Source organism: Sinomonas halotolerans (genome assembly GCF_039615075.1).
Taxonomy (GTDB): domain Bacteria; phylum Actinomycetota; class Actinomycetes; order Actinomycetales; family Micrococcaceae; genus Sinomonas; species Sinomonas halotolerans.
The window spans coordinates 1-55823 of record NZ_JBDFRB010000018.1; the positions used below are offsets into that span (position 1 = coordinate 1).

Below are 55823 nucleotides of genomic sequence, written 5' to 3' on the forward strand. Positions count from 1 at the left end.
TGTACCCGGCCATCAGGTTGGTTGCAGTCGGCTGGTCGGGGGCTTGCCTCCGAGTGCGCTGTGGCTACGTTGAGTGTTGTAGTGCTCGAGCCAGGGTGCAAGTGCTTCGGTGCGTTGGTCGTTGCTGGTGAAGGGCTGGCGGTAGGCCCACTCGGTCTGCAGGGTGCGGTTGAGACGTTCCACCTTGCCGTTCTGCCAGGGGCAGTGGGGCCGGATGAACTTCTGGCGGATGCCATGCCTGGCGCAGACCTCGCCCAGGGAGTACCGGTAGGCGAAGGCGTTGTCGGTCATGAGCCGCTCGATGCGGGCGATCCCGTGGGCGGCGAAGTAGGCGACCGCCCGGTCGAGGAAGCCGGCACAGGTGGTGCCCTTCTCGTCCGGGAGGATCTCGGAGTAGGCCAGCCGGGAGAAGTCGTCCACGAGCGAGTGCACGTAGTCGAAGCCGATCGGGCCCTTCTTGTGCTTGTGGGCCACGGTCGCTTCCCTGCCGAGGGCGCGCCAGCCTCCTCCGTCCGGGATCCGGCCGAGCTTCTTCACGTCCATGTGGACCAGCTCGCCGGGCCGTTTGCGTTCGTAGCGCACGGCTGTGGCCTTGCTGGAGCGGATCAGCTCTCCGCTCATCGGGTCGAGCGCTGCCAGGGGCGGCAGGCCGTTGCGGGCCAGGAACCGCGAGACCGTCCGGGGCGGCACCTCGAGCTGGGCCCCGATCCAAGCGGGCCCACGCCGTTCGCTCTGGCGCAGGTCGATGATCCGCTGCTCGAGCTCGGCGCTGGTCTTTCTCGGGCAGCTGTGCGGACGGGAGGAGCGGTCGTGGAGGCCGTCCTCGCCCTCCTCGGCGTAGCGGTCGATCCAAGTCTTCACGCACTTGCGCGAGATGCCCATCGCCGAGGCGAGGTGGGCCTGCTTCCACCCCTCGAGATGGCGGCGGACGATCAGCAGGCGGCCATGGAAGGTCAGGCGGGCGTTACCGTGGGACAAGAGAGCCTCCGGGGTCAGGTGAAAGCCTTCGACAAGCCACACCCCACCCGGAGGCTCTCCCTACGTCAACACGACTCGCCTGCCACCAACGTCATGACCCGGTACACCTAGCCCGTCCCTTCCTGCCTGAGCACCTCGTACTCCTCGACGCCCAGGATCTCCATGCGCTGCTCCGCTGCGCTCTCCGCACGGATCGCCTTGGCGGCGTCGCGGCTGCCGTCCAGCGCGTCCTTGTCCGCCCACAGGGTCAGCGCGAGCGCCTTCCCCTGATCGCCGCTGAGATAGTAGAAGCCCTTGCAGCCCGGGATCGCAAGGACGCGTTGGACCGTCTCGTCGGTGGGCTCTCCCGAGCCGTCCGGGGCGGTCTTGAAGGTGCTGACTCTCATGTACATGGCGTGCTCCTGGGGTGACTGTGGTGCCACCAGTAGGGACCCGCCGCCGCGGGAGCGCAATGGTCCGCGGCCCCCAATTCGGGGCGCCCCGCGTGGCGACCGCCCTGTGCCCTGTCCGCCCCGGTGCCGGGCGGCTAGTGTGTGCCCATGCCGGTCCCGGACAACCCGCCGCCCCCACCGCCGCGGTCACCGCCGCCGCCGTCACCGCCGCCGCTGCCGCCGCCAGGGCCCTTCGGAGACCCGCGCAAGGGCCGGGATTCCGTGTGGCTCGGGCTGGGGATCGGGGTGGTGGCCATCCCGCTGCTCGCCTTCCTCGCTACGGCGATCGGCTCCTCCCTTCCCTTGGACTCGTCGCTGCTCGGCATGGGGTTCCTCTGGTGGGGGCCGTTCTTCGCCTATCTCGTGGTCGCGATCGTCCTCGCGTCGCGGCCCACGACGACGAGGACGGGCGCCGGCCTGCTCCTCGCCATCGGCGCGTGGATCCTCATCGGCGCGGGGGTCTGTGTCGCGCTGATCGCCCAGTTCTCCAGCGGCGGGTACTGAGGAGCGCGCGTGGTGGGGCTGCCGTTCGCCGGAGACGGACTCGTGCATGGGGTGTTCGTGGGACTCGGCATCGCGGCGGCCCTCGCGTTCTACGCCTACGAGAAGCGCCGCCGGGGGCTCGCCGACGACAGGCTGTGGACCGTGGCAGGGTTCGCCGTGGCGTTCGGGGCGATCGGGTCGCGGCTCTTCACGTGGGACTTCGTGCAGCAGCCGGCACTCGAGGACTGGTGGACCACCGGGGACCGCAGCGTCCTCGCCGGGCTCGTGGGCGCTTGGCTCGGCGTGCACCTCGGCAAGCGGATCACCGGGTACCGGCCCTCCACGGGGGACCTGTTCGCGCCGGCGGTCGCCCTCGCCATGGCCGTCGGGCGGTTCGGGTGCCTCCTCACCGAGCTCCCCGGGACCCCCACGGGCGGGGCCTGGGGCATGGTCCTCACCCCCGGGCAGGCGGCCCTCTTCGGGGCCCCCGCGGGCGTGGGCCTCCACCCCTCCTTCGCCTACGAGATCGCCTTCCACGCCCTCGCCTTCGCTGCCATGTGGCGCTGGCGGGACCGGCTCCCCCGCCCCGGCGACCTGTTCGTCTGCTACGTGGCCGCCTACGCCCTGTTCCGGTTCGCCGTGGAGTTCGTGCGCGGCAACAACGAGCTCTGGCTCGGCATGAGCGGGCCCCAGTGGTTCCTGCTCGCCATGCTCCCCCTCCTCGCCTGGCGCACGGTCCGCGTCTTCGCCAGGCCCGCACCCGCAGAGCTGGAAGGACAGACCGCATGAAGCACAGCTCCCCGCCCCCACCCGGGACGCGCCCGCCTGGGACGCCTTCGCCCGAGCCGGCCCCGCGCAACCCGGCTCCGGCCGCGCGCCAGGCCCCGCCACGGCGTCGTGCGCCACTGGGTGACGGGCAGCCGCTCCGGGGCGACCGCATCCACCGCTACGTCACCGCCTTCTGCCCGCACTGCCACGAGGACAGCCCGCCGCTCGCGCAGGTGCGGCGCCTCTCCGGCGCGCTGCTCATCCGCGACGGACGCGTGTGGCTCGAGCGGGGCTGCCCGGACCACGGGCTCGTGCGCACCCTCTACGACGAGTTCCCGGAGATCCTGCGCTACCTCGAGAAGTGGCAGGCGCCCACCAAGGCCCACGTCCCGGACTCCCCGGACAACTTCCGTCCCGTCCCCGAGGCGTACGCGTACGGGCTCCCGGCGATGCAGACCCAGCACACGTGCATCCTCCTCCAGGACGTCATAGAGCACTGCAACCTGCGCTGCCCCACGTGCTTCACGGCGTCCGGGCCGCAGCTGCAGGGGGTGGCGCCGCTGGCCGAGGTGCTCGCGAACGTGGACACGCGGCTGGCCCGGGAGAACGGGCGGATCGACGTGCTCATGCTCTCCGGCGGCGAGCCCACCCTCTACCCGCACCTCGCCGAGCTGCTCGAGGAGCTCGTGGCCCGGCCGATCGTGCGGGTCATGGTCAACACCAACGGGATGCTCCTCGCGTCCGACGACGACCTGCTGGCGCTGCTCGAACGCCACCGCGACCGCGTGGAGGTCTACCTCCAGTACGACGGGCCCTCCAAGGAGTCCTCGGTCCACCACCGGGGCGGGGACCTCACCCGGTTCAAGGACGCCGCCATAACCCGGCTCTCCGCGGCCGGCGTCTTCACGACGCTCACCATGACCGCGGCGCTCGGGGTGAACGACGGCGAGATCGGCGCCGTGGTGATGCGCGCCCTCGAGACGCCGTTCGTGGGCGGGGTGGCGATCCAGCCGGTGTTCGGCTCGGGGCGCGGGCACGGGATCGACCCAATGGACCGGCTCACCCACACCGGGGCCCTCGCGCGGCTCGAGGAGCAGACCGGCGGGGTGGTCGCGTGGCACGACCTCACCGCGCTGCCGTGCTCGCACCCGCACTGCGCCTCGGTGGGCTACATGCTCAGGGACGACTCCGGCGTGTGGCGCTCCCTCACGGCGCTGATCGGGCACGACAGGCTCCTCGAATGGCTCGAGCTCAGCCCGGATGCCCTCGCCAACCGGATCGCGGACAGCGCCCTGCCGCTGGGGCTGCGCTCGCTCATGAAGTCCTCGCTCCTGGACCTGCTCAGCGAACAGTCCTCGCTCACCCACCCCAGCACGGCGGAGCTGTGGAAGAACATCTGCACGCAGTGCGACCTCGGCATCGGCACCCTCACCACGCTCGCGGCCGGGCGGCTGCCGGGCCAGCAGCAGCGGCTGCGGCGGCTCCTCGCCGAGCGGATCACCCGGATCACGGTCAAGCCGTTCATGGATATGTCCACGATGATCGAGGAGCGCCTCACGCAGTGCTGCGTGCACGTGGGCACCAAGAGCGACGCGGGCGCCCACCAGTGCGCGCCGTTCTGCGCCGTGCAGGCCTGGCCGGAACTGTCACGGCAGCGCATGAGCACCGCGACGGGGGCGGCCCTGCAGGGGCATCCCCGCCGCGAGCCGGTCCCTGTTGCGCTGGGGGCCGTGCCGGCCGCGCCGCTGGGGGCCGTACGCCTGGGGGCTCCGTGAGCGGAGAATCAGACGCCCGCCGGATCGCCGGCGGGCCGCTGCCGTCGTCCTTCACTGCCCGCGCGCGCAAGGAGTCCACGGACGCCACAGCGCCGGCGGGCTCCGCGCACGACGGCGACCCCTCGGCGTCGTCCGCGGATGCACCCTTCGACCCGCTGCGGCTGTGCATCTTCGCGACCATCGCCCTGCTGGGCTGGGCCGCGGGGCCGGCCGCGCTCGTGGTGTTCGCCGGGGTCGGGTTCGCAGGCTACTGGAAGGCCCGGAGGGCCGGCCTCACGCGCTCGAAGTGCTGGCTGCGGGACACGCGGCTCGTGCTCGCCTACCTCGCCCTCCTCACGGCGGCCGGGCTGTGGGGCGTGTGGGCGCTCATCGCGGGATGGTTGGGCGCGTAGCCCTCCCCCGGACCCTACTGCTCCTGGCCGTGGTGCGCGGAGTCGTCGCTCGCATCCCCCTCGCGCAGGTCCGCGTCCGGCACGTCGAAGCCCGCGGCGGCCTGGTCCATGCCGGGGACGCTCGAGGGCACGTCCTGCTTCTGCGGCCGGATCCCCTGCGCCTGCTCGCGGATGAGCTGCTGCTCCTCGGAGAAGCGGATGTCGTTCGCCTCCTCGCCGCTGTCCTGGGGCTCCACGGTCTCGGTCGTGTACTCGTCCGAGTTCTCGGCGTTGTACTGGTTCTCGCGGTTCTCGTTCCGGTTCTCGCTCATGCCACCCAGCTACCCGCGCGGGCCGCGCGCCAATCACGCCCCGCCCCGCACGCCCCACCCAGCGCGCCCTGCTCCGGGCGGGCTGCCGACCGGAAGGCGGGGGACGGCGTCGTGCGCCGCCCGCTGGAAGCCCGGCGGGAGGCGACGTGAACACTGGTGTCAACGGGGCGGGCTGGGGTAAACACGCACCATGCGATCTCTGTGGCAGGACCGGGCGGAACCCCTTGGATCGGACGAGCTCCACGCCGGCGCGCACTACGACGCCGTGGTGGCGGGGGCCGGCATCACGGGACTCACGGCGGCGGTGCTGCTCGCGCGCGCAGGCCGCACCGTCGCCGTCGTCGAGGCGCGCAGGCCCGGCGCACTCACCACGGGCGGGACCACAGGCAAAGTCTCCCTCCTGCAGGGCTCCATGCTCAGCACCGTGCGCCAGCACCACAACGACGACGTCCTGCGCGCCTACGTGCAGGGCAACCTCGAGGGCCAGCAGTGGCTCCAGCGCTACATGGACGAACGCGGGGTGCCGTACCAGACCCGCACCGCGTGGACCTACGCCGAGGCGCAGGACGCCATGGGCATCCTCGGCGAGGAGCACGCCGCCTGCGTCGCCGCGGGCCTGGACGTGACCCGCGCGGACGCGCTCGAGCTCCCCTTCCGCACCGCCGGCGCGATCCGGCTCGACGGGCAGGTGCAGGTGGACGCGATGGACGTCCTCGCCGCCCTCGCCGCCGAGCTCCGCCAGCGCGGCGGCGCCCTCATCCAAGGTGTGCGGCTCACCGGCGCGGACATCGCGCGGGCGCGCCGCGGCGGCCCGGTCGAGGCCGTCACCGACCACGGCCGCCTCACCGCGGACCGGCTCATCCTCGCCACCGGCACCCCCGTCCTGAACCGTGGCGCGCGCTTCGCCCTCCTCGAGCCCAGCCGCGCGTTCGCCGCCGCGTTCTCCGGCGCCGAGCACCACGAGGGCTTCCCTCAGGGCATGTACCTCTCCCTCGACTCGCCCTCGCGCTCGCTCCGCTCCGTCCCTCCCCTGCCCGGGCGTCCGGAGGCGCACGGCGCGGACGACGGCGGGCCCCGACTCGTGGCGGTGGGCGGCGGCTTCGCGGTGGGCAGCACCGGGACGGGCCGGCACCGCTCCGACCTGCTGGACTGGGTGCGCGAGCGCTTCCCCGGCACGAGGCCGACCCATGTGTGGGCCGCGCAGGACTACATCCCGGTCACCGGGGTGCCTCTCGTCGGGGCGCTTCCGGGCACGGGCGGGCGGATCCACGCCGCCACCGGGTTCGGGAAGTGGGGGCTCGCGAACGGTGTGGCCGCCGCGCTCTCGATCTCCGCGGACATCCTGGGCGGGAACATCCCCTGGTCCCGCGAGCTGTACGGGGCCGGGGTGTCCGGCAGGGACGCGCAGGAGGCGGCCCGGTTCAATGCCGGGGTCGCGGGGCGGCTCGCGGCCGGGTGGGCGAAGTCCCTCGTGGCCGAGCGGCACCGCCCCGTGGGCGACTGCGAGGTGGGCGGAGTCAAGCACCGGGTCTCCCGGGTGTGCACGCACCTGGGCGGAGTGCTCCAGTGGAACGACGCCGAGAAGACCTGGGACTGCCCTCTCCACGGCTCGCGGTTCTCGTGCGACGGCGGGGTGCTCGAGGGCCCGGCCACCAAGCCCCTTCGGCGCGGCTGACCGGGGTCCCCGCCCCACACACCACGCGTGGCCACCTCCCGCCCCACGCGTGGCCACCTCCCACCCCACGCGTGGCCACCTCCCACCCCACGCGTGGCCACCTCCCACCCCACGCGTGGCCACCTCCCACCCCACGCGTGGCCACCACCCACCCCACGCGTGGCCACCACCCACCCCACGCGTGGCCACTTCCCGGGAATAGTCATCCGCCGCGGAAGGACCGTGGGCGAAATGGCCCTCTTGCTGCGAGATGGTCCCTTTCAACGCGTCGAAAGGGACCATCTCGAAGGAAAACGACCACCCCACGCGTGGCCACCTCTCACTCCACACGTGGCCGCCTCTCACCCACACGTGGCCACCTCCCCGCGTTCGCCCTAGAAAGCGTGCAGGTTTCCCCAGAATCGGGCCGTCCGCGGCCACGACACGCCGGATGAACTGCCCGACACGCCGGATTCTGGGTCACTCCTTGGGGAAGCGTGCACGCCGGTCGTCGCGGCGCGGGGCGCGCACCGAGGCGAGCGGCCGGCGTCGTACCCGAAACGGCTGAAGGGGCACGCTATGTGTACCCGAAAACAGCGAGGGGCAAAGGCGAGCAGGAAGGCCCGAGACGAGCAGGCGGCGTCGTACCCGAAACGCCCAAAGGGGCACGCTATGCGTACCCGAAACGCCCAAAGGGGCACGTTATGTGTACCCGAAACGCCCTGAGAGGGATTATGTGTACCCGAAACGGCTAGCCTCCTACGAGGTTGGCCGCCGCCCCCTGCATGTGCTCGATGATGGTCTGGCGGGCGGTGTCCACGTCGCCGGACTCGATCGCGTCCACGACGTCGCGGTGCCGGTCCACGCTCATGTTGCTCGTGGCCCGCTCGAGCCCGGCGAACATGATGGACATCCGGATCGACCCCTCGAGGGACAGCCACTGGTGCAGGAGCGTTTCGTTGCCGGAGAGCCGGCAGAGGAGGCGGTGGAAGTCCAGGTCCGCCTCGATCCGGTCCTCGAGGGAGCGCTCGGCGGCCTCGGCCATGAGCTCGAGCGCGTCGCGCAGCTCGCCCACGGCCTTGGCACGGCGAGGCTGCTCGATGAGGGTGCGCGAGGCGAGTGACTCGAGGGCCGCCCGGACGGCGAAGATGTCCCGGATCTCCTTCGCGTCCAGGTGCCGGACGCTGAGGCGCCCGCGCGGCCCGGCGGAGGCGAGCCCCTCCTGCTCGAGCTGGCGCAGGGCCTCCCGGAGCGTGCCGCGGGAGATGCCGAGCATCTCGGACAGCTCGGTCTCCACGAGGTGCCGGCCGGGCTCGAGTTCCCCGGACGTGATGGCGCGCCGCAGGGCGGACACAGCCTGCTCGCGCAGGCTCTTCTTCTCGAGTCCCAGCAGGGACGCCGCGACGGCCATGGGTTCCTCCCCCTCGAGTGTCGACTGTCGCCAGACAGTCGTTGACACTTCCGATGATAGGCGGCAGGCCCGGAGAGTGCCCCGAGCCTGCCGCCCTATGCCAGCCCAGCCGCCCGACGCCGGTCGGCCGCGATGCCAACCAGCCGCCCGACGCCGGTCGGCCGCGATGCCGGCCAGCCGGAGCCTCAGCCCAGCTCGGCCAGGACCTTCGCGACAATCCGGTCCACGCTCAGCCCGTACTTCTCGTGCAGGGTGGGCAGCGCCCCGGCGTCGAGGAACTCGTCCGGCAGGCCGATCGGCACCACGCGGCGCGACTGCCCTGAGCGGACCAAGGCCCCGGCCACGGTCTCGAAGAGCCCGCCCACCACAGTGTGGTTCTCGAGCGTCACCGCGAGCCTGTCCCCCGCGAGCTCGGCGAGGACGGTCTCCTCGTCGAACGGCTTGATCGTGGGGGTATGCACGACGGCGACATCCACCTTGTGCTTCTCGAGCGCCTTCGCGGCGGCGAGGGCGCGCATGGTCATGAGCCCCGAGGACACGAAGACGACGTCCCGCCCACCGCGGAGGACCTTGGCCTTGCCGAGCTCGAACGTGTACCCGTACTCGTCCAGGACCGTGGGCACCTTGCCGCGCAGCAGGCGCAGGTAGGTGGGCCCCTCGGAGGCGGCGAGCTGCGGGACGGCCTGCTCGATGTCCACCGAGTCGCACGGGTCCACGATGGTCAGGTTGGGCATGCCGCGGAAGATCGCCATGTCCTCAGTAGCCTGGTGCGAGGGCCCGTACCCGGTGGTGAGGCCCGGGAGCCCGCCCACGATGTTGACGTTGAGGTTCGGCTCGGCGATGTCGAGGCAGATGAAATCGTACGCCCGCCGCGCGGCGAACACCGAGTAGGTCGAGGCGAACGGCACGAGCCCTGCCTCCGCCATGCCGGCCGCCGCCCCGAAGAGCAGCTGCTCGGCCATGCCCATCTGGAAGAACCGGTCCGGGTGGGCCTCGGCGAAGACGTGCATGTCGGTGTACTTGCCCAGGTCCGCCGTGAGCCCCACGATCCGCGGATCCGCCTCGGCCGCCGCCGCGAGGGCGTGGCCGAACGGGGCCGGGGCGGTCTTCTGCCCCGGGTCCGCGAACGAGGCGATCATCGCCGAGGTCTTGAGCTTGGGTGCCCTCACCGGCGCGGTGCCCACTGCTGCCGTGGTGCTCATGCGTTGCCCTCCTCGTTCTTCGCGGCCCAGCCGGCGTCCAGCTGCTCGTTGCACAGGGCCCACTCGTGCTCCTCGATGCGCATGAAGTGCGCCTTCTCGCGCGTCTCGAGCAGCGGGACCCCGCGCCCCACCCTGGTATCGCAGAGCACGACGGCGGGCGCGCCGTCCCCGTCCTCCGTGCCGTCGGCACCCGACCCGGCGGCGTCGAACGCCTCCAGGAGCGCGCCGACGTCGTTCCCGTCCACGCGAAAGACGCGCCAGCCGCACGCGGCCCACTTGTCCGCGACCGGCTCGGTGCGCAGGACGCCCTCGGTGGGGCCGTCCGCCTGGAGCGCGTTGATGTCCACGATCGCGGTGAGCCTGCCGAGGCGGTGGTGCGAGGCGCCCATCGCGGCCTCCCACGTCGAGCCCTCGTCCAGCTCGCCGTCGGAGAGGAAGTTGAACACCCGCGCCGGGTTGCCCCGGTGCCGCAGCCCCAGGGCCAGGCCCACCGCGATGGTCAGGCCGTGCCCGAGCGAGCCGCCGGAGATCTCCATTCCCGGCGTGTAGGTGGCCATGCCGGACATCGGCAGCCGCGAGCCGTCCGAGCCGTAGGTCTCGAGCTCCCCGACCGGGATGGTCCCGGCCTCGGCGAGCGCCGCGTAGAGCCCGATCGCGTAGTGGCCTGTGGAGAGCAGGAAGCGGTCGCGGCCGTCCCACTCCGGGTCCTCGGGGCGGAAGCGGAGCTGGTCCGCGTAGACGGCGGCGAGGATGTCCGCGGCGCCGAGGGCCTGGCCCACGTAGCCCTGCCCCTGCACCTCGCCCATGAACAGGGCGTGGCGGCGGATCCGGTGCGCCGCCGCCTCCACGGCCGCCCGGCGCTGCGCGGGCGAGGCCGCGGTGCGGGGCTCGAGTGTCGGTGTCGTCATGTCAGTCCTCCGGTGATTCGGTGCGAGCTGCGGCGCCCTGCGCCCCGGGGCTGTCCGCCCCGGGACGCAGAGCTGTCGGCCGGCGCCTTCAGGCGTGCTGGTGCTCGGGAAGGGGCGTCTCGGCGGCGGCGCGCGCGGCGGCCTCCCGCTCGCGGGCGCCCCACGTCTCGCGGGTCACGAGGGCGGCCCACAGGCCGATCGCACCGTAGAGGCTGAACAGCAGCGCCGGGCCCACCCAGCCGAAGCTCACGAACAGGAGGGTGGTGATGAACGGCGTGAAGCCGGAGACCATGGCCGAGATCTGGTACGCGAGCGAGGCGCCAGAGGAGCGGGTCTTGGCCTGGAAGAGCTCGGGGAACCAGGCGCCCTGGGCGCCGGCGAGGGAGTTCTGGCAGACGGCGTAGGAGATGACGATCGTGGCGATGATGAAGAGGAACAGGCCTGTGTTCACCAGGAGGAACATCGGTACGCCGAACAGGACGGCGAAGAGGCAGGACCACACGTAGACCGGGCGGCGGCCCACCCTGTCGGTGAGGCGGGCCCACGAGAAGGTGGCGACGATGCCGATCGCGGAGGCGATGCACAGGGCGGTGAGGGTCTCGGTCTTGTCCGCGAGCTTGGAGCTGTGCAGGTAGGAGATCATGTACGTCACCGAGACGGCGTAGCCGGCGGTCTCCGCGACGCGCAGGCCGATGCCCCGGACGATGTTCCGCCAGTCGTCCCGGATCACCTCGGCGATGGGGGACTTGGCGATGTCGCCGCGGTCCTTGACGTCCTCGAACACGGGGGACTCCGGGACCTTGGAGCGGATGATGAGGCCCACGGCGACGAGGACGATGCTCGCGAGGAACGGCACGCGCCACGCCCACTCGCCGCCGAGCCCCACGCTCACGAGGAACGTGAGGTTGGCCAGGAGCAGGCCCACAGGGAAGCCGGCCTGGACGATCCCGGTGAACCTGCCCTTGGACTTCCAGGGCGCGTGCTCGTAGCTCATGAGGATCGCCCCGCCCCATTCGGCGCCGAACGCGAGCCCCTGGATGATGCGCACGATCACGAGGAGGGTCGGCGCGAGCACGCCCACCATCGCGTAGGTGGGCAGGAGGCCGATCGCGAAGGTCGCGAGGCCCATGAGGATGAGGGAGGCCACGAGGACGGGCTTGCGGCCCACCTTGTCGCCGAGGTGCCCGCCGATGATGCCGCCGAGCGGGCGGGCCGCGAAGCCGACGCCGAGGGTGGCGAAGGAGGCGAGCGTGCCGGTCACGGGGTCCGCGCCGGGGAAGAAGGCGGTGCCGAAGTACAGGGCGGCGGCGGTGCCGAAGCCGATGAAGTCGTAGGTCTCGATGACAGCCCCCACGCCGGAGCCGACGGCGACGCGCTTGGCGTCCTTGGTGCCGTGGACCGGGCCGCGCATGGCCAGAGCCTCGTTGCTCATTGCGTTCCTTTCGGATGGATACGACCGTTGCCGCCGCTGTCGACAGTCAACATGATATGCCAGTGTGCTCCCCGTCACGCTCCACTGTCAACAGTCAACTTTAGAGGTTGACTGTTGACACTGGATCCCTCTAGCGTGGTTGGAGTCACACCCCTCCCGCACCGACGCGGGCTGCGGGCCACACAGAAAGCGGGCAACGACGATGTTCCACGACCGCCTCGGCTGCTCGTCGATCAGCTTCCGGCACCTCTCCCTCCGAGAGGCGCTCGCCACCATGGCCGCCCTCGGCTTCGAGGAGATCGACCTCGGCGCCCTCCCGGGCGTCTGCGACCATGTCCCCTTCGCGCTCACGGCGCACGACGCCGGGCTCGTCGCCGAGGCGGTCGCGGCGGCCGGGCTGCGGGTCCGGTCGGTCAACGGGGACATCGGGGACCTCAACCGCCCTCTGGACTCGGCGGGCCGGGCCGCGCGGGACGCCCACCTGGACGCGCTCCTCGGGCTCACACGCACCGTCGGCGCGCAGGCCCTCGTGCTGCCGTGCGGCGCCCTCGATCCCCGTCCCGTCCGCGGCCTCGGGGAGGACCTCGACCTCGTGGCCGACCAGCTCGCCGCAGCCGGCGAGCGCGCGGCGGAGTCCGGCGTCGGGCTCTGGACGGAGTCCCTGCACTTCTACCGCCTGTGCGGGACGCTCGACCGCGCCCTCGCCCTCGCCGATCGGCTCGCGGGCACCCGGGTACGGCACGTCGTCGACCTCTCCCATGTCGTCGCCTCCGGGGCGGCGCCCGAGGAGGCGATCGCGGCCCTCGCCTGGCGCGCCGGCGGGGACGGGATCGCCCACGTCCATCTGCGCGATGCCGTGCCCGGGAACATCAACCTCAGCATCGGCAACGGCTCCGTGGACTTCGCCGGCGCCCTCGCCGCGCTGCGGACCGCCGGCTTCGGCGGGCACTTCTCGCTCGAGCTCGAGGCCCACGACCTCACCCATGACGAGCGCCCCGCGGCCGCCGCGAAGGCCGCGAGCTTCATCACCGACCTCATCTAGCCGCCGGCACGCGCCGGCACCAGACAACGAAGGAACCACCATGAGCACCATCCAGCGCACCGCAGTCCTCACCGGAGCAACGTCCGAGAAGGGCATCGGCCTCGCCACCGCCCGCCGCTACGCCCGCGAGGGCTGGGGCGTCGTGATCCTGGACCTCGACGGCGAGAAGAGCGCGAAGACCGCCCAGGACATCGCCAACGAGTTCGGCGTGCCGGCCTTCGGCCACGAGGTCAACGTCGCCGACGAGCGCTCGGTCGAGGCCGCGCGCGCCGCCGTGGACGCCGAGGTCGCCGCCGGCCGTCTGCCGGTGGTCGGCGCGCTGGCGAACATCGCCGGGATCACCTCCCCCGTGCCGTTCCTCGAGACGGACCTGGCCCTGTGGAACAAGGTCATGGCCGTCAACGCGACCGGGACCTACCTCGTCACGCGGGCCTTCCTGCCGGCCATGGTCGAGGCCGGCTGGGGCCGGATCGTGAACATGTCCTCGGTGTCCGCCCAGCGCGGCGGCGGCGTGTTCGGCAAGGTCCCCTACTCCGCCGCCAAGGCCGCCATCCTCGGCTTCACCAAGGCCCTGGCCCGCGAGCTCGGCACCACCGGCGTCACCGTCAACGCCATCGCGCCCGGTGCCGTGGACACCGCCATCCGCGTGGGCAGCACCGAGGAGCAGGAGGCCGCCATCAATGCCGGCATCCCGATGGGCCGCAACGCCACCACGGAGGAGGTCGCCGCCATGATCACCTTCCTCTCCTCCGAGGATGCCGCCTACCTCACGGGCACGACCATTGACATCAACGGCGGCAGCCACATGCACTGACGCGGCTCCCGCCGACGTCCTCTCCCCCGCTGCCCCGCCGCTCCCGCCCCCGCCGCCCCGCCCCTTCGAAGAGAACCCACCCAGGAGATGCCCCATGACGCGCATCGTCAATGACCCCGCCGACTTCGCCGACGAGGCCCTCGCGGGCTTCTGCGACGTCCACGCGGACCTCGTCCGCCAGGTCCCCGGCGGTGCCGTCCGCCGGCGCCGGCCGGCCCGGCCGAAGGTCGCCGTCCTGGTGGGCGGCGGCTCGGGCCACTACCCCGCGTTCGCCGGGCTCGTCGGGCAGGGCTTCGCCGACGGCGCGGTCGTGGGGAACATCTTCACCTCGCCCTCTGCGCAGCAGGCCGTCTCGGTGGCCCGCGCGGCGGAGTCCGGCGCCGGCGTCGTGTTCGCCTACGGCAACTACGCCGGGGACGTCATGAACTTCGGCCTCGCCTCGGAGCGGCTCGCGGGGCTCGGGATCCGTGCGGAGAACGTGCTCGTGACGGACGACGTCGCGAGCGCGCCACCCGCGGAGGCCTCGCGCCGGCGGGGGATCGCCGGGGACTTCGTCGTCTTCAAGGCCATGGGCGCCGCGGCCGAGGCGGGGCTGGACCTCGACGAAGTGGTGCGGCTGGGCCGGAGGGCCAACGACCGCACCCGCACCCTCGGCACCGCGTTCTCCGGCTGCACGTTCCCGGGCGCGGACGCGCCGCTGTTCACGCTGCCCGAGGGGCACATGGGCCTGGGCCTCGGCATCCACGGCGAGCCCGGCCTGCGCGACGTCCCGCTGCCCGGCGCGGACGAGCTCGGCCGCACCCTCGTCGAAGGCGTCCTCGCCGAGGCGCCCGACGACGCCCGGACTGCAGCAGCCCGGCGCACGGCGGGCGCAGGGACGCGGGCGCGCATCGCCGTCGTCCTCAACGGCCTCGGCAGCACGAAGCACGAGGAGCTCTTCGTCCTGTGGAACGCGGTGGCGCCGCGGCTGCGGGACGCGGGCTACGAGATCGTCGCGCCCGAGGTCGGCGAGGTCGTCACGAGCCTCGACATGGCCGGCGCGTCGCTCACGGTCACGTGGCTCGACGACGAGCTCGAGCCCCTCTGGCTCGCCCCCGCCGAGACCCCCGCGTACCGGCGCGGGCGGGTCGCGGCGGCGGACGGCCTCGAAGCGACGCACGACGACGGCGAGCCGGCCGCCGCTGCGGGCGCGGCGCCGTCGTCCGCCCCCTCGCGCGAGTACGCGGCGGCCTGCGTCGCAGCGCTCGGCGCCGCGCGCGTGGCACTCGAGGCCCTCGAGGCGCAGCTGGGTGCGATGGACGCCGTGGCCGGCGACGGCGACCACGGGCGCGGCATGGTCCGCGGGGTCGGCGCCGCGCACAGCGCTGCCCGGGACGCGCTCGAGGCCGGGTGCGGCGCGGGATCCGTGCTCGCCGCCGCCGGCGACGCGTGGGCGGACCGGGCCGGCGGGACCTCCGGGGTCCTGTGGGGAGCGGGCCTGCGCGCGTGGGGGGAGGCCATCGGTGACCTCGAGGTGCCCGGGGCCCCCGGCGTCGCCGCCGGGGTCGGGGCGTTCTCCGACCGGATCGCGGCCCTCGGCGGGGCGCAGCCGGGCGAGAAGACCCTCGTGGACGCCCTGGTGCCGTTCGAGGAGGAGCTGCGGGCCGGCGTCGTGCGCGGGGACGCGCTCGGGGAAGCGTGGGAGCGCGCCTGCCGTGCCGCCGAGGAGGCCGCCCGGGCCACCGCCGGGCTGCGCCCGCTCAAGGGGCGGGCGCGCCCGCTGGCCGAGAAGAGCCTCGGCACGCCGGATCCCGGCGCCACCTCCCTCGCGGCCGTGTTCGCCGCGATGGGGCCATCCATTGTCACTGCTGCATTCCAGGAGGTGTCGGCATGAGCGGGCAGGGCACAAACGGGGAGAGCACGGGCGGGCTGCGGGTCGTCATCGGGTCGGACGAGGCCGGCGTGGACTACAAGGACGCGGTGCTCGCGGACCTCGAGCGCGACGGCCGGATCGCGGAGGTGATCGACATCGGCGTGGCGCGGGACGGCGAGGACTTTACGAGGCCGTACCCGTACGTGGGGATCGCGGCCGGGCAGATGATCAGCGAGGGCCGCGCGGACCGGGCGATCCTCTTCTGCGGGACGGGCCTCGGGGTCGCGATCGCGGCGAACAAGATCCCGGGGATCCGTGCCGCCACGGCGCACGACTCGTTCTCGGTGGAGCGTTCGGTGCTCTCCAACAACTGCCAGGTGCTCACGATGGGCCAGCGGGTGATCGGACTCGAGCTCGCGCGGCGTCTCGCGAAGGAGTGGCTGGGCTACACGTTCGATCCGGGCTCGGCGTCCGCGTCCAAGGTCAAGGTGCTCAGCGACTTCGAGGGCTGCTGACCCGCCCTCCCCCAACGCGTGGCCACCTCCCACCCCACGCGTGGCCGTATCTCGCCCTCGGCCAGAGATGGCCACGCGAGGGGTCAGTCCGGCAGGAGCTTGCCCGGGTTCATGATCCCGTCCGGGTCCAGCTCGTCCTTGACGGCGCGCAGGATCCGCACGCCCATGTCCCCGAGCTCCTCGCGGATCCAGGGCCGGTGGTCGGTCCCGACCGCGTGGTGGTGGGTGATGGTGCCGCCGGCGGCCATGATCGCGTCCCCGGCCGCGGCCTTGAGCCGGCGCCACTGGGCGATCGGATCCTCCTCGGCACGGGCCAGGAGCGTGAAGTACAGGGAGGCGCCGCCCTCCTCAAGGTGGGAGATGTGGCCTTGGAGCACGGTCTTCTCCCCGAGCGCCGCATAGACGGCGCCCTGGACGGCGCCATAGAGGTCCCGGAGGCTGCCCCACGTCGTTGCGGTCTCGATGGTCTCGACGAAGAGGCCCCGGTCCATGAGGTGGTCCCGCTGGTACGGGCCGCGGAAGCGGTGGGACATCCAGTGCGCCGCGATCGAGCGCGGCATCCGCACCGCACCGTGCGCGCGGAGCAGGCGGGCCAGCCGCCGACGCCGGTAGGCCAGCGAGCGCGGATCGGCGTCTTCGAGCTGGAAGACGGCGAGGGACGGCGCACGCCATCCCCGCGCCCGCAGGTACCCGTACGCGGGGATCCCGGCGGCGGCCTGGAGCAGCACGACCAGCGTCTCGTCCGCATCCGAGAGCCGCGAGACGTCCGGGAGCACGCCGCGCCCCAGCGCCTGCGCCATGTCCCGGAACGCCTCGAACCCGGCCTCCGTGTCGCGGAACGCCCATGACTCCTGGCGCACGTGCGGCCGGACCCGCTGCAGCTGCACGGTCACCTCGGTCACGATCCCGAGGAGCCCCTCGCTGCCGATCACGGCGTCGATGAGCCGGGGCCCCGCGGCCGTCTCGCCCTGGGGCGCCCTGCCGCCCAGCACCGCCTCGCCCGTGGGCGTGGCCAGGCGCAGCGCCACGACCGTGTCCTCGAACCTGCCGTAGCCCGAGGACGCCTGGCCGGCGCTGCGCGTGGCGAGGAACCCGCCCACGGTGGCCTGCTGGTAGCTCTGCGGGACATGCCCGAGCGTGAGCCCGTACGGGGCGAGCGCCCGCTCCACCTCGGGCCCGCGCATCCCGGCCTGCAGCACGGCGGTCTGCGAGACGGGGTCCACGCTGAGGAGGCGGTTGAGCCGGCGCAGGTCCACCGAGACCACGGCGCCGAACCGGCCGCGCTCGGGGTCCACGCCGCCCACTACGCTCGTCCCCCCGCCGAACGGAACCACGGCGATCCCGTGCCGCGCGCACACGGCGACCACCGCCGCGACCTGGCCCGCGTCCCCCGGGAACACGACCGCGTCCGGCGCGCGGCCGGCGTCGCCCGTCCTCAGCCGGAACAGGTCCGGATAGCCCTTCCCGCCCGCGTGCTCGATCCGCGCGAGCCGCTCGGTGCTGACATGCTCGGGGCCCACGACGCCGGCCAGGTCGCCGAGCGCTTCCCGGCCCACCGCGGGCTCGGGCAGCCTCACGTCCCCGAGCGCCACCGGCGGGGTGTCCACGGGCGAGGGCTCGAGGCCGCGGAGCGCCTTGAAGAACGGCCACGCGATCGCGGGGACGCGCCGGGCGAGTGCCGGGTCCCCCCAGCCGTGCCAGACGGACCGGCGGGGGAGGTCGGTGAGCGATTCAGCCATGCGATGTATCCTGCATCACACAGGACAGTGAGACAATCACTGCCTCACTGTCTCAGCACTCAGTGTCCAGCACTGCGTCCGCGGGCCGCAGCGCGCGACGCCGCACGAAGGGAGCCGCCGTGGGCGAGGCGAGCAGGGACCCGCTCATGGAGGCCACGCGCGCCGAGGTCGTGGCCTACGGCCTCCGCCGGGCCACCATGACCTCGATCGCCAAGCGCGCCGGGCTCAGCCGCGCCACCCTGTACCGGCGGGCGGAGTCGACTCAGCAGCTCGTCCTCGACGCCCTCGCGGCCGAGTTCGCCCGGATCCTCGACGAGGCTGCGGAGGCGGCGTCCGGGGGATCGCCGGAGCACGCGCGGGCCCGGCTCGTGGCCATCACCGAGCACGGGATCCGCCGGCTCTGGGGGGACGGGCTCGTCCGCGCGCTCCTCGACCATGACCCCGAGCTCCTCCTGCCCTACCTCGTGGACAGGCTCGGACGGAGCCAGGAGGTCGTCGTGGCGCTCATGGCGGCGGAGATCGGACGGGCCCAGTCGGACGGGAGCGCGCGTGCGGGCGATCCCCGGACCCTCGCCGTCGTCATCGTCCAGGCCCTCACCCCGTTCGTGGTGGGCCGGCGCCTCCTGGAGGGCACGGCCGGGCAGGCGGACTGGCCTACCGAGGCCGCCCGCCTCGTGGACGCGTACCTCACGCCGACGGCCTCGCCGTGAACCGCAGCCCCCGGCCCGGCGGCCCCCACAGCCCCGGCAGCCTCAACGCCGCCCAGCGCGCCCGCTCGCTCGCCCGGCTCGCCGAGGAGCGGTATGACGTGATCGTGGTGGGGGGCGGGGTGACCGGCGCGGGCGTGGCGCTGGACGCCGCGTCGAGGGGACTGCAGACGGCCCTCGTGGAGCGGGTGGACCTCGCCGCGGGGACGAGCCGCTGGAGCAGCAAGCTCGTCCACGGCGGCCTGCGCTACCTCGCGCAGGGGGATCTGGGAATCGCCTACGAGTCCGCGCGGGAGCGGCACTGCCTCATGACCCGGATCGCCCCGCACCTCGTGCGCCCGCTCGCGAACATCGTCCCGGACACGGGCCGGCTCGCGGCGGCGGCGGGCGGCGCCGGGATCGTCCTCGCGGACGCACTGCGCCGGGCGGCCAGGACACCGGAGGATCTCCTGCCCCGGCCCCAGCGCGTCTCGGGCCAGCGCATCCGCGAGCTCGTCCCCGCTGCCAGGCCCGGCCTGCGCGGCACCTCGTACTACGACGGGCAGCTCGAGGACGACGCGCGCCTCGTCATCGCCCTCGCCCGCACCGCCGCGGCCTACGGCGCGGACATCGTGACCCACTGCGCCGCCCGACCGCTCGGCCCCGACCGCGCCGAGCTGGCCGACCGGATCACCGGCGGGCGCCTCGAGGCCCGCGGCCACGTTGTCCTCGCGACCGGCGTGTGGGGCGACGAGTTCGAACCCTCCCTGCGCATCACGCCCTCGCGCGGCTCCCACCTCGTGCTGCGCGCCGAACGCCTCGGCTTCCCGCGCGCCCAGCTCAGCGCCCCCGTGCCCGGCCACTTCGGCCGGTTCGCCTTCACAGTCCCCCTGGGCGACGGCCTCGTGCTCCTGGGAGTCACCGACGAGCCCGCGCCCGGCGCGGACGGACTCGCCCCCGCCGTGCCGCCCGAGGACGAGGCCTTCCTCCTCGCGACGATGAGCACCGTGCTCGAGCGTCCGCTCACCCCCGCGGACGTCGTGGGCAGGTTCGCCGGCCTGCGCCCGCTCGTGGCACGGACGACGGCGCACGGCGGCGCGGGCGCGCACGGCGGCTCGCGCGCGGGGAGGCACGGGGGCTCGGGCGCGGGGACCGCCGACGCCTCCCGCCGGCACCTCCTCATCGACGAGCCGGGCCGGCCCATCACCGTCACGGGCGGCAAGCTCACCACCTACCGGCGCATGGCCGAGGACGCGGTCGACGCCGTCCTGCGCCGCAGGGGAACGCCCTCCGGGACAGGGCGCACCGCGGCCTGCCGCACGCGGGGCCTTCCCCTCCTCGGCGCGGCACCGCCCGAGGCCCTGGCCGCGGTGCGCGCCCCTGCGCGGCTCGTGCGCCGCTACGGCACTCTCGCCGCCGAGGTGCAGGCGCTCGCTGACGCCGACCCTGCCCTCGCGCAGCCCGTCGCGCCGGGCTGCCCCACCATCGCGGCGGAGTTCGTGTACGGGGTGCTGCACGAGGGCGCGCTCACCGTCGCGGACCTCCTCGAGCGCCGCACGCGCGTGGGGTTCGTCGAGGCCGACCTCGCCGCGGCCGACCCCTCAGCCGAGACCGCCCTTTCCCACGGAGGCTAGCGATGCCAGACTCATCGTCCATGCCGTTCCTGCACCAGAAGGCTCCCGGCGCCCCGGAACCGGCAGGGCCGGCAGCGTCGTGGAGCCCCGCCCGCCTCGCCGCGCTCGCAGGGCTGGCCGAGGGAACGGGACCCGCGCTCGAGGTGACCTCCCCGAGCGAGGGCCGGCCGCTCGCCGTCGTGCGCCAGGCACGCGAGGGCGAGGCGCGCGCCGCTGTGGACCGGGCGCGGGAGGCGCAGAGGGCGTGGGCCGCGCGGCCTGTGCGCGAGCGCGCGGCGGTGGGGCACAGGTTCGCGCGGCTGGTCCTGGACCGGCGGGACGAGATCCTGGACCTCCTCCAGGCGGAGACCGGCAAGGCGCGGCTCGCGGCGCTCGAGGAGGTCATGGACGCCTCGCGGACGGCCGCCTACTACGCGCACGCGGCGCCGCGCCTCCTGCGCCCGCAGCGGCACGTCGGCGCTCTCCCGCTCCTGACCCGGAGCACCGAGCTGCGCCACCCCAAGGGCGTGGTCGGGGTCATCACGCCCTGGAACTACCCGTTCACGCTCCCGGCCTCGGACTCGGTGCCCGCCCTCCTGGCCGGGAACGCAGTGGTCATCAAACCGGACCACCAGACGCCCCTCACGGCACTGCTCGTCCTCGCGCTGCTGCGCGAGGCGGGCCTGCCCGAGGGCGTGGCGCGCGTGGTGCCGGGCACGGGCCCGGTCACGGGAGCCGAGCTCGTGGACGCGGTGGACTACGTCATGTTCACCGGGTCCACCGCCACGGGCCGGGCGATCGCGGCGCGCTGCGGCGAGCGGCTCATCGGCTTCTCCGGCGAACTGGGCGGGAAGAACCCGCTGCTCGTGCTGCCGGACGCGGACATCCCCGCCGCCGCGGTCGGCGCCGCGCGGGCGTGCTTCTCCAATGCGGGCCAGCTGTGCGTGGGGCCCGAGCGGATCTACGTCCACGAGGCCGTGCGCGAGCGCTTCACCGAGGCGTTCGTGGCCGAGGTCGCCGGGATGCGCATGGGGCCCGGCACCTCGTGGGAGACGCAGCTCGGCTCGCTGACCTCGCCCGAGCACCTCGCGAGGGTGCACTCCCAGCTGGACGACGCCGTTGCCCGGGGCGCCCGGGTCCTCACCGGCGGCGCGGCCCGGCCGGACGTGGGCCCCCTGTTCTTCGCCCCGACTGTGCTCGCGGACGTGCCCGAGTCCGCGGCGCTGTGCCGCGAGGAGACGTTCGGCCCGATCGTGGCGGTCTACCCCGTGGCGAGCGAGGAGGAGGCCTTCGCGCGGGCCAACGACACCCCGTACGGGCTCAACGCGAGCCTCTGGACCGCGCCCTCGCGCGGACGCCGGCTCGGGGCGAGGCTCGAGGCCGGGACGGTCAACGTCAACGAGGGGTACTCCGCCGCGTGGGGAACGCACTCGGCAGCGATGGGCGGGTGGAAGGAGTCCGGGCTGGGCCGGCGGCACGGCCCCGAGGGCCTCCTGAAGTACACCGAGGCGCAGACCATCGCCGTGCAGCGGCTGCTGCCCATCGCGCCGTGGCCCGGCCTGGGCGGCGAGCGCTGGGCCGGGCTGCTCACGGGCGCCGTCCGGATGATCAACCGCTTCCGCTGAGGAGGAGCACATGTACCGAGGAACACGCATGGCCGGGGCGCGCATCCTGATCACCGGCGGGGCCTCCGGGATCGGGCGGCTCATGGCCCTCGAGGCGGGCCGGCGCGGCGCCGAGGTGGTCGTGTGGGACCTGGCGCACGACGGCGGCGCGTCGGTGGCCGCCGAGGTCGTCGCCACCGGGGGGCTCGCCATCGCGCGCCGCGTGGACGTCACCGACCCGGCGCAGGTGGCCGAGGCCGCCCGGCACACGGGCGAGGTGGACGTCGTCGTGAACAATGCCGGAGTGGTGACGGGCAAGCGGCTGCTGGACGCGAGCGAGGACGCGCTGCGCCGCACGCTCGAGGTGAACACCCTCGCGCTGTACTGGGTCACGCGGGCGTTGCTGCCGGGCATGGTCGAGCGGGGCCGGGGCACGGTCGCGACGATCGCGAGCGCCGCGGGCCTCATCGGTGTGGCGAACCAGACCGACTACTCGGCCAGCAAGTTCGCCGCCCTCGGGTTCATGGAGTCGCTGCGGGCCGAGCTGCGCGCGGACGGGCACGGCGCGGGGACCCTCGTGGTGTGCCCGTACTACATCAACACGGGCATGTTCGAGGGGGTCCAGACGAGGTTCCCGCTGCTCCTGCCAATCCTCGAGGAGCGCGAGGTGGCGCTCAAGGTCATCGACGGGATCGAGTCCGGCAGGGAGCAGATCATCCTGCCGCCGTTCGCCCGGCTCGTGCCGCTCCTGCGCGTCCTGCCGACCCGCGCGTTCGACCGCGTGGCGGACTTCTTCGGGATCAACCGGACCATGGACGGGTTCGTGGGGCGGCGGCAGGACGCGGGCTGAGGCGGGACGCGGGCTGAGGCCGGCCCGTCAGCCCAGGGCGAGCCAGTTGCGGCGGTTGGCGAGGGCCGCGCCCTCGGCGTCACCGCGCCGCAGGCAGTCGATGATCTCCTCGTGCACCGCGACCGACCCGTGGGCCTCCCGCCCGCCGAACCGCAGGCGCTCCGCGCGGCGCAGCACGGGGCCCGCCTGCTCGAGCGCGCTGGCGGCCACGGGGTTCCCGCTCGCCGCGATGAGCACGCCGTGGAAGTCGCCGTCGGCAGCGAGCGCCGCCTCGACGTCGCCAGCCTCCACCGCGGCGGCGAACGCGGCGTTCGCCTCGGCCATCCTCGCGAGGAGGGCTTCGTCGAGGGAGGGCGCGGCGAGCCGGGTCACGAGCTCGTGGAGCGCCGCGACCACCTCCCGCGCATGCCGGGTGGCCTCGGGATCATAGGGGGCCACCGTCGTCGAGCGCCCCGGCTCCGAGACGACGAGTCCGGCGCGCTCGAGGCGCAGGAGGGCCTCGCGGATGGGGGTGCGGCTCACGCCGAGCCACTGCTCGAGCTCGGAGTCCCGCAGCCGCTCCCCCGGCGCAAGCGTCCCGTCCACGATCGCGTCGCGGATCGACTCGTACACGTTGTCGCGCAGGAGGGACCTCTTGTGGACTCCCTCGCGGGATGGGACGGGCATGCCGCACATCGTATATCGCGTGCGGGAAGGCCTTGACGTCGGAGGGGTGCGGAATGCAATATATTGCATTCCCCCGCATTCTCCGAAGGAGCTCCTATGGCCCTCTCCGACTTCGAGCGCTACCCGCTGACCTTCGGGCCCAGCCCCATCCACCACCTCCCGCGCCTGAGCCAGCACCTCGGCGGCGCCCAGATCTGGGCCAAGCGGGAGGACGTCAATTCGGGGCTGGCCTTCGGGGGCAACAAGACCCGCAAGCTCGAGTACCTCGTCCCGGATGCCCTCGCCCAGGGCGCGGACACGCTCGTCTCGATCGGCGGCTACCAGTCCAACCACACGCGCCAGGTCGCTGCAGTAGCGGCCAAGCTCGGCCTCAAGGCCCGGCTCGTGCAGGAGAACTGGGTGGACTGGCCGGACCCCCTCAGCGACCGCGTGGGCAACATCCAGCTCTCGCGCCTCATGGGCGCGAAGGTCACGCTCGACTCGGCCGGCTTCGACATCGGGTTCCGCGACTCGTGGAGCGCCGCCATCGAGGAGGTCAGGGCAGAGGGCGGCACGCCCTACGCGATCCCCGCGGGCGCTTCGGACCACCCCCTCGGCGGCCTCGGCTTCGCGAACTGGGCCTACGAGGTGGAGCAGCAGGAGAGGGAGCTCGGCGTCTTCTTCGACACGATCGTGGTCTGCACCGTCACCGGCTCGACCCACGCAGGCATGATCGCCGGCTTCGCGGGCCAGGACCGCCCACGCCGCGTGATCGGCATCGACGCCTCCGCGACTCTGGAGAGGACCCGCGCGCAGGTCGCGCGGATCGCGCGCAGCACCGCCGAGCTCATCGGGCTCGGCCGCGAGCTGCGCGATGACGAGATCACGGTCCTCGAGGGCTGGGCAGGGGACCTCTACGGCATCCCAGTCGAGTCCACGGTCGAGGCGATCCGCCTCGGCGCCTCGCTCGAGGGCATGATCACGGACCCGGTCTACGAGGGGAAGTCCCTCGCGGGCCTCATCGACCTCGTCACGAGCCGTGGGATCCCTGCGGACAGCAACGTCCTCTATGCGCACCTCGGCGGCCAGCTGGCCCTCAACGCATACAGCGGCGCGTTCCGCTGAGCTGGCGGGCGCCGGCCGAGGCCCCGGCGGGCCGGCTCCTCGGATGGGGTCGTCCCGCCACGCGCCGGGCGAGACGTGGCCACGCGTTGGGCCAGAGGTGGCCACGCGCCGGGCGAGACGTGGCCACGCGTCAGCTTGCGCTCTTCCTGCGGCGGGCCGGGGCCTTGGCGGCCTTCTCCTCCTTCGGCGGCTCCGCGTCCTCTCGCTTCGCCGCCGACCGCGAGCGCGAGCGCGCGGGCTTGGGCGACTCCCCGGCGTCGTCCGCGGCCTTCTTCGACCGGCTCCGCGAGCCGGAGGACGGCTTCGCCTCGGCGGCCCCGTCCGAGGCCTTGCGGCGCGACTCGACCGAGCGCCGCAGGGCCTCCATGAGGTCCAGGACCTCGGCCCCCTCGCGCTCCTCGGGCTGCTCGCCGAACGTCTCCTCGGTGTCCACGGCGTCCCCCTTGGCGAGCTTGGCCTCGACGAGCTGGCGCAGCTGCTCCTGGTACTCGTCGGCGAACTGCTCCGGCTCGAACTCGGCGGAGAGGCTCTCCACGAGCGAGGAGGACATCTTGAGCTCCTTGTCCGAGATCCTCACCTCGGTGTCCGTGAGGATGGGGAACGCGGCTTCGCGCACCTCGTCCGGCCACAGGAGCGACTGGAGCACCATGACGTCCCCGCGCACGCGCAGCGCCCCGAGCCGGGTCTTCTGCCGGAGGGCGAACTTGACGACGGCGGTCAGCTCGGTCTGCTCGAGGGTCCGCTTGAGCAGCTGGTACGGCTTGACGCCGACCTTCTCGGGTTCGAGGTAGTAGCTCTTCTCGAAGAACATGGGGTCGATCTGCTCGTCGGGGACGAACTCGACCACCTCGATCTCGCGGCTGCGCTCCACCGGCAGGGACTCGAAGTCCTCGTCCGTGATGACCACGGTGCGGCCGCCCTCCTCGTAGGCCTTGTCGATGTCCGCGTACTCGACCACCTCGCCGCACACCTCGCACCGGCGCTGGTAGCGGATGCGCCCCCTGTCCTTGTCGTGGACCTGGTGGAGCTTGAGGTCGTGGTCCTCGGTGGCGCTGTACACCTTCACGGGCACGCTGACCAGACCGAAGCTGATGGCGCCCTTCCAGATCGACCGCATGTGCCCAGTGAACCGCAGATCCCCGGGCTTGAACAGGTTCACTCCTCCCCGGCGAGCCGTGCGGGCGGGCCCTTCGCCCCTGTCTGCCCGGCTGCCGGGAGCGCACTGTGGGAGAGAAGGGCACGTTCATCGCCACCGTTCGCACCCCCCCGGAGAACGCCATGCACATCCTTGTCGCCTATGCCACCAGGCACGGCTCCACGGCCGGCATCGCCGAGCGCATCGGGGCAGCGCTCGACGCCTCGGGGCACTCGGCCACCGTCAAGCCCGTCCACGAGGTCGAGGACCTCAGCCACTACGACGCCGTCATCCTCGGCAGCGCGGCGTACGCCTTCCACTGGCTGAGGGAGGCGACCTCATTCGCCAAGCGCCACAAGGCCGAGCTGTCCCAGCGGCCCATCTGGCTGTTCAGCAGCGGCCCGCTCGGGGAGGAGACCGTGGACGAGAAGGGCCGCCCCGTGCTCGAGGCCGCCGAGCCCAAGGAGTTCGAGAAGTTCGCCGACGTGCTCAACGTCCGGGGGGACGTGGTGTTCTTCGGCGCGTGGGACCCTGCTTCCCCGCCCGTGGGAGTCCTCGAGAGGGCCATGAGCCACCTGCCGGGGGACCCCCGCAGCGCCCTGCCTTCCGGCGACTTCCGCCACTGGGACCAGGTCGAGGCCTGGGCGCGGGAGATCGCGAAGGAGCTCACGGCCGAGGAGGTCTGAGATGCAAGGGCCCTCCCTGTGGGTGTGTTCGCTCCCGCTCGTTATGGGGCGCGACACGGCCCCGGTTCCGCGCGGCACGCCGTGCCGGGCTCCCGGCCGAGCCCCATAACGAGCAGGACCGTACGCGACCTCGTCCGGAGCTCCCGGCCCGGGGCCACACGCCTCAGCCCAGCAGCGTGACCTCGAGCTCGGCGAGCGCGAACGGGGCCTCCGCCTCGAGTTCGAGCACCGTCTCCGTCCCGCGCGGGAACACCAGGTCCGTGAGGGCCACGAGTCCGTCCTGCGCGAAGGCCTCGATGGAGCACGCGTCCACGATCACGTCGAGCCGCACACCCTCCTCGGCCCCGGGCAGCGGCGCCGCCTCGACGGAGGCGAAGAGTCCGTGGAAGTCTGTCAGGCCCGAGCCCGTACGGTCGAGGGTGAGCATGCCGGCGTCCGGGTCGACCCGCAGGAGGGCCCCCTCATCCTCACCGGTCACCAGCCGCAGCGTGCAGGCCGGCGAGCCGGCGGGAAGCGCGAGCCTGACTCGGAAGGCCTCCCCGCGGGGCACCCTCGCGACCCGCGTCCGGCCCGCGGGCAGGGACCGCGAGGCCCCGGCGGGCAGGGCGGCCGCGCCGCGCACGGGCCCCCGGTCCTCGGGCAGCAGCGGCCGCTGCGCGAGCACGTGCCGCCCACCGGCCCGGTGAAGGGAGACCTCGCGCGGGAGCGACATCGCACTGCGCCACCCGCCCGGCACAGCACCCGCGGCGCCGGAGTCGGCCGCGGCCGTGGGCGTCGCCGCCGCGTAGTCCCAGTTGCTCATCCACCCGAGCATGACGCGCCGGTCCTCGACCCCACTGAAGGAGACCGCGGCGTAGTAGTCCCGGCCCCAGTCGAGCCAGTCGAGCGCGCGGAGCCCCACCGCGCCCTGCGCAGGACCGTCGGCCGCCACGGGAGCGGCGGGTGCGGCGTCCTCGGCGCGGAACCGCACGCCGTCGAACTCGCCGACGAAGTACTGCGTCCCCGAGCCGCCGGCCACCCCGCCCGGGTTGAGGCTCACGATCAGCACCCAGCGGGTCTCCCCCGGAACGCCCTCCACGGGCAGCTCGAAGAGGTCCGGGCACTCCCACACCCCGCCCATGGCCCCGGCGGGGCCGAAGTCGGAGAGGTAGCGCCACTCTGTGAGGTTGTCCGAGGCGTAGAAGAGGACGCGGTGCTCCTCGGCCTCGACCACGGCCATGACCCAGTACTCCCCCGCCGGGCCGGCGTACCGGAAGACCTTGGGGTCGCGGAAGTTCGCGGACCCGCGGTCCAGGACGGGGTTGCCGGCGTGCTTGGTCCAGGTCGCGCCGTCGTCGAGGCTGTACGCGAGGGACTGGGCCTGGGTCCCGGGGCGGTCGGCGCCCTCGGAGTACGCGCTCGTGTAGACGGCGACGAGCGGGATGACCTCCTCGCCGTCCGAACCCGGCGCCGCACCGTCGGCGAAACCGGCCGTGTTGCCCGGATCCGCCACGACGCTGCCCGAGAAGATGGCCTCGTGCTCGGTGCACGGGATCGCGACGGGCTGCTCGGTCCACGTGTGCAGGTCCGGCGAGGTCGCGTGGCCCCAGGACATGTTGCCCCAGACGGGGGCGGACGGGTTGTGCTGGTAGAAGAGGTGGTACACGCCGCGGTGGAAGACGAGCCCGTTGGGATCGTTCATCCAGTTCCGGGCGGGCGCGAAGTGGACGCGCGGGCGGTAGTCGTCGCGGACAGGTGCAGTGGCAGTCATGGCTTCTCTTCGTGGTCTGTGGGGTGCGCGGCGGGCTGCGGGGCTGCTGCGGGTTCGACGGCGGGCACTTCCGTGAGGCGGGGCGGCTCGGCTCCGGCCCGGGAGACGGTGACGGCAGCGGCGCGGGCGGCGAACCGCCCGGCGTCCGCGAGCGCATGGGCACTGAGGGCACCGATCGGGGCGAGCCGGTCTCTCCCGGCGGCCAGGAGCGCGTGCACGAGTGCGGACATGTAGCTGTCCCCGGCCCCGACCGTGTCCCGGACCGCGACTGGCACTGGCGGGACCTCGACCTCGTGCCCGCCCGAGAGCAGGAGCGAGCCGCTCGCGCCCAGGGTGACGGCGACGACGGCGGGCCCCCGGTCCGCGATCCGGCGCGCCGCGTCGCGCGGGGCAAGGCCCGGGCAGAGGTAGGCGGCGTCCTCGTCGCTGAGCTTGACGACGTCGGCCAGGCCGGCGAGGCGCTCGAACCTCGTCAGGGCCTCGGCGTGCGGGCCGACGAGGGCGGGGCGGATGTTGGGATCGAAGCTCACGGTCGAGCCGGAGCCGCCCGCGCCCGGTCCCCCCGTGCCCGGTCCCCTCCGGGCGGCGCGCACGATCTCCTCGACGCGCTCGGCCCCGGGGGCCAGGAACGCGGCGACGGAGCCGACGTGCACATGCCGTGCAGGCGGCAGCGCCACCTCGCCGGGGAGCTCCCAGGCGAGGTCGAACTCGTAGGAGGCTGCGCCGTCGTCCGCGATCACCGCAGCCGCGCTCGAGGTGACGGGCAGGCAGAACGACTCCGGCAGGACCTCCACGCCCGAGGCCGCGAGCCGCGCGGCGATCGCCTCGCCGCGCGGGTCCGGGCCGAGGGCCGTGAGGAACGCCGTGGGCGTGCCGAGCCGGGCGAGGCCGAGCGCCACGTTCGCGGGCGAGCCGCCGGGGTGCTCGCGGGTGCCGGCCGCGGTCCGGATGATGTCGGTGAGGCTCTCCCCCACCACCAGGACTCGCGTCACCCCTTGACCCCGCTGGCCGCGATGCTGTTGACGAACGCGCGCTGGAAGGCGATGAACAGGGCCACGACCGGGAGCGTGATGAGGGACGTGTACGCCATGACCTCGCCCCAGGAGACGTTGAGCTGGAAGAAGTACTGCACGCCGAGCATCACCGGGCGCAGCTCCTCGGTCTGGACCACCATGAGCGGCCACAGGTACGAGTTCCACGCGGGCAGGAAGGTCAGGATCGCGACGGTCGCGACGGCCGGGCCGGAGAGCGGCATGACCACGCGGCGGTAGATCGTGAACCAGCCGGCGCCGTCCATGCGGGCGGCCTCGTCGAGCTCCTTGGGGATGGACTCGAAGTACTGGTGGAAGAGGTAGATGGAGAACGCGTTCGCGATGAACGGCACGATCTGCACGTGGTAGGTGTCCAGCCAGCCCGTGGTGAGCTCGAGGCTGAACCCGTTGGCCGTGAGCCAGGGCAGCTGGTTGACCCACCACACGAGCGGGAGCGCGAGGGTCTCGAACGGGACGATCAGGGTGGCGATGACGAGTGTGAGCACCACGCCCTTCCCGCGGACCCGCATGCGGGAGAGGGCGAAGGCGGCCATCGAGTTCACGAGCACGCCGAGCACCACGGTCACCGCGGAGATCCCCACGGAGTTGAGCAGGAAGCGGGCCGCGGGCACGCGGTCGAACACGGCCGCGTAGTTCTCGAAGGAGAGGTGGCCCACGGGCAGGAAGGCCGCGAGCGAGCCCATGTCCCCGAAGATCTGCGTGTCCGGCTTGAGCGAGGACACGAACATGAACAGGAGCGGGAAGCTGAACACCACCGCGAGGGCCGCGCGCAGGATCCACCCGCCGAGCCCGGTCCCGGGGCGCAGCGAGCGCGTGGCGGCTCCCCTCCCGCGGCGGCCCGGGTTCCCGCGGACGACGGCGCGCCGAGCCGCCGCGTCCGGCCCGCCGATGCGGGGCTTGCCCGTGCGGGCTGCGCGTGGGCGGGCTGTCTCTGGCACTGGGGTGGTGGTCATCAGGACTTCTCCCGGGTGAGGTAGCGCTGGACGCTCGAGACGATGAGGACGAGGACGAAGAAGACCAGGGAGATCGCCGAGGCGTAGGAGGTCTCCTGCTGGCGGAACCCGGTCTGGACGGCCTGGTGGACGATCGTGGTCGTGGAGTCGAGCGGGCCGCCCTGGGTCATGACGTCGATCTGGGTGAAGAGGCTGAGCGCCTGGATGGTGATGGTGACGAGGATGAGGTTCCGGGTGGGCCGCAGGCTGGGCCACGTGATGCTCCAGAACCGCTGCCAGTTGGACACGCCGTCCAGGGCGGCGGCCTCGTAGAGGTCCCCGGGGATGGTCTGCAGGCCGGAGAGCCAGATGATCATGTGGAAGCCGGCGGCCTGCCACACGGACATGAGGATGATGGCGGGCATCGCGGTGGCGGGGTCGTTGAGCCAGTCCGGCCCCTCGACGAGGCCGAAGGTCCCGGCCCGGATGACCTCGTTGAGCAGGCCCTCCTGGCGGTACATGAACAGCCACAGGAGCGAGACGACCACCATGGAGGTCACGACCGGGAGGAAGTACACGGTGCGGAAGAAGTTCACGCCGCGCACCCGGGCGTTGACCAGGAGCGCCATGCCGAGCGCGAGCCCGGACTGGAGCGGCACCACGACCGCCGCGAAGTAGGCCACGTTGGCCAGTGCCCGCCAGAACGTCTCGTCCTCGGCGAGGCGGATGAAGTTGTCCAGGCCCACGAACTGGGGCGGGTACGGGGAGATGAGGCGCGCGTTGGTGAACGCGAGGCCGAACGCGAGCCCGGCGGGGATGACGACGAAGAGGATGAGCAGGAGCAGGCCCGGGCCGAGCATGGCCCAGCCCATCCGCGCCTCGCGCCGGTGCATCGAGAGGGTGTTGGCAGTCATGGGGGTCTTCCAGTCAGGTCAGGACGGGCGTCTGCTGAGGACGGCGTCCGCTGGGGGGGACGGCGTCTGGCGGGCGGGGGTCCGTGAGCTGGATCCCCGCCCGGCCCGGGCTCAGCCCTTGTAGCCGCCGTTGGACTTGATGTTGGTGTCGATGTCCTTGGCCGCCTTGTCCAGTGTGGACTTGGGGTCCGCACCGGCGAGGATGTCCTGGACGGCCTTGCCGAACTCGGTGGCGATGAACGGGTAGGCGGGCGTCTCGGGGCGCAGTACCGCGGACTTCTCGGAGAACGCGCGGAAGATGCTGTTCTCGCCGCCGGGGGCGTAGGCCGGGATGAGCTCGGCGGCCTCTGCCGTGGTGGGGATGGTGCCGGTGGCCTTGGCGATCTTGGCGATGTTCTCCGGCTTGAGCGTGAAGGAGAGGTAGTCCATGGCTGCCTCGGCGTTCCTGCACCCGCTCGTCACGCCCCACTGCCATGAGCCGCCACCGATCTTCGGGCCGTTGCCCAGGTCCACGGACGGCATGACCACGAGGTCCTTGCCGAGCTCGGCGCGGGCCTTGTCCGCGGCCCACGAGCCGGTGTAGAGGACCGCGCTCTTGCCGTTGAGGAAGTCCGCGGTGCTGTCCTTTCCGCTCTTCTGGGCCATGTAGCCCTTGTCCACCAGGCCGCGGAACCACTGCGCCCACTCGACCGCGGCGTCGCCGTTGAGCGAGCCCTCCGCGGTCTCGAAGCCATCGCGGTTGATGAGGTCTCCGCCTGCGGACTGCAGGAACGGTGAGTACGCGTACGGGAGCCACTCCCCGGTGCCCGCCGTGCCGAGGTCCAGGGGGTGCTCCCACTTGCCCAGGCCCTTGAGCTTGGCCAGGGCGGAGTCGAACTCGTCCTTGGTCCACGGCGAGTCGATCGTCGGGATGCGCACGCCGGCGGCGGTGAGGTCCGACTTCCGGGCGAGCATCGCGAGGGCCACGTCGTAGTGGCCGAACGAGTAGGTCTTGCCGTTCCACACGCCGAGCGTGGAGGGGAGGTTCTTGCCCAGGTCCGCCTCGAGCTCGAGGGGCACGAGGTACTGGGACCAGGCCCAGTTGGGCACGTTCGGACCGTCGATGTCCACGATGCACGGGAGCTTCTTCGCCGAGGCCGCCGCGACGACCGAGTCGTTGTAGGAGTCCTGCGGGAAGGCCTGGACCTTGATGGTGGCCTTCTTGTCCGGGCTCGCGTTGTACTCGTCCACGAGCGACTGGACCGCAGCGAGCTCGTCCTTGTTGCCCGCATTGTGCGTCCAGAGGGTCACCTCGCCGTTGGCACCATCGCCGGAGGCGCTGCCCGAGCCGGAGCCGCAGGCCGCGAGGGAGCCGCCGAGTGCGGTGGCCACTACACTGGCAGCCAGGAGCCGCTTGAGCGCTGTCTTCATGAGCGTCGTTCCTTCTTCTCTTGTCCTTGGGGGACGGGGGGTGGGTTGGCTCCGATCGGGGTGTGGCTGTTGCAGCAGCCGCACCCCACACGAAGCCGTGCGGGGGTCATGTCCCCAACCGGGGTTGCGGGGTCAGCCTGCGCGGGGCGGCGCGACTGAGCCCCGCCGCACGATGGGGCAGTCGAAGCGCATCTGGACCGTCTCGCCGTCCGGCGCGACGCCCTCGATCTCGTCCAGGAGCCGCGTCACCGCCCATCGGCCCATGCCGTAGTGCGGCAGGGCCACGCTCGTGAGGCCCGGCCACAGGCCGTCGGCGATGATCTCGAAGTTGTCGATGCTCACCACCGAGAGGTCGTCGGGGATGGTCAGGCCCAACTGGGCCGCCACCTCGTACAGTCCGAACGCCTGCCGGTCGTGGAAGCAGAAGACCGCAGTGGGCCGATCCGCCATGCCGAGCAGCCGCTGCGCACCGGACCGCCCACCCGAGACGGCGGGCGCCTCCCGGGTGACCAGACCGGCGTCGTACGCGATGCCCGCCTCCGAGAGCGCCTCGCGGTACCCGGCGAGGCGCCCGGCGGCGGCCGGGATGTCGTCGGCGTTGTTGATGAAGCCGATCCGGGTGTGGCCCGCCGCGAGGAGCTCGCGCACCGCGGTGCGGGCGGCGGCCTCCTCGTCCGGGACCACGGAGGAGAAGCTGCCCTCGGGATCGAAGGCGTCGAGCAGGACGGTCGGCACGCGGCCGGCACCCTCGGGGACCCGGGCCTCCTGGTGGTACATGCGGGCCACGACCACGCCGTCCACCTGGTGCTGGAGGAGCGCCGCGAGCTGCTTCTGCTCGAGGTCCCAGTTCCGGCCGCTGTCCACGAGCATGAGGAGCCAGCCGCGCTCATAGGCCGCGTCCTGCGCGCCGAGGATCATCTCGCCGGCGAAGGGGGTGCTCGCGATCTCGTCGCTGACGAGGCCGAGGAGGTAGGAGCGCTGGTTCCGCAGGCCGCTCGCGAGGCGGTTCGGGGCGTAGCCGAGGGTGGTGGCCACCTCGCGGACGTGCTCGCGGGTCTCGGGGCTGACCCGGTGCTGGTTGGCCTCGCTGAGGGCGTGGGACACCGTGGTCACGGAGACCTCTGCGGCCTTCGCCACGTCGCGGATGCCGACCTTGCCCATCGCGCCGCTCCTTCCAAAACGTTTTGTATGCGGTAGATCACAGTGTGCAGCAAACCGTTTTGCAAAGTCAACCCCCGATGGTGCAGCCCGAGGCCGGAGGGGCTGTCAGCTCCTGCTCGTTATGGACTCCGCCACGCGCGCCGCGCGGGGCAACACGCCGTTCCAATCCACAGGAGTGCTCCCGATACGAGCGGGAGCGAACGCCGCTGTCCCGCCCGTGACCACTCAGTTCCCCAGATCGAGGATGTGCCGGATGTCGAAGGCTGCCGCGGTCTCGAGCTGCGCGTACGTGCAGCTCGCGGGGTCCCGGTCGGGGCGCCACCGCCGGAACTGAGCGGTGTGCCGGAAGCGGTCACCCTCCATGTGGTCGTACGCGACCTCCACCACGCGCTCGGGCCGCAGCGGCACGAAGGAGAGGTCTTTGCCTCCGCTCCAGCGGCTCACGGCGCCGGGCAGGCGCTGTCCCTGGTGGGCGGACTGGTCGGCCCACTTCCCCCACGGGTGCGCACCGAGGTCCTCCTCGACGAGCGGCGCGAGTTCCGTGACCAGCTCCCGCCGCTTCGCCATGGGGAACGACGCCGCGACGCCCACGTGATGGAGCGTCCCCGCGTCGTCGTAGAGCCCGAGCAGGAGCGAGCCGAGCGCGTTCGCGTCCGCCTTGTGAGGGCGGTACCCGGCCGCGACGCAGTCCGCCGTGCGCTCGTGCTTGACCTTGAACATGGTCCGCTTGCCCGGCTCGTACCTCGCGTCGAGCGGCTTGGCGATCACGCCGTCGAACCCTGCGCCCTCGTACTCGGTGAACCAGCGCTCGGCCTCGGCGAGGTCCGCGGTCGACGGCGTGAGGTGCACCGAGCCGGTCGGCCCGCCGAGCGCTTGGCGCAGCAGGTCGCGGCGGTCGCCGAAGGGGCGGGCCATGAGGTCCTCGTCGCCGAGGGCCAGGAGGTCGAACGCGATGAGCGAGGCGGGGGTCTGCTCGGCGAGGAGGTTCACGCGGCTCTCGGCCGGGTGGATCCGCTGCTGGAGCGCTTCGAAGTCCAGTCGGTCGTCGCGTATGAGGACGATCTCGCCGTCCACCACGCAGCGCGCAGGGAGCTCGGCGCGGAGCCTCTCCACGAGCTCCGGGAAGTAGCGCGTGAGGGGCTTGTCATTCCGGCTGCCGAGGACCACCTCGTCGCCGTCCTTGAAGACGATCGTGCGGAAGCCGTCCCACTTGGGCTCCACGTGCCCCACGTCCGGGATCTGCTTGACGGGCTTGGCGAGCATCGGTTCGACCGGCGGCATCACGGGGAGGTCCATGGGGACATCCTGCTCCGTGGAGGGCCGGCCCAAACAGGGTCTGGCAGGCGAAGAGCAGCGAGTGCCGCTGCCCGCATCGCCGAGCAGCCCGTCCGCGAAGGCGGGCAGAGGCACGACGCCGGGCACTCGCCGTCGTGCCTCTGCCCGCTGCGGCAGCCGGCCGGCCGTCGCTAGCGGGCGTCCGCTGGAAGACCGAGCTCGGCAGCGGCGGCGTTCGCCTCGAGCTGCTCGACCGACTTGCAGCCCGGGATCACGGCGGTGACAGCCGGCTGCCGCAGGCACCAGGCCAGCGCCCACGCTGCCATGTCCGCACCCGGCGGCACCTCCTCCTCGGCGATCCGCTGGACCTCCGAAAGGCGCTCCTGGGTCCGCTCGTCGGGCCGCCGGGAACGTGTGTCGGCGGGATCCGTGAACCGGGTGCCCGGCGCGTACTTGCCCGACAGCAGCCCACCGGCCAGCGCCTCGCGTGCGAGGACCCCGAGATCCTGCCGCTCGCAGGAGGCGAGGACCTCCTCCTCGGGCTCCCGGTCCAGGCGGCTGTAGACGAGCTGGATCACGCTCGCGCCGACCTCGGTGGCCCGATCGGTCTGGTGCACGTTGGCGTTGCTCCCGATCGAGATCCCGAGGTGGCGGACCTTGCCGGCGCGGACCTGTGCGCCGAGGGCCTCCCACAGCTCGTCCTGGTCGAAGGCCTCGTCGGCGCCGGAGTGGAACTGGTACACGTCGATGTAGTCGGTTCCCAGGGCGCGCAGGGAACGGTCCAGCTGTGCGACGACTTCCTGCGCGGACCATTCCTGGGTCCGTTCGTGCAGGCCGTGGAAGCGGTGCCCGAACTTGGTGGCCACCACCCACTCGTCGCGGCTGCGCGCGATGGCCCTGCCGACGAGTTCCTCGGCAAGGTGATCGCCGTAGCACTCCGCCGTGTCCACGAGGTTGATCCCCAGGTCCCGCGCGCGGCCCAGGATGGCGTCCGCCTCCGCCTGCGAGAAGTCCTTCCCCCATTCCCCGCCGAACTGCCACGTCCCCACTCCGACGGTGGACACGGTCAGCTCGGTCCTGCCAAGGCGCCTGTACTTCATGGGAAACCTCTCCTCGGTGATGGAAGTGCGCGGGCGTCGGGGCGGCACCGCACCCCGAAAGCCTGCTCCATGGGCCTCCAGCTGTCTACCCCTGCCCCCTGAGCGCCGGGCGCGGTTCCCGCGGCCCCTCGGGGGTACGAACCAGTCGAGGGCTGTTCCCCTCAGCCCAGGACCGTGGGAGGGTTGCCGCATGGCGTCGCAGCGCGAGACCGTCGAGATCGAGGGCCGCCGGGTCAGCCTGTCCAATCTGGACAAGGTGCTGTACCCGGAGGCCGGGACCACCAAGGGGGACGTCCTCGAGTACCTCCGGCTGGTCGCCCCGGTCATGATCCCCGCGGTCCGGGACCGCCCCGCGACGCGCAAGCGGTGGGTGCACGGTGTGGGCACGGAGGAGGAGCCCGGCGAGGTGTTCTTCCAGAAGAACCTCGACAAGGCGACGCCGGAGTGGGTCGAGCGGGTCACGCTGCACCACCGCAACTCCACGAACACGTACCCGCTGGTGAACGACCTCGCCACGCTCGTGTGGCTCGGCCAGATGGCCGCCCTCGAGATCCACGTCCCGCAGTGGCGCGCCATCGAGGACGACACGATGCTCAACCCCGACCGCCTCGTCATCGACCTGGACCCCGGCCCGGGCGCCGGCCTGCCCGAATGCGTCGAGGTGGCCCACCTCGTGAAGCCGATCTTCGAGGACCTGGGCCTGCCCTCCGTCCCCGTCACGAGCGGGAGCAAGGGCATCCACCTGTACGCGAAGCTGGACGGGACCCGGAAGTGGGAGGACGTCTCCGCGGTGGCCCGCGAGCTGGCCAAGTCCCTCGAGGCGGACCATCCGGACCTCGTGGTCGCGGACCAGAAGAAGACCCTCCGCACGGGCCGGGTCCTCGTGGACTGGAGCCAGAACAGCGGGCAGAAGACCACGATCGCGCCCTATTCCCTCCGCGGGCGCCTGCAGCCCATGGTCGCCGCGCCGCGGACGTGGGAGGAGATCGGCTCGCCGGATCTCGCACACGTGCGCTACGACCAGATGGCGGAGCGGCTCGAGCGCTTCGGAGACCTCTTCGCGCCCGTCCTCCCCGACGTCTCGGCGGACCGGATGGCGCACGACGCCGGGAGTCCCTCCCACCCGCGGGCCCGCGCCTTCGCGCAGGGTTCCCGCGCCCGCAGCCCCCGGAGCAGCGGCGGGAAGAGCGGCGGCGGGCGTGCCTCCGGCGAGGACGACGACGGCGGCGGGCACTCGCCGTCGTCCTCCTCCAGCGTGCCTCCTCCCTCTCCGGGCGACCGCCTCACCGAGTACCGCGCCAAGCGCGACCCCGCGAAGACGCCCGAGCCCGTCCCCCTCGAGGCGCCGACCCCGGGGAAGGGCGAGGCGTTCGTGATCCACGAGCACCACGCGCGGCGGCTGCACTGGGACCTGCGGCTCGAGCACGAGGGGGTGCTCGCCTCGTTCGCGATCCCGAAGGGCATCCCTGCGGACACCGGGACCAACCACCTCGCCGTGCACACCGAGGACCACCCGATCGAGTACCTCACGTTCACCGGCACCATCCCCGCCGGGGAGTACGGGGCGGGCGAGATGCACGTGTGGGACACCGGGACGTACGAGGTGGAGAAGTGGCGCGAGGACGAGATCATCGTGATCCTCCATGGCCGCGAGGGGGGCGGGCTCGCAGGGGTTGCGGAGGGGCTCGGCCGGCCGGGCGCCGGGGTGCGGCTGGCCCTCATCCGGCCCGGCGGGGGGTACGGCGGCGGTTCGGACGGCAAGGAGAACTGGCTCGCGCACCTCATGAAGGACCAGGAGAAGGGTCACTGGCGTCAGGGAGCGAAAGGCACCTCCCCACAACCCGGGGTCACCTCCCAACAACCCGGGGTCACCTCCCAACAACCCGGGGTCACCTCCCCACAACCCGGGGTCACCTCCCCACGACCCGGGGTCACCACCCAACAACCCGGGGTCACCACCCAACAACCCGGGGTCACCTCGGCGCCGGGCGCCCGCACCGGTCCCGCGCCCGCGCCCATGCTCGCCCAGGCGGGCACACCCGGGCTGGTGCGCGGCGACGGATGGTCGTTCGAGATGAAGTGGGACGGGATCCGAGCCATCGTGGATGCCCGCGCGGAGCCGCTGCGCCTCATGAGCCGCCGCGGGATCGATCAGGCCGCAACCTATCCCGAGCTCGCGGGCCTCGCCCAGCTGGGCCCGGCGGTGCTCGACGGCGAGATCATCGCCCAGGACCCTCGCGGCCGCCCGGACTTCGGCCTGCTCCAGCAGCGCATGAACCTCACCCGGCCTGCGGACGTGGAACGTGCCCGCCGCGCGGTCCCGGTGAGGATCGTGCTGTTCGACCTGCTCGAGTACGAGGGGCGGGACCTCACCCGCCTCTCCCTGCGCGAGCGCCGCGCGGCCCTGGACCTCCTCGCCGAGGGCGGCCTCCCCTTGAACGTCCAGCTCTCCCCCGTGTTCGACGGCGAGATCGACCACGTGCTCGAAGCCTCCGCCGAGCACGGCCTCGAAGGCGTGGTGGCCAAGCGGCTCGACTCCCGCTACGAGCCCGGCCGGCGCTCGGGCGCGTGGCTCAAGATCAAGCACGAGCTCGCCCAGGAGGTGGTGGTGTGCGGGTGGCGCGAGGGCAACGGGGCGCGGGCGGCGACCTTCGGCTCACTCATCCTCGGCCTCCCCGACGACGACGGCGCGCTCCGGTACGCGGGCAGGGTCGGCTCGGGCTTCGGCGACGCCGAGCTGGCACGGATCGCCGCAACCCTGCGAGGGATGGAGCGCAAGACACCCCCGCTCACCGGGGTCCCCCGCGAGGACACCCGCGACGCCCACTGGGTGACGCCGCGCCGCGTCGCCGAGGTCACGTACACCGAGATGACCGCGGGCGGGCGGCTGCGGCACCCCGTCTGGCGGGGCTGGCGCCCGGACAAGGCCCCTGAGGACGTGGCACCGCACGCGTGATGGCCCCGGGCTGCCCGCGTGACAGCCCGGGCCGGGGGGCCCGTGGGGCAGACTGGGTCCCCATGGACCCCACCCAGCCCCGCGCCGCCCTCTTCCCCGCCGCCGCGTCCCGGTGTGCCGCCGTCGTCCTCGAGAACCTGGTGTGCGCCTACCCCTACGCCGCGCACCACACTCGCCGCTCGCCGCGGGACACGGCGATGCCCCATGAGCTCCACCCCGCGTTCGGGACCTCGTTCGACTGGCACTCGTGCGTGCACATGCACTGGCTCGGGGTGAGCATGCTCGGCGCCGGGGAAACCGGCCCGGGCGCGCTGGACCCCGTCACCGAGGCCCGGCTGCGGGACGCCCTCGATGCGAACCTCACCGCGGAGAACCTCGCGGTCGAGGCGGCCTACCTCGCTGCGAACCCCTCATGGGAGCGGCCTTACGGCTGGGCGTGGCTCGTCCGGCTCGCGGCGGCGTGCGCCTCGGCGGACGACGGCGGCATCCGGGCGTGGGGCGCGGCCCTCGCCCCGTGCGCGGACGCGGTGGAGGAGCTTGTTGTCGCGTGGCTCGGGAAGGCCGAATACCCGGTGCGGCACGGCGTGCACGGCAATTCGGCCTTCGGGCTGGCACTGCTCGTGGATGCCTTCCGTGCCCTCGGGCGTGATCGCGGGGCGCGGGCGTGCGAGGCCGCCGCGCTGCGCTGGTTCGCCGACGACTCCGGCTGGCCCTCCGAATGGGAGCTCTCGGGGAACGACTTCCTCTCGGCGGGCCTGAGCGAGGCTGACCTCATGCACCGGGTCCTCGCGCCCGCCGATTTCGCGGCGTGGTTCGGCCGATTCCTCCCCCGTCTGGATGCCGGCTCGCAGATGCTGCGCCCGGTAGCCGTCACCGACGAGTCCGACGGCCATCTGGTCCACCTGCACGGCCTCAACCTGAGCCGGGCCGGGCAGGCGGCCAGGATCGCCGCCGCGCTCTTGGCGCACGACGCCGACGGGCCCGGTTCCGCGGGCGTCCTCGCCTCCGCCGCCGTCCCCCTGTTCGAGGCGGGTCTGCAGGGGCTCGAGAGTCCCGACTTCATGTCCACGCACTGGCTCGCGAGCTTCGCGTGGGACGCGAAGGAGTCCTTGCAGTCCCTGGAGGCCTTCGGGGTCCTCTGACCTCGCCCACCCCCGGTTGCGGGGCCATATCCCCCCGGTTACGGGGCCGGACCCCACAACCGGGGGGACGGGACCCCACAACTGAGGGGACGGGACCCCACAACCGACCGGACGGGACCCCACAACGGGTGGGCTAGGGCGAGGGAGTGGGGGCGGGGGCCACCACCATGGCCGAGCCCCCGCCGCGTCTCGTCGGCTCCGCCGCGGCGATCATCCGCAGTTCCCCGCCCTCCCCGTCACCCGGCGAGAACTCGATCGCGGTTGCCGCGCCGATCTCCGCGGCCGAGGTCAGCGCGTCGCCAGCCGGGACGAGCTTGTGCCCGTAGCCCTTGAGCGCCTCCCCGTAGGCGGCGATGAACTCCGGCTCCGACGTGACCGTGCCGGAGGCGAAGTTCCGCTGGGACGCCCGGGGCGCGGCGAGGGCCTGCGAGACGTCCATCCCGAGGTCGATCCGGTTCACGATCATCTGCAGGACGGTCGTGATGATAGTGGAGCCGCCCGGTGTCCCGAGGGCCAGGAAGGGCTCGCCGTCCTGCAGGACGATGGTGGGCGACATCGACGAGCGAGGCCGCTTGCCCGGCTCGATGCGGTTCGGGTCGTCCGCGCGCCACACGGTCGAGAAGTCCGTGAGCTCGTTGTTGAGGATGAACCCGCGCCCAGGCACGACGATCCCGGATCCGCCGGTCTGCTCGATCGTGAGCGTGTACTCGACGACATTCCCCCACCGGTCGGCCACGGTCAGGTTGGTCGTGGAGATGTTCTCGGTGTCCGCGTCCTCGGCGAGCGCGGCCGGAGCAGCCGGGCACACGCCGTCGTACGAATTCACATTCCCCGGCGCGACAGGCTTCGGAGCCGCCGCGAGCGGGTCGATGAGGCACGCGCGCTCCTTGCCGAAGACATCATCGGTGAGGGCCGCCGTCGGGACGCCGGGCACGTCTCCCACGTACTTGCCCCGATCCGCGTACGCTAGGGCGCTCGCCTCGAGGTAGTGGTGCAGGGCCGCGGGCGCGTCCATGCCCGCGAGCTCGAACTGCTCGAGGATGTTCAGCGCCTCCCCCACCGTGGTGCCGCCCGAGGACGAGGGAGCCATGCCGTACACGTCGTAGCCGCGGTAGGAGACGCGCGTGGGAGCCTGGTCCCGCACCGCGTACGCGGCGAGGTCGGCGGCCGTCATGGAGCCGACGGGGACCGGGAGGTAGGGCACGCCCGCGGGCAGCGCGTCCGCGGACAGCCGCGGCGGGGCCTGCACGGCGGAGGCGATCTCCTCCGCGAGGGCGCCGGCGTAGAACCCGCCCTCCGCGCCACGCTGGGCAAGGAGGCGGTAGGTCTCGGCGAGGTCGTGGTTCCTGAACACGCTCCCCACCGCGGGGGCGTCGCCACCGGGAAGGAACAGGTCCGCTGTGGAGGAGAACTGGGCGAAGCGCGTGCGGTTGTCCAGGGTCTGCTGCCTGAACGTCTCGTCCACCACGAACCCGCGGTCGGCGACCTTGATGGCAGGCCGGAGCGCCTCGCGGAGGCCCAGGGTTCCCCAATTCTCGAGAGCACGCTCCCACGTGGCGGGCGTGCCGGGCACCCCGACGGACACACCGGAGGTCACGAGCTCGGGGCTGAAGCGGTACGGCGTGCCGGCCGGGTTCTCGGCGGTCTTCGTCGCGGGATCGATGAACGCATCGGGCTGCATGCCGGCCGGGGCGGTCTCGCGTCCGTCGATCGTATGGACCTTGCCCGTCGCGGCCTCATAGTAGACGAAGTACCCGCCTCCGCCGATCCCGGCGCTGTACGGCTCGGTGACCCCCAGAGTCGCCGCGGCGGCGACGGCGGCATCCACGGCGTTGCCGCCCTTGCGGAGCACCTCGATCGCGGCGGCGGAGGCCTCCGGATCCACGGTGCTGACGGCGCCGCCGGTGCCGGCCACGGTGGGCGTCTTCTCGGTGGCGCGCGGGTCGGCGGCGGCCGGGCCGGCGGCCCCGCCCGTGAAGGCGAGGGCGAGCGCGGCGGTGACAGCGGCGAGTCGGCGTTTGAGGCGTGGCATGGGACCTCCCAGAACTGCATCGTTCGAGCTGACTAGGTGCCGCCCACGCTACGTGCACCCTCCGACACTCGAACAGACCCCAACCCGCCCTATCCCCGGACGGCCCCTCTTCTACCCCGCGCTCGCGACGTCGATGAGCACCTTCCCCACGAACCCGGCCTCCACGGCGTCGTGCGCCGCGGCGGTCTCGGCCAGCGGGTACCGGGCCAGCGGCAGGCCGTGCTCCTCGCCCACGCGGAGCGCGCCGTCGGCGAGCGCCGCGCCGACGGCCGCAACGGCGTCGTGCTTCTGCTCCGGCGTGACCGTGTACGTGAGGATGAACTGCAGCCGCGCGTTCTTGCCCATGGCCGCGCGAACGGGGACGGCAACCGTCTCGTCGCCGGTGCCGGCGTAGACGGAGACGGTGCCGCCGGGTGCGAGGGCGGCGAGGTCATCGCCGATGTTCGCCGCGGCGTTGACGTCCACAACCACATCCGCCCCGCCGGGCGCCGTCTTCCGCACCTCGGCGGGCACGTCCTGCTCGCGGTAGTTGACGACGACGTCGGCCCCCGCCGCGCGGGCGAGCGCCGCCTTCTCGCCGCTGCTCACCGTGGTGACGACCTGGGCGCCTGCCCAGCGGGCGAGCTGGATCGCCGCGTGGCCCACAGCACCGGCGCCGCCCGTGACGAGGACCGTCTTCCCCGCGAGCGCGCCGGGGGCGAGCCGGGCCGGACCATGCTCGCTCGCCGTCAGCGCGCGGTGGGCGGTGAGCGCGGGGATCCCGAGGGACGCGCCGGTGTCGAACGACTGGCCGTCCGGGAGCGGCTGCGCCTTCTCCGCCGGCACGACGACGTGCTCCTGCGCCGTGCCCTCGGCGCCGCCCCATGCGACGTCCCGGAGCCAGACCCGCTGCCCCGGCGAGAGGGACTCCACACCCGGCCCGACGGCGTCGACCGTCCCCGCGGCGTCCTGGCCGGGCACGTGCCACCCGTCCAGGGCACCGTACGTGCCGCCCGCGCGGGCCTTCCAGTCCGTCGGGTTGACGCCCGCGACCGCGATCCGGACCCGCGCCTGGCCCTCGCCGGGCTCGGGGAGCTCGCGGTCCCGCAGGGTCAGGACGGACGAGGGGCCCGTCTCGCGGTACATGATCGCCCGGTAGGTGGACGAGCCGGAGTTGGACGAGTTGGGGTTGGACGCCTGGGAGGTCGTGTCGGTCTCAGCCATGGCCCCATCCTGCCCCACCCCCAACCCGGGGTCACGTCCCTGGAACCCGGGGTCACGTCCCAGGAACCCGGGGTCACGTCCCTGGAACCCGGGGTCACGTCCCAGGAACCCGGGGTCACGTCCCAGGAACCCGGGGTCACGTCCCAGGAACCCGGGGTCACGTCCCAGGAACCCGAGGTCACGTCCCAGGAACCCGGGGTCACGTCCCAGGAACCCGGGGTCACGTCCCAGGAACCCGGGGTCACGTCCCAAGGACGCGAGGGCAATGCCATGACATCGACCCCGCGCCGCTGAGAGGTGACCCCGCGCCGCAGGAAGGTGACCCCGCGCCGCTGAGAGGTGACCCCGCGTCGCTGAGAGGTGACCCCGGGTCAGTCCTGGAAGTACTCGATCTTCGCGCCGATCGAGTTGAGCCGCTCGGCGAGGTCCTGGTAGCCGCGCTCGATCACGTAGATGTTGCGCAGCTCGCTCGTGCCGCGGGCGGCGAGCATCGCGAGGAGGATGCACGCGGCCGGCCGGAGCGCGGGCGGGCAGCCGACCTCGGCCGCGCGCCACTTGGTGGGGCCGTTGACGTAGATGCGGTGCGGGTCCAGGAGCTGGACCTGGGCACCGAGGCGGTTGAGCTCCGTGAGGTAGATGGCGCGGTTCTCGTACACCCAGTCGTGGATCATCGTCTGGCCCGTGGCGTTCGCGGCGATGACGGCGAAGAACGGCAGGTTGTCGATGTTCAGGCCCGGGAACGGCATGGGGTGGATCTTGTCCGCGGGTGCCGTGAGCACCGAGGGCCTCGTCGTGACGTCCACGAGGCGCGTGCGGCCGTTGCGGGCCATGTACTCGCCGGAGACCTCGAGCTCCTGGCCCATCTGGGCGAGGGTCGCAAGCTCGATCTCCATGAACTCGATCGGCACCCGCCGCACGGTCACCTCGGAGTTCGTGACGATCCCGGCTGTGATGAGGCTCATCGCCTCGATCGGGTCCTCGCTCGGCCAGTAGTCGATCTCGACGTCGATGCTCGCCCTGCCGCGGATCCGCAGCGTCGTGGTGCCCACGCCGTCGATCTCGACGCCGAGGCCCTGGAGGTAGAAGCACAGGTCCTGGACCATGTAGTTCGGGCTCGCGTTGCGGATCACGGTGGTGCCCTCGCGGTGGGCGGCGGCCATGATCGCGTTCTCGGTGACGGTGTCGCCGCGCTCGATCAGCACGAACGAGCGGTCGGCGCCGTCCGCCTCGGGGGCGCGGACGCTGTAGAAGCCGGCCGTGGCCTCCACCTCGAGGCCGAACTCGCGCAGGGCCTGCATGTGCGGCTCGACCGTGCGGGTGCCCAGGTCGCAGCCGCCCGCGTACGGGAGCCGGTACTCGCTGCGCTCGTCCAGGAGCGGGCCGAGGAGCATGATGACGCTGCGCGTGCGGCGCGCGGCCTCGACGTCCATCGAGGCGAGGTCGAGCACCTCGGGGCGGCGGATGCGGAGGTCGCGCGGCTGCCCGCCCTGCTCCTCCTCGAGCCACGTGCACTCGACGCCGATCGAGGTCAGGACCTCCACGATCCGGTTGACCTCCTCGATCCGGGCGAGGCGGCGCAGGGTCGTGGTGCCGCGGTTGATGAGCGAGGCGCACAGGAGCGCCACGCCTGCGTTCTTGGACGTGTTGACGTCCACGGAGCCGGAGAGGCGGTGGCCGCCCTCCACCCGCAGGTGGGTCATGCGGCTGCTCGCGCCGATGTTGACGATGCGCTGGCCGAGGATGTCCTCGATCCGCTGGATCATCTTGAGGCTGAGGTTCTGCTTGCCCTGCTCCATGCGGGCGACGGCGCTCTGGCTCGTCCCGAGCGCGGAGGCGAGCTGGCCCTGGGTCCAGCCCCGGTGGGAGCGGACGTCTCGGAGGAGGGCGCCGACGGTCTCGGCGGTCTGTTGCGACATTCCATGAAAATATCACAGATGCGATACGAAGCCGAAAGTGGCGGCCTTCGGCACGCGCTGAGGCGGTCTAGACCAGACGCAATCCACAACCCATGAGATATGCCGCCTGCGGGGACGTCAGCGCAGCCAGACCACGTTCCACGTCCCGGCCGCCACGGCGGCGCCCACCGACGCGGCCCCGAGCAGCACGCCGCCGGCGAGGACCCCGGCGTCGAGCGCGGAGAACCGCGAGGGCCGAGCCCACGTCCGCTCCGCCCCGCCGAAGCCGCGCGCCTCCATGGTCACCGCGAGCCGGGACGCGAGCCGGATGGACTGCACGAGCAGCCCGAAGCTCTGCCCGCCCAGTGCCCGCACCCGGTGCAGGGGCCCGCCCTGCGCGCCTACGCCGCGTGCCCGCCGCGCGAGCCCGAGGATCTGCCACTGCTCCACCATGAGCCCCACGAGCCGCAGCGCGGCCAGCGTCCCGAGCACGAACCGGTGCGGGAGCCGGGCCCGCTGGGCGAGGGCGTCGGCGAGGTCGGTCGGGTCGGTGCACGCCATCATGAGCAGCGCCGGCAGCGCGATCGCGAGCCCGCGCAGCCCCATCGCCGCCCCGAGCGCGAGCGACCCCTCGGTCACGTCCCACAGCGGCGTGGCGAAGAGCACCCGGCCGGAGTCCTCCCCCACCGCCGCGGTGCTGAACGCGCCGATCGCCGCAGCGAGGATGAGCGGCCAGCCCCGCTGCCACAGGAGCCGCAGCGTCATCCCGGCGAGCGGGAACACCGCCAGGCCCGCGGCCAATGCCACGGAAGCGGAGACCCAGTCGATGCTCAGCGCGAGCGCGAGGGTGGGGAGCAGGACGGCGGCGAGCTTGCTCAGCGGGTTGGCGCGCGTGAGCAGGGCGTGGTTGTCCCGGATCGCGACGGCGTCCCTCATGCCTCTCCCCTCCCCGGAATCGCTGGGGTCCCCGGGACCGCCCGGCCCCCCGGAATTGTTGAGTTGAGCCGGGTGCCGGCGCCCGCGACCCCGCTCAACCCAACATTTCCGGATCCGAGCGCGAGCCGCGCCCCTCCGAGCGTGCGGGCGAACTCGTCGTCGTGCGTCACGGACACCACCGCGGTGCCTGCCTCGAGGAGCTCCACGAGGAACCCGGCCAGCTCGGCCCACGTGAGCGCGTCCTGGCCGAACGTCGGCTCGTCGAGGATGAGCACGCGCGGGCTCGCGGCGAGCACGGTGGCCACGGAGAGCCGCCGCTTCTCGCCGCCGGAGAGCGTGTACGGGTTGGCCTCGGCGAGGTGGGTGAGGCGGAGGCGCTCGGCGAGCTCGTCCACGCGCCCGAGCCCCCGGCCCAGCTGGCGCGGCGCGAACCGCAGCTCGTCCAGCACGGTGGAGGTGACGAACTGGTGCTCCGGCTCCTGGAAGACGGTGCCGATCCGGGTGACGAGGTCCTCGGCGCGCCAGCGGTGGGGTTCGCGCACGACGGCGCGCAGTCCCCTCGCGCTGTCCGCCGCGGCGAACGCCGTGCTCGCCTCGACGCGGCCCGCCAGCGGTGGCAGGAGCCCGGCGAGGGTGAGGGCGAAGGTCGACTTCCCGGCGCCGTTCGGGCCCGTGATGGCGAGGGCCTCACCGGCGCTCACCTGGGCGTGGACCCCCTCGACGGCGGGCGGGGCGGGGCGGCGGCGCGTGCCCCGCGTCCGGGAGGCGCCGACGTCGTGCGCCGAGAGGAGGAGGCCCGCCGGTGACCCCGCGTCCCTGAGAGGTGACCCCGGGTCCCTGAGAGGTGACCCCGCGTGCTTGAGAGGTGACCCCGCGTCACTGAGAGGTGACCCCGCAACGGGATGGGGGCGGCGGACGGCGGGCGTCCAGCCGGGGACCCACACGCCGGCGCCCACGAGCGCCTCGCGGGCCTCGGAGAGCACGGCCTCGGGCGCGCCGTCGAAGAGCACGCCCCCGGCGTGCCCCGAGGCCCCGGGCGCGAGCACCACGATCCGGTCCACGCAGTCCTTCCACACCGCCACGCGGTGCTCCACCACGATCAGCGTCGCCCCGGTCTCGGCGGCGGTGCGCACGACGGCGTCGCGCACCTCGAGCACGCCCTCCGGGTCGAGGTTGGCGGTCGGCTCGTCCAGGAGGATGAGCCCGGGCCGCATCGCGAGGATCCCTGCGAGGGCGAGCCGCTGCTTCTGCCCGCCCGAGAGGGCGGTGGTGGGGTGGTCGAGCGGGAGGTGGCCGAGGCCCACGTCCGCGAGGGCAGCGCGGACGCGGCCCCAGATCTCCCCCGGCGGCACGGCGAGGTTCTCGGCGCCGAACGCCACGTCGTCCCCCACGCGGCCGAGGATCACTTGGGTCTCGGGGTCCTGCTGCATGAGCCCCACGCGTCCGCGGCGGTCGCGCGGCGACCCCCCGTCCACAGTGAGCCGGCCGGATTCCCAGGCCTCGTCGTCGTCCCCCAGGACGCCCGCGAGGGCGTGGAGGAGCGTGGACTTGCCCGCCCCGGAGGGCCCGAGGAGCAGGACGCGCTCCCCGGGCTCCACCGTCAGGGACAGGTCCGCGACCGCCGGCGCGGGCCGCCCGGGGTGCTGCCATGCCCACCCCTCGGCGAGCACGCCGGCAGGCCGCACGTGCGCCATCGTCAGAGGACGGGCTCGGTGGCGGCGCGGCGGGACGCGAAGCTGCTGAGCGCGCCGGTCTTGGCAAGGCCGCGCGTGGCGAGCCACGAGACGAGACCGGCGATCACGATCCCGGACGCGACCGTGCAGCCGATGTAGGCGAACTTGTCCCCGAGCTCGTAGGCGATGTTCCAGCCCCACGGCGCGAAGCAGTCGTTGAGGCCCATGAACAGGCCCGCGCCCGCACCCGCCAGGCCCGCGACCGGGAGCGTGAAGCGACGGTAGCGGAAGGCCGCGAAGACGAGCTCGGCGCCGAGGCCCTGGACGATCCCGGAGATGAGCACCGTGGTGCCGTACGGGGAGCCCATGAGGAGCTCGCCCGTCGCGGCCACCGTCTCCACGAACAGCGCGGCGCCGGGCTTGCGGATGATGAGGCCGCCGAGGACGGCGGGCAGGACCCAGCCGCCCGAGATGAGGCCGCCGAGCGGGGCGTACGCCGCGATGAGGCCCGCGGAGAGGGGCGGGTAGACGCCGTTGGACCACGCCCAGAACAGGACGCCGCCTGCGACGGCGAGCAAAGCCCCGACGACGATGTCGACGACGCGCCAGCGGCCCGTGCCGGTGCTGGGCGTGGTCGGCCTGGTGATTCCTTCAGCCATGGTGTGATTCCTCCTGGGTGCAGGAGGGGAGGGCGGCAGGGCCGCCTTGAGAAGCTCGACTCCCTTCGCCGGTACTAGCCGGATCAGGTTCGAGGGTCTGCGGTATCCCGCACTCTCAGCGTCCATGCCCCCTCGGCACGCCTCTCATCCGGCGGACCTCGGGGCGACGCTCCCCTGTCGTGTGTGGGACCCATTCTAGCGCTGGCGCGCTAGGCTGGCGGGCATGAGCATCCTCATCAAGCTCCTCGGCACGGCCATCTCGATCGGCGCCGGCATCGGCGCGACGAAGCTCATGGATGTGGCGTGGGAGAAGACCACCGGGGCCAAGCCGCCCAAGGACGCGACCAACCTCGAGGAGAGCCTGCGGGACACGCTCGTGTTCGCGATCGTCTCCGCCGGCGTCGGCGCCGTGATCCAGACCCTCGCGCAGCGCTACACGCAGCGGGCCATCGCGGGCTTCCGCAGGACGCCGGAACTCACCTAGGCCCCGAGCCCATACGGGGTCCCGTCCCCACCCATACGGGGTCCCGTCCCGTTCGTTGTAGGGTCCCGTCCCCACCCATACGGGGTCCCGTCCCGTTCGTTGTAGGGCCCCGTCCCCACCCATACGGGGTCAGGCTTCCCCGGACCGGCCCGGACCGCCTTCGCGTCGCGCGTGCTCCAGACGGTCGACGACGTCGCCCAGCTCGTCCACGGTCAGCCGCGCCTCGTCGAGGTGCTTCGTGCGGTAGCCGGCACGCCCCACCATGTGGGCGGACACGGGGACCGTGAGCAGCTGGAAGATCCAGGCGAAGAGCAGGAGGGGCACGAGGGCCCAGCTGCGCATCTGTAGTCCCACGGCCGTGAGGAGCATGAGGGTCCCGAGGACCTGTGGCTTCGCGGCCGAGTGCATGCGCGTCATGAGGTCCGGGAAGCGCAGGAGCCCCAGCGCGGCCGTCAGCGAGAGCAGCGAGCCCAGGACCATGAGGACGCTTGCGGCCGCCGTGATCCAGGAGTCGGGGATCATCGCGGCCTCCTGTCCTGCACGAACCTGGCCACGGTCACGGACGCGGCGAACCCGATGAGCGTGATGGCCACGATGAGGGCGAGATGATCGGTGTGCCGGCCGGCGGCCATGTCCACCATGAGAGCCGAGGCGACCACGACGAGCAGCACGTCCGCCGCGATCACCCGGTCCAGGAGAGCGGGCCCGCGGGCCATCCGGACGATCGCTCCGAGGGCGGCGAGCCCGAGGAGCACGCTGCACAGCACGAGGACCCACGCTGGAATGCTCATGTCCGTCCTCCCTCTTCCCGTTCCGCAGTGGCCTCCCCCGGCCCCGCGGCCCCCTGTTCCTGCTCGGCCGCGGCGAGCCGTGCGAGCTGTTCCTCCTCCTGGAGCAGGAGCAGCTCCTCGCGCGTGCCCATGACGCGGATGAGCTCCGCCTCGGCGGCGAGGACCTCACGCCGCACGCGCTCGGCCGCCGCGGCGTCCTCGACGTTGATGAAGTGCACGTAGAGGGTCGCGTTGGCCCGGTCCACGTCCACCACGAGCGAGCCGGGGATGAGGGAGATGACGTGCCCGGTCGCGGTCACCATGAGGTCCGCGTGGCTGCGCAGCGGGACCGCGACGATCGCGCTCCGGACGGCCGGCCCGCGGACCACGGCGAGCCACATGACCTGGGCGCTCGCCACCGCGGCCTGACCCACGAACACCATCGCGTAGCGGAGCGCGTGCAGGAGGTGGAACCGGCCGCTGAGCTCCACCGGCGGTAGGTAGAAGAACCTGGTCACGACGAGCGCGACGAGCGCCCCGAACGCGAGGGTTCCGGGGCCGAAGTCCCGCCACAGCGCTCCCCACAGGACCACTAGCCAGACCAGGAGCGGCAGCTCGGTGCGCAGGGAGACCCGCTGCCGGCTCATGGCCGTTCCCCTCTCCCCGTCGCCGTGCCCGGGGCGAGCGCCGCGTCCCGGGCGGCGGCAGCAGCGGCGTCGGGCCCCAGGACGGCGGAGATGTACGCGGTGCGCTCGAGCATCGCGCCGGCGGAGCGCTCGGCAAGCCGGAAGAGCGGCCCGGCGAAGACCGTGAGGGCGAGCCCGAGCACCACGAGCCCCGCCGTGGCGCCCACCATGGTGTGCGGGAGTGCCGTGGCGGATGCGGGGGCGAGGAGCGCAGGGTCCGGGTCCTCGGCGTCCTCGGGGCTGCGCCAGAACACCCGGTTCCACACGCGGGCCATGGCCAGGAGGGTCAGGAGGCTCACGAGCACGCCCGCGGCCACGAGCACGAGTGCGGGAGCGGTGCCGAGCTCCACCCCCGCCTGGAGCAGGCCGAGCTTGCCGAGGAACCCGGACAGCGGCGGGATGCCGGAGAGGTTCATGGCGGGAAGGAAGTAGAGCAGGGCGAGCAGCGGCGAGAGCCTGGCCAGCCCCGCCACGCGGTCGTGCGAGGAGGAGCCGGCCCGCCGCTCGATCAGCCCGGCCACGAGGAAGAGCGAGGTCTGCACCGTGATGTGGTGGGCCACGTAGTACACGGCCGCGGCGAGCCCCAGGACGGTGCTCATCGCGAGCCCGAACACCATGTACCCGATGTGGCTCACGAGCGTGAACGAGAGCAGCCTCTTGAGGTCAGTCTGCGCGAGCGCGCCCAGGATCCCCACGAGCATGGTCGCGAGCGCCACGACCATGAGCGGGGTGTTGAGCCGGTCCCCGGGGAAGAGGAGCGTCTCGGTGCGCACCATCGCGTACACGCCCACCTTGGTGAGCAGGCCCGCGAACACGGCGGTGACGGGGGCGGGCGCCGTGGGGTAGGAGTCGGGGAGCCAGAACGAGAGGGGGAACACGGCGGCCTTGATCCCGAACGCAACGAGCAGCATGACGTGCAGGAGCGCCTGCACGCCGGGGTCCAGGGCGCCGAGCTTCACGGCGAGGTCGGCCATGTTCACCGTGCCCGTGGCGCCGTAGACCATGCCGATGGCCAGGAGGAACAGGAGCGAGGAGACCACGCTCACCACCACGTACGTCACGCCCGCCCGGATGCGCGGGCCCGTCCCGCCGAGGGTCATGAGCACATAGCTCGCGGTGAGGAGGATCTCGAACCCCACGTAGAGGTTGAACAGGTCCCCCGCGAGGAACGCGTTGGAGACCCCGGCCACGAGGATCATGTAGCTCGGGTGGAACACCGAGATGGGCCCGTCCCGGCCCGCACCCTCGGCCGCGCGGTCTGCAATGCCCTGCCCGGTCGCGTACACGAGGACGGCCAGGCTCACGGCCGTGGAGACCACGAGCATGAGCGAGGAGAACTGGTCCACCACGAGGGTGATCCCCCACGGCGGCGCCCATCCGCCGAGGGCCACGGCGTACGTCCCCCCGGTCTGGTCCCCCCACACCGAGGCGAGCAGGAAGCATTCGAGCACGAAGGTGAGCGCGAGCACCGAGATGGTCACCACGCGCTGGGCGCGCTCGTGGCGCAGGAGCATGAACGCGAGCGCCGCGCCGAGGACGGGGAGCACGACGGCGAGCGGTGCGAAGGCGGCGATGCTCACCTGGGCGCCTCCTCGGGCTCGCGCGATCCATCGGACTCGTGGGTGTCCTCGGCGTGCCGGGGCCGGTCGCCGCCCTCCTCGCCGCGCCGCGGGTCCGGGGCCGAGAGGGCCGCGCGGTCCGCGGCCACGGCGTCCTCGGGGTTCATGAACTCGCTGAGGTCGGTGGGGACGTCGGCGTCGTCCTCCGCGTCCCAGCTCGGCTGGGCGGCCACGCGCCGGTCCTCGGCGTCGTCCGCGAGCACGTCCTCCCGGCCCAGCTGCCATGTGCGGTAGATGAGGGCGAGCATGAAGCCCGTGACCCCGAGGGAGATGACGATCGAGGTGAGCACGAGCGCCTGCGGGAGCGGGTCGCTGTACGCGGCCGGGTCGGTGCCCTTGGCGTAGAACGGCGAGGTCCCGGCCCCGCCGCCCGTGGCGAGCAGGAGCAGGTTGGCCCCGTTGGTCAGCAGCAGGAGCCCCAGGAGCACGCGGGTGAGGCTCCGTTCGAGCACGAGGTACACGCCGCACGCGAACAGCAGGCCCGAGACGATGAGGAGGGTGAGGTTGGGCGTCATGCCGTGGCCTCCTCGACGTGCTCGTCGATCCGGGCCCCGAGGCTGCGCAGGATGTCCGCGACGAGGGCCACGACCACGAGGTACACGCCAACGTCGAACACGGTGGAGGTCACGAACTTCACGTCCCCGAACACGGGGAGCCAGAACTCGAGGACCGCGCTTTCGAACACGTTCCCGCCGAGCGCGAGCGGGACGACGCCGGTCAGTGCGGCGAGCGCGAGGCCGATCCCGAGCAGGATGCCGGGGCTCGTGGGGGCGGCCTCGTTGAGCTCGAACCGCCCTCCCGCGAGGTAGCGCACCGTGAGCGCGAGCCCCGCGAGGAGGCCGCCGGCGAACCCGCCGCCGGGCAGGTTGTGGCCGGCGAAGAGCAGGTACACGGACACCACGACCATGGTGTGGAAGGTCAGCCGGGTGATCACCTCGAAGATGATGGATCGGCGCTCGGGGGCCAGGGTCCGCCCGGCCACGAGCCACGCGTCCCGCTCGAGCGTGCCGAAGGTGCGGGCGACGGCGAGCTCCGCGGCTCCGCGGGCACGCTCTGCCGGGCGCACGCGGCCCACGCTGCCGGTCTCCACGTCCTCGGTGGCGCCGAGCTGGCGGCCGCGGTGGCGCACGAAGATGAGGCTCGCGATCCCGGTCGCGGCGAGGGTGAGGACGGAGATCTCGCCGAACGTGTCCCACGCGCGGATGTCCACGAGCGTGACGTTGACGGTGTTGAGGCCCCCGCCGCCCTCGTACGCAAGCTCGGGGAAGCGCAGCGAGACGGGGTCCGCGCTGCGCGCGCCCATCGCGAACAGGCCCGCGAACACCATGGCCGTCCCGAATGCGAGCGCGATCGCGATCCGCGCCACGCGGTACCTCCCGCCCGTGCGGTCGCGCAGCTGCGGCGGCAGGGAGCGCATGCCCAGCACGAACGCCACGAGGATGACGGTCTCGACGAGCATCTGGGTGAGGGCCAGGTCGGGGGCGCCCTGGAGCGCGAAGATGAGCGCGATCCCGTACCCGGTCACCGAGACCATGAGGACGGCCAGGAACCGCTTGTTGGCCCGCACGGCGGCGAGCGCGCCGAGGCCGATCCCGAGCCCGATCACGAGCTGGAGGGGCGAGCCCGGGTCCACCACCATGACCTCGGGCGGGAGCCGCAGGCGGCCCGAGAGCATGGCCAGAACGGGCAGGAGGGCGGCGACGGCGAGGATCACCGCGAGGTAGAAGAAGAGGGAGCCGCGCTGGGTGCGGCCCGTGACCCAGATGGCCGTGTCGTCGATCGCGCCGACGATGTTCCGGTACGCGCGCTCGGAGTCCACGGGCGATCCCAGGGCCTCCTGCACCCGGGCCACGGCGCCCCGGCCGGCGAAGAGCAACGCGCCCGCCGCCCACGCAGCTGCCGAGAGGGCGAGGGGGATCCCCAGGCCGTGCCAGAGGGCCAGATGCGGGACGTCCGCGGCCGCGGCCTGGCCCGCGGCAGCCTGCGCTGCGTTCTGCGCTGCGTTCTGCGCAGCGTTCTGCGCAGCCACCGAGTGCGCATAGGGGGCGGCCCATGCGTCCACGGGGGCCGGCCACAGGCCGTAGACGAGGCCGGCGAGCGCGAGGACGGCCGGCGCGGCGAGGAACAGCGGCGGGATCGGGGTGAACGGGGTGTCCTCAGTCCCGTGCTTGCGCGCGAACGCGCCCCACACGAACCGGGCGCTGTAGGCGACCGTGAGCGCCGAGCCGAGCACGAACCCGGCGAGGACGACGGCGGCCCAGCCCGCCGCGATCGGCGAGGCCCCGGCGTCGTGCGCGTCCGCCGACGCGAGCGAGGCGAAGGCCTCGAAGACCGCCTCCTTCGCCACGAAGCCGCCGAACAGCGGCAGGCCCGCCATGGACGCTGCCGCGAGCGCGGCCGTGGCCCCGAGCGCCCGGGACTGGCGGAACACGCCCGAGAGCCGGCGGATGTCCCGGGTGCCGGCCTGGTGGTCGATGATGCCGACCACGAGGAACAGCGCCGCCTTGAAGAGCGCGTGCGCCACGAGGAGCGCGAGGCCCGCGAGCGCCGCCGCGGGGGTGCCCAGGCCCACCACGGCCACGAGGAAGCCCAGCTGGCTGACCGTCCCGAACGCCAGGACGAGCTTGAGGTCGGTCTGGCGCAGAGCGCGGTAGCCGCCCAGGAGCATGGTCGCGACCCCGAAGGCCAGCACCACGGGAAGCCACGACGGGGTCGCGGACAGGGCGGGAGCGAACCGGGCCACGAGGTACACGCCGGCCTTCACCATCGCCGCCGCGTGGAGGTACGCCGAGACGGGGGTGGGCGCCGCCATCGCGCCCGGGAGCCAGAAGTGGAACGGGATGAGCGCGGACTTGCTCAGCGCGCCGACGAGCACGAGCAGCGCCCCCACCGTGACAGCGTCCGCCGTCGCGGAGGCCTGGGCGAGGTCCGGGAGCCGCTCGAGGAGCACGCTGATCCGGTACGTTCCGGCCGAGGACCCCAGCAGGATGAGTCCCACGAGCATCGCCAGGCCGCCCGCCGTGGTGACGATGAACGCCTGGAGCGCCGAGCGGCGGGCCGAGAGCCGGGTCCGCGCGTAGCCGATCAACAGGTAGGACAGGACGGTGGTGAGCTCCCAGAAGACGAAGAGGGCTATGAGGTCGTCGGCGGCGACGAGTCCCAGCATCGCCCCGGAGAAGGCCACCATCTGGCCGCCGAACCCGCCCAGGCCCGCCTCGTCCCGGCGGAAGTAGCGGGCGCAGTACAGGAGGACGAGAGCACCCACGCCCAGGATCAGCGCGGACATGGTCCACGCGAGCGCGTCCATCCGGAAGGCGATCTCGATCCCGAGCTGCGGCACGAACGGCCACGCCTCGGCAATCCCCCCGGCCGGGGACGAGCCCTCGGCAGGGCCGGTGCCCGAGGCGGCCGGGCCGGCGTCGTGCGCCGTGCCGTACACCGCGGGGTACAGCGAGCCGAGCCACACGAGCGAGCCCGCCGGCACCGCGGCGAGTGCAAAGAAGGCCCGGCGGCCCCACCGGGCGAAGATCCACGGCGCGCCAGCCGCCACTGCGAAGTGCAGGGCGAGGACTGGTATCACAGGGGGCGCTCCGCTCGTCAGGATGAAGGTGTCAAGGCGCGTCGGGTGCAGCGGCACATCAGTGGGGTTCCGGTCCGGCCATTCTAACTGGGGCTAGCATGCGAGCATGCGGACGTCCGGGGTCTCCGAGCTTGCCACCCATCCCCTGCCGGCGCGGCGCAGCCAGATCGTGGCGTGGGCCGCGTGGGACTGGGGCTCCGCGGCGTTCAACGCGGTCATGACCACGTTCGTGTTCACCGTCTACCTCGCCTCCGAGTCGTTCGGCGGAGAGGACCGCGCCTCCACCGTGCTCGGCGCGGCACTCGGGATCGCTGGGCTCGTGATCGCCCTGCTCGCCCCCGTGACGGGCCAGCGCTCGGACGCCGGGGGGCGGCGGAAGCTGTGGCTCGGGGTCAACACGGGCGTGGTCGCGGCGCTCACAGGCGCGTGCTTCTTCGTCTACCCGCGGCCGGAGCTGCTCGTCCTCGGGGCCGCGCTCATCGCGGCCGGGAGCGTGTTCAGCGAGTTCGCCGGGGTCAACTACAACGCGATGCTCGAGCAGAT

General features: G+C 72.9%; 49 protein-coding genes and 1 riboswitch (1 of these 50 running past the window's edge). Of the genes, 19 read left to right on the plus strand and 30 right to left on the minus strand.

The genetic code is table 11. The features are described 5' to 3' along the window. Nucleotides 1–12: 12 nt before the first annotated feature. On the minus strand, nucleotides 13–978 hold the full coding sequence (locus ABCQ75_RS14655; protein ID WP_345883225.1) for an IS481 family transposase: 966 nt from the start codon (nucleotides 976–978) through the stop codon (nucleotides 13–15). A gap of 107 nt (nucleotides 979–1085) precedes the next feature. Next, a complete protein-coding gene (locus tag ABCQ75_RS14660) occupies nucleotides 1086–1370 on the minus strand; it encodes a hypothetical protein (RefSeq protein WP_345886316.1) in 285 nt (94 codons plus the stop codon). A gap of 261 nt (nucleotides 1371–1631) precedes the next feature. Here ABCQ75_RS14660 and ABCQ75_RS14665 point away from each other — a divergent pair, with 261 nt between their 5' ends. From ABCQ75_RS14665 to ABCQ75_RS14680, 4 genes are read left to right on the plus strand one after another with little or no spacing between them, the layout of a single operon-like run. Further along, nucleotides 1632–1913 (plus strand): hypothetical protein, encoded by a 282-nt coding sequence (locus tag ABCQ75_RS14665; RefSeq protein WP_345886318.1) that lies wholly within the window; start codon nucleotides 1632–1634, stop codon nucleotides 1911–1913. 9 nt (nucleotides 1914–1922) lie between these two features. Then, nucleotides 1923–2681, plus strand: a complete 759-nt coding sequence (locus tag ABCQ75_RS14670; protein ID WP_345886319.1) for a prolipoprotein diacylglyceryl transferase — start codon at nucleotides 1923–1925, stop codon at nucleotides 2679–2681. Further along, a complete protein-coding gene (locus ABCQ75_RS14675; RefSeq protein ID WP_345886320.1) occupies nucleotides 2678–4435 on the plus strand; it encodes a radical SAM protein in 1758 nt (585 codons plus the stop codon). Before ABCQ75_RS14670 ends, ABCQ75_RS14675 begins: the two co-directional genes overlap by 4 nt. Beyond that, on the plus strand, nucleotides 4432–4827 hold the full coding sequence (locus ABCQ75_RS14680) for a hypothetical protein (RefSeq protein ID WP_345886322.1): 396 nt from the start codon (nucleotides 4432–4434) through the stop codon (nucleotides 4825–4827). Before ABCQ75_RS14675 ends, ABCQ75_RS14680 begins: the two co-directional genes overlap by 4 nt. Nucleotides 4828–4841: 14 nt before the next feature. Here the strand turns inward: ABCQ75_RS14680 and ABCQ75_RS14685 are convergent, their stop codons facing one another. After that, a complete protein-coding gene (locus ABCQ75_RS14685) occupies nucleotides 4842–5138 on the minus strand; it encodes a hypothetical protein (protein ID WP_345886323.1) in 297 nt (98 codons plus the stop codon). A 190-nt stretch (nucleotides 5139–5328) separates the two neighbouring features. Between ABCQ75_RS14685 and ABCQ75_RS14690 the strand changes: the two genes are divergently transcribed. After that, nucleotides 5329–6813, plus strand: coding sequence for an FAD-dependent oxidoreductase (locus tag ABCQ75_RS14690; RefSeq protein WP_345886324.1), 1485 nt, complete (start codon nucleotides 5329–5331; stop codon nucleotides 6811–6813). 730 nt (nucleotides 6814–7543) lie between these two features. On the opposite strand, the gene ABCQ75_RS14695 is transcribed toward ABCQ75_RS14690, so the two are convergent. The 4 genes from ABCQ75_RS14695 to ABCQ75_RS14710 all read right to left on the minus strand — a co-directional run bounded on the left by ABCQ75_RS14695 (nucleotide 7544) and on the right by ABCQ75_RS14710 (nucleotide 11745). Then, complete coding sequence (locus ABCQ75_RS14695) at nucleotides 7544–8203, minus strand: GntR family transcriptional regulator (RefSeq protein WP_345886325.1); 660 nt, start codon at nucleotides 8201–8203, stop codon at nucleotides 7544–7546. Between the two features lie 185 nt (nucleotides 8204–8388). Continuing rightward, nucleotides 8389–9405 carry a transketolase family protein gene (locus ABCQ75_RS14700; protein ID WP_345886328.1) on the minus strand — a complete coding sequence of 339 codons (1017 nt, stop codon included), beginning with the start codon at nucleotides 9403–9405 and terminating at the stop codon, nucleotides 8389–8391. Further along, nucleotides 9402–10313: a transketolase gene (locus tag ABCQ75_RS14705; protein WP_345886330.1), complete on the minus strand. Its 912-nt coding sequence runs from the start codon at nucleotides 10311–10313 to the stop codon at nucleotides 9402–9404. Before ABCQ75_RS14705 ends, ABCQ75_RS14700 begins: the two co-directional genes overlap by 4 nt. Nucleotides 10314–10401: 88 nt before the next feature. Continuing rightward, nucleotides 10402–11745: an MFS transporter gene (locus tag ABCQ75_RS14710; RefSeq protein WP_345886331.1), complete on the minus strand. Its 1344-nt coding sequence runs from the start codon at nucleotides 11743–11745 to the stop codon at nucleotides 10402–10404. A gap of 202 nt (nucleotides 11746–11947) precedes the next feature. Here ABCQ75_RS14710 and ABCQ75_RS14715 point away from each other — a divergent pair, with 202 nt between their 5' ends. From ABCQ75_RS14715 to ABCQ75_RS14730, 4 genes are all read left to right on the plus strand, one after another. Next, nucleotides 11948–12787 (plus strand): sugar phosphate isomerase/epimerase family protein, encoded by an 840-nt coding sequence (locus ABCQ75_RS14715; RefSeq protein ID WP_345886332.1) that lies wholly within the window; start codon nucleotides 11948–11950, stop codon nucleotides 12785–12787. Between the two features lie 40 nt (nucleotides 12788–12827). Continuing rightward, nucleotides 12828–13601 carry an SDR family NAD(P)-dependent oxidoreductase gene (locus ABCQ75_RS14720; RefSeq protein ID WP_345886334.1) on the plus strand — a complete coding sequence of 258 codons (774 nt, stop codon included), beginning with the start codon at nucleotides 12828–12830 and terminating at the stop codon, nucleotides 13599–13601. 94 nt (nucleotides 13602–13695) lie between these two features. Further along, the gene (locus tag ABCQ75_RS14725) at nucleotides 13696–15474 is read left to right on the plus strand and encodes a dihydroxyacetone kinase family protein (protein WP_345886335.1); all 1779 of its coding nucleotides are present in this window, start codon (nucleotides 13696–13698) and stop codon (nucleotides 15472–15474) included. Beyond that, nucleotides 15471–15968 (plus strand): ribose-5-phosphate isomerase, encoded by a 498-nt coding sequence (locus tag ABCQ75_RS14730; protein ID WP_345886337.1) that lies wholly within the window; start codon nucleotides 15471–15473, stop codon nucleotides 15966–15968. The genes ABCQ75_RS14725 and ABCQ75_RS14730 overlap by 4 nt, the downstream gene beginning before the upstream one ends. An 83-nt stretch (nucleotides 15969–16051) precedes the next feature. Here ABCQ75_RS14730 and ABCQ75_RS14735 read toward each other — a convergent pair whose 3' ends face one another. Then, entirely contained in the window at nucleotides 16052–17707 is a 1656-nt protein-coding gene (locus tag ABCQ75_RS14735; protein ID WP_345886338.1) for an FAD-binding oxidoreductase, read from the minus strand. A gap of 119 nt (nucleotides 17708–17826) precedes the next feature. On the opposite strand from ABCQ75_RS14735, the gene ABCQ75_RS14740 reads away from it, so the two are divergent. Genes ABCQ75_RS14740 through ABCQ75_RS14755 form a run of 4 tightly spaced genes read left to right on the plus strand, consistent with a single transcriptional unit; the run spans nucleotide 17827 to nucleotide 22460 of the window. Then, a complete protein-coding gene (locus ABCQ75_RS14740) occupies nucleotides 17827–18417 on the plus strand; it encodes a TetR/AcrR family transcriptional regulator (protein WP_345886340.1) in 591 nt (196 codons plus the stop codon). Continuing rightward, complete coding sequence (locus ABCQ75_RS14745; protein ID WP_345886341.1) at nucleotides 18414–20027, plus strand: glycerol-3-phosphate dehydrogenase/oxidase; 1614 nt, start codon at nucleotides 18414–18416, stop codon at nucleotides 20025–20027. Before ABCQ75_RS14740 ends, ABCQ75_RS14745 begins: the two co-directional genes overlap by 4 nt. Before the next feature lie 20 nt (nucleotides 20028–20047). After that, nucleotides 20048–21631, plus strand: a complete 1584-nt coding sequence (locus ABCQ75_RS14750) for a succinic semialdehyde dehydrogenase (RefSeq protein WP_345886343.1) — start codon at nucleotides 20048–20050, stop codon at nucleotides 21629–21631. 10 nt (nucleotides 21632–21641) lie between these two features. Continuing rightward, entirely contained in the window at nucleotides 21642–22460 is an 819-nt protein-coding gene (locus ABCQ75_RS14755) for an SDR family oxidoreductase (protein WP_345886344.1), read from the plus strand. 27 nt (nucleotides 22461–22487) lie between these two features. On the opposite strand, the gene ABCQ75_RS14760 is transcribed toward ABCQ75_RS14755, so the two are convergent. Further along, nucleotides 22488–23126, minus strand: a complete 639-nt coding sequence (locus ABCQ75_RS14760) for a GntR family transcriptional regulator (protein ID WP_345886346.1) — start codon at nucleotides 23124–23126, stop codon at nucleotides 22488–22490. 96 nt (nucleotides 23127–23222) lie between these two features. Here ABCQ75_RS14760 and ABCQ75_RS14765 point away from each other — a divergent pair, with 96 nt between their 5' ends. Continuing rightward, complete coding sequence (locus ABCQ75_RS14765) at nucleotides 23223–24230, plus strand: 1-aminocyclopropane-1-carboxylate deaminase (RefSeq protein WP_345886348.1); 1008 nt, start codon at nucleotides 23223–23225, stop codon at nucleotides 24228–24230. A gap of 130 nt (nucleotides 24231–24360) precedes the next feature. Here the strand turns inward: ABCQ75_RS14765 and ku are convergent, their stop codons facing one another. After that, complete coding sequence (gene ku / locus ABCQ75_RS14770) at nucleotides 24361–25347, minus strand: non-homologous end joining protein Ku (RefSeq protein ID WP_345886350.1); 987 nt, start codon at nucleotides 25345–25347, stop codon at nucleotides 24361–24363. Between the two features lie 107 nt (nucleotides 25348–25454). Here ku and ABCQ75_RS14775 point away from each other — a divergent pair, with 107 nt between their 5' ends. Next, on the plus strand, nucleotides 25455–26051 hold the full coding sequence (locus ABCQ75_RS14775) for a flavodoxin domain-containing protein (RefSeq protein WP_345886351.1): 597 nt from the start codon (nucleotides 25455–25457) through the stop codon (nucleotides 26049–26051). 163 nt (nucleotides 26052–26214) lie between these two features. Here the strand turns inward: ABCQ75_RS14775 and ABCQ75_RS14780 are convergent, their stop codons facing one another. From ABCQ75_RS14780 to ABCQ75_RS14815, 8 genes are all read right to left on the minus strand, one after another. Next, nucleotides 26215–27801 carry a glycoside hydrolase family 32 protein gene (locus ABCQ75_RS14780; protein ID WP_345886353.1) on the minus strand — a complete coding sequence of 529 codons (1587 nt, stop codon included), beginning with the start codon at nucleotides 27799–27801 and terminating at the stop codon, nucleotides 26215–26217. Continuing rightward, nucleotides 27798–28793: a PfkB family carbohydrate kinase gene (locus tag ABCQ75_RS14785; RefSeq protein WP_345886354.1), complete on the minus strand. Its 996-nt coding sequence runs from the start codon at nucleotides 28791–28793 to the stop codon at nucleotides 27798–27800. The genes ABCQ75_RS14780 and ABCQ75_RS14785 overlap by 4 nt, the downstream gene beginning before the upstream one ends. Beyond that, nucleotides 28790–29581 carry a carbohydrate ABC transporter permease gene (locus tag ABCQ75_RS14790; protein WP_427916115.1) on the minus strand — a complete coding sequence of 264 codons (792 nt, stop codon included), beginning with the start codon at nucleotides 29579–29581 and terminating at the stop codon, nucleotides 28790–28792. Before ABCQ75_RS14790 ends, ABCQ75_RS14785 begins: the two co-directional genes overlap by 4 nt. Before the next feature lie 224 nt (nucleotides 29582–29805). Beyond that, on the minus strand, nucleotides 29806–30699 hold the full coding sequence (locus ABCQ75_RS14795; protein ID WP_345886357.1) for a carbohydrate ABC transporter permease: 894 nt from the start codon (nucleotides 30697–30699) through the stop codon (nucleotides 29806–29808). 111 nt (nucleotides 30700–30810) lie between these two features. After that, entirely contained in the window at nucleotides 30811–32109 is a 1299-nt protein-coding gene (locus tag ABCQ75_RS14800; RefSeq protein ID WP_345886359.1) for an ABC transporter substrate-binding protein, read from the minus strand. A gap of 132 nt (nucleotides 32110–32241) precedes the next feature. After that, nucleotides 32242–33270, minus strand: a complete 1029-nt coding sequence (locus ABCQ75_RS14805) for a LacI family DNA-binding transcriptional regulator (RefSeq protein WP_345886361.1) — start codon at nucleotides 33268–33270, stop codon at nucleotides 32242–32244. A gap of 225 nt (nucleotides 33271–33495) precedes the next feature. Then, the gene (locus ABCQ75_RS14810) at nucleotides 33496–34566 is read right to left on the minus strand and encodes an ATP-dependent DNA ligase (RefSeq protein ID WP_345886363.1); all 1071 of its coding nucleotides are present in this window, start codon (nucleotides 34564–34566) and stop codon (nucleotides 33496–33498) included. A gap of 170 nt (nucleotides 34567–34736) precedes the next feature. Continuing rightward, nucleotides 34737–35645: an aldo/keto reductase gene (locus ABCQ75_RS14815; RefSeq protein WP_345886364.1), complete on the minus strand. Its 909-nt coding sequence runs from the start codon at nucleotides 35643–35645 to the stop codon at nucleotides 34737–34739. A 190-nt stretch (nucleotides 35646–35835) separates the two neighbouring features. Between ABCQ75_RS14815 and ABCQ75_RS14820 the strand changes: the two genes are divergently transcribed. Together ABCQ75_RS14820 and ABCQ75_RS14825 are read left to right on the plus strand one after the other, a co-directional pair. Beyond that, the gene (locus ABCQ75_RS14820) at nucleotides 35836–38601 is read left to right on the plus strand and encodes an ATP-dependent DNA ligase (RefSeq protein WP_345886365.1); all 2766 of its coding nucleotides are present in this window, start codon (nucleotides 35836–35838) and stop codon (nucleotides 38599–38601) included. Between the two features lie 62 nt (nucleotides 38602–38663). Beyond that, nucleotides 38664–39743, plus strand: coding sequence for a DUF2891 family protein (locus ABCQ75_RS14825; protein ID WP_345886367.1), 1080 nt, complete (start codon nucleotides 38664–38666; stop codon nucleotides 39741–39743). A 133-nt stretch (nucleotides 39744–39876) separates the two neighbouring features. Here ABCQ75_RS14825 and ggt read toward each other — a convergent pair whose 3' ends face one another. The 6 genes from ggt to ABCQ75_RS14855 form a co-directional block, all read right to left on the minus strand. After that, the gene (ggt, locus tag ABCQ75_RS14830; RefSeq protein WP_345886369.1) at nucleotides 39877–41775 is read right to left on the minus strand and encodes a gamma-glutamyltransferase; all 1899 of its coding nucleotides are present in this window, start codon (nucleotides 41773–41775) and stop codon (nucleotides 39877–39879) included. Nucleotides 41776–41886: 111 nt separating this feature from the next. Then, on the minus strand, nucleotides 41887–42900 hold the full coding sequence (locus tag ABCQ75_RS14835) for an NADPH:quinone reductase (protein ID WP_345886402.1): 1014 nt from the start codon (nucleotides 42898–42900) through the stop codon (nucleotides 41887–41889). A gap of 449 nt (nucleotides 42901–43349) precedes the next feature. Continuing rightward, entirely contained in the window at nucleotides 43350–44894 is a 1545-nt protein-coding gene (locus ABCQ75_RS14840) for a UDP-N-acetylglucosamine 1-carboxyvinyltransferase (RefSeq protein WP_345886370.1), read from the minus strand. Nucleotides 44895–45011: 117 nt separating this feature from the next. Next, entirely contained in the window at nucleotides 45012–45809 is a 798-nt protein-coding gene (locus ABCQ75_RS14845; protein WP_345886371.1) for an energy-coupling factor transporter transmembrane component T family protein, read from the minus strand. Further along, the gene (locus ABCQ75_RS14850) at nucleotides 45806–47503 is read right to left on the minus strand and encodes an ABC transporter ATP-binding protein (RefSeq protein WP_345886373.1); all 1698 of its coding nucleotides are present in this window, start codon (nucleotides 47501–47503) and stop codon (nucleotides 45806–45808) included. Before ABCQ75_RS14850 ends, ABCQ75_RS14845 begins: the two co-directional genes overlap by 4 nt. A gap of 2 nt (nucleotides 47504–47505) precedes the next feature. Continuing rightward, the gene (locus ABCQ75_RS14855; protein WP_345886375.1) at nucleotides 47506–48141 is read right to left on the minus strand and encodes an ECF transporter S component; all 636 of its coding nucleotides are present in this window, start codon (nucleotides 48139–48141) and stop codon (nucleotides 47506–47508) included. A gap of 43 nt (nucleotides 48142–48184) precedes the next feature. After that, nucleotides 48185–48327: riboswitch (TPP riboswitch) on the minus strand. Nucleotides 48328–48364: 37 nt separating this feature from the next. On the opposite strand from ABCQ75_RS14855, the gene ABCQ75_RS14860 reads away from it, so the two are divergent. Further along, nucleotides 48365–48625: a DUF4235 domain-containing protein gene (locus ABCQ75_RS14860; RefSeq protein ID WP_345886377.1), complete on the plus strand. Its 261-nt coding sequence runs from the start codon at nucleotides 48365–48367 to the stop codon at nucleotides 48623–48625. 129 nt (nucleotides 48626–48754) lie between these two features. On the opposite strand, the gene mnhG is transcribed toward ABCQ75_RS14860, so the two are convergent. From mnhG to ABCQ75_RS14890, 6 genes are read right to left on the minus strand one after another with little or no spacing between them, the layout of a single operon-like run. Continuing rightward, entirely contained in the window at nucleotides 48755–49147 is a 393-nt protein-coding gene (gene mnhG / locus ABCQ75_RS14865) for a monovalent cation/H(+) antiporter subunit G (RefSeq protein ID WP_345886378.1), read from the minus strand. Continuing rightward, nucleotides 49144–49416 (minus strand): MrpF/PhaF family protein, encoded by a 273-nt coding sequence (locus ABCQ75_RS14870; RefSeq protein WP_427916114.1) that lies wholly within the window; start codon nucleotides 49414–49416, stop codon nucleotides 49144–49146. The genes mnhG and ABCQ75_RS14870 overlap by 4 nt, the downstream gene beginning before the upstream one ends. Continuing rightward, the gene (locus ABCQ75_RS14875) at nucleotides 49413–50042 is read right to left on the minus strand and encodes a Na+/H+ antiporter subunit E (RefSeq protein WP_345886380.1); all 630 of its coding nucleotides are present in this window, start codon (nucleotides 50040–50042) and stop codon (nucleotides 49413–49415) included. The genes ABCQ75_RS14870 and ABCQ75_RS14875 overlap by 4 nt, the downstream gene beginning before the upstream one ends. After that, on the minus strand, nucleotides 50039–51661 hold the full coding sequence (locus ABCQ75_RS14880) for a Na+/H+ antiporter subunit D (protein ID WP_345886382.1): 1623 nt from the start codon (nucleotides 51659–51661) through the stop codon (nucleotides 50039–50041). The genes ABCQ75_RS14875 and ABCQ75_RS14880 overlap by 4 nt, the downstream gene beginning before the upstream one ends. Continuing rightward, nucleotides 51658–52215 (minus strand): Na(+)/H(+) antiporter subunit C, encoded by a 558-nt coding sequence (locus ABCQ75_RS14885; RefSeq protein ID WP_345886383.1) that lies wholly within the window; start codon nucleotides 52213–52215, stop codon nucleotides 51658–51660. The genes ABCQ75_RS14880 and ABCQ75_RS14885 overlap by 4 nt, the downstream gene beginning before the upstream one ends. Next, the gene (locus tag ABCQ75_RS14890) at nucleotides 52212–55280 is read right to left on the minus strand and encodes a Na+/H+ antiporter subunit A (RefSeq protein ID WP_345886405.1); all 3069 of its coding nucleotides are present in this window, start codon (nucleotides 55278–55280) and stop codon (nucleotides 52212–52214) included. The genes ABCQ75_RS14885 and ABCQ75_RS14890 overlap by 4 nt, the downstream gene beginning before the upstream one ends. A 106-nt stretch (nucleotides 55281–55386) precedes the next feature. Between ABCQ75_RS14890 and ABCQ75_RS14895 the strand changes: the two genes are divergently transcribed. Beyond that, nucleotides 55387–55823: the 5' end (the start) of an MFS transporter gene (locus tag ABCQ75_RS14895; protein WP_345886385.1), read on the plus strand. It continues 943 nt past the right edge of the window; only the first 437 of its 1380 coding nucleotides appear in the window; its start codon is at nucleotides 55387–55389; its stop codon lies beyond the right edge, outside the window.

Bases quoted from the DNA above. Each gene is read 5' to 3' on its own strand.
- ABCQ75_RS14660 (WP_345886316.1), bottom strand. From the start codon at position 1,370: ATGTACATGAGAGTCAGCACCTTCAAGACCGCCCCGGACGGCTCGGGA.
- ABCQ75_RS14675 (WP_345886320.1), top strand. From the start codon at position 2,678: ATGAAGCACAGCTCCCCGCCCCCACCCGGGACGCGCCCGCCTGGGACG.
- ABCQ75_RS14685 (WP_345886323.1), bottom strand. From the start codon at position 5,138: ATGAGCGAGAACCGGAACGAGAACCGCGAGAACCAGTACAACGCCGAG.
- ABCQ75_RS14690 (WP_345886324.1), top strand. From the start codon at position 5,329: ATGCGATCTCTGTGGCAGGACCGGGCGGAACCCCTTGGATCGGACGAG.
- ABCQ75_RS14695 (WP_345886325.1), bottom strand. From the start codon at position 8,203: ATGGCCGTCGCGGCGTCCCTGCTGGGACTCGAGAAGAAGAGCCTGCGC.
- ABCQ75_RS14700 (WP_345886328.1), bottom strand. From the start codon at position 9,405: ATGAGCACCACGGCAGCAGTGGGCACCGCGCCGGTGAGGGCACCCAAG.
- ABCQ75_RS14705 (WP_345886330.1), bottom strand. From the start codon at position 10,313: ATGACGACACCGACACTCGAGCCCCGCACCGCGGCCTCGCCCGCGCAG.
- ABCQ75_RS14710 (WP_345886331.1), bottom strand. From the start codon at position 11,745: ATGAGCAACGAGGCTCTGGCCATGCGCGGCCCGGTCCACGGCACCAAG.
- ABCQ75_RS14715 (WP_345886332.1), top strand. From the start codon at position 11,948: ATGTTCCACGACCGCCTCGGCTGCTCGTCGATCAGCTTCCGGCACCTC.
- ABCQ75_RS14720 (WP_345886334.1), top strand. From the start codon at position 12,828: ATGAGCACCATCCAGCGCACCGCAGTCCTCACCGGAGCAACGTCCGAG.
- ABCQ75_RS14725 (WP_345886335.1), top strand. From the start codon at position 13,696: ATGACGCGCATCGTCAATGACCCCGCCGACTTCGCCGACGAGGCCCTC.
- ABCQ75_RS14730 (WP_345886337.1), top strand. From the start codon at position 15,471: ATGAGCGGGCAGGGCACAAACGGGGAGAGCACGGGCGGGCTGCGGGTC.
- ABCQ75_RS14735 (WP_345886338.1), bottom strand. From the start codon at position 17,707: ATGGCTGAATCGCTCACCGACCTCCCCCGCCGGTCCGTCTGGCACGGC.
- ABCQ75_RS14750 (WP_345886343.1), top strand. From the start codon at position 20,048: ATGCCGTTCCTGCACCAGAAGGCTCCCGGCGCCCCGGAACCGGCAGGG.
- ABCQ75_RS14755 (WP_345886344.1), top strand. From the start codon at position 21,642: ATGTACCGAGGAACACGCATGGCCGGGGCGCGCATCCTGATCACCGGC.
- ABCQ75_RS14760 (WP_345886346.1), bottom strand. From the start codon at position 23,126: ATGCCCGTCCCATCCCGCGAGGGAGTCCACAAGAGGTCCCTCCTGCGC.
- ABCQ75_RS14765 (WP_345886348.1), top strand. From the start codon at position 23,223: ATGGCCCTCTCCGACTTCGAGCGCTACCCGCTGACCTTCGGGCCCAGC.
- ku (WP_345886350.1), bottom strand. From the start codon at position 25,347: ATGCGGTCGATCTGGAAGGGCGCCATCAGCTTCGGTCTGGTCAGCGTG.
- ABCQ75_RS14780 (WP_345886353.1), bottom strand. From the start codon at position 27,801: ATGACTGCCACTGCACCTGTCCGCGACGACTACCGCCCGCGCGTCCAC.
- ABCQ75_RS14790 (WP_427916115.1), bottom strand. From the start codon at position 29,581: ATGTTCGTGTCCTCGCTCAAGCCGGACACGCAGATCTTCGGGGACATG.
- ABCQ75_RS14795 (WP_345886357.1), bottom strand. From the start codon at position 30,699: ATGACTGCCAACACCCTCTCGATGCACCGGCGCGAGGCGCGGATGGGC.
- ABCQ75_RS14800 (WP_345886359.1), bottom strand. From the start codon at position 32,109: ATGAAGACAGCGCTCAAGCGGCTCCTGGCTGCCAGTGTAGTGGCCACC.
- ABCQ75_RS14805 (WP_345886361.1), bottom strand. From the start codon at position 33,270: ATGGGCAAGGTCGGCATCCGCGACGTGGCGAAGGCCGCAGAGGTCTCC.
- ABCQ75_RS14810 (WP_345886363.1), bottom strand. From the start codon at position 34,566: ATGGACCTCCCCGTGATGCCGCCGGTCGAACCGATGCTCGCCAAGCCC.
- ABCQ75_RS14815 (WP_345886364.1), bottom strand. From the start codon at position 35,645: ATGAAGTACAGGCGCCTTGGCAGGACCGAGCTGACCGTGTCCACCGTC.
- ABCQ75_RS14820 (WP_345886365.1), top strand. From the start codon at position 35,836: ATGGCGTCGCAGCGCGAGACCGTCGAGATCGAGGGCCGCCGGGTCAGC.
- ABCQ75_RS14825 (WP_345886367.1), top strand. From the start codon at position 38,664: ATGGACCCCACCCAGCCCCGCGCCGCCCTCTTCCCCGCCGCCGCGTCC.
- ggt (WP_345886369.1), bottom strand. From the start codon at position 41,775: ATGCCACGCCTCAAACGCCGACTCGCCGCTGTCACCGCCGCGCTCGCC.
- ABCQ75_RS14835 (WP_345886402.1), bottom strand. From the start codon at position 42,900: ATGTACCGCGAGACGGGCCCCTCGTCCGTCCTGACCCTGCGGGACCGC.
- ABCQ75_RS14840 (WP_345886370.1), bottom strand. From the start codon at position 44,894: ATGTCGCAACAGACCGCCGAGACCGTCGGCGCCCTCCTCCGAGACGTC.
- ABCQ75_RS14845 (WP_345886371.1), bottom strand. From the start codon at position 45,809: ATGAGGGACGCCGTCGCGATCCGGGACAACCACGCCCTGCTCACGCGC.
- ABCQ75_RS14850 (WP_345886373.1), bottom strand. From the start codon at position 47,503: ATGGCGCACGTGCGGCCTGCCGGCGTGCTCGCCGAGGGGTGGGCATGG.
- ABCQ75_RS14855 (WP_345886375.1), bottom strand. From the start codon at position 48,141: ATGGCTGAAGGAATCACCAGGCCGACCACGCCCAGCACCGGCACGGGC.
- ABCQ75_RS14860 (WP_345886377.1), top strand. From the start codon at position 48,365: ATGAGCATCCTCATCAAGCTCCTCGGCACGGCCATCTCGATCGGCGCC.
- mnhG (WP_345886378.1), bottom strand. From the start codon at position 49,147: ATGATCCCCGACTCCTGGATCACGGCGGCCGCAAGCGTCCTCATGGTC.
- ABCQ75_RS14870 (WP_427916114.1), bottom strand. From the start codon at position 49,416: ATGAGCATTCCAGCGTGGGTCCTCGTGCTGTGCAGCGTGCTCCTCGGG.
- ABCQ75_RS14875 (WP_345886380.1), bottom strand. From the start codon at position 50,042: ATGAGCCGGCAGCGGGTCTCCCTGCGCACCGAGCTGCCGCTCCTGGTC.
- ABCQ75_RS14885 (WP_345886383.1), bottom strand. From the start codon at position 52,215: ATGACGCCCAACCTCACCCTCCTCATCGTCTCGGGCCTGCTGTTCGCG.